The sequence below is a fragment of the Neorhizobium sp. NCHU2750 genome (assembly GCF_003597675.1).
Lineage (GTDB): Bacteria > Pseudomonadota > Alphaproteobacteria > Rhizobiales > Rhizobiaceae > Neorhizobium.
Map to the genome: position 1 here is coordinate 731,385 of NZ_CP030827.1, position 53,646 is coordinate 785,030.

61 protein-coding genes and 1 pseudogene (1 of these 62 cut by a window edge) are annotated in these 53,646 nt (G+C 61.8%); 37 read left to right on the plus strand and 25 right to left on the minus strand.

Going from position 1 to position 53,646, the window contains the following annotated elements:
- Positions 1–17 precede the first annotated feature (17 nt).
- Complete coding sequence (locus NCHU2750_RS03595) at positions 18–416, plus strand: hypothetical protein (RefSeq protein WP_119939211.1); 399 nt, start codon at positions 18–20, stop codon at positions 414–416.
- A gap of 451 nt (positions 417–867) precedes the next feature.
- The gene (corA, locus tag NCHU2750_RS03600) at positions 868–1,950 is read left to right on the plus strand and encodes a magnesium/cobalt transporter CorA (RefSeq protein ID WP_119939212.1); all 1,083 of its coding nucleotides are present in this window, start codon (positions 868–870) and stop codon (positions 1,948–1,950) included.
- 89 nt (positions 1,951–2,039) lie between these two features.
- Here corA and NCHU2750_RS03605 read toward each other — a convergent pair whose 3' ends face one another.
- Positions 2,040–3,965: a HAMP domain-containing methyl-accepting chemotaxis protein gene (locus tag NCHU2750_RS03605; protein WP_119942893.1), complete on the minus strand. Its 1,926-nt coding sequence runs from the start codon at positions 3,963–3,965 to the stop codon at positions 2,040–2,042.
- A 411-nt stretch (positions 3,966–4,376) separates the two neighbouring features.
- Between NCHU2750_RS03605 and NCHU2750_RS03610 the strand changes: the two genes are divergently transcribed.
- The gene (locus tag NCHU2750_RS03610) at positions 4,377–5,360 is read left to right on the plus strand and encodes a YiiG family protein (RefSeq protein WP_119939213.1); all 984 of its coding nucleotides are present in this window, start codon (positions 4,377–4,379) and stop codon (positions 5,358–5,360) included.
- Between the two features lie 346 nt (positions 5,361–5,706).
- Here the strand turns inward: NCHU2750_RS03610 and NCHU2750_RS03615 are convergent, their stop codons facing one another.
- The 5 genes from NCHU2750_RS03615 to NCHU2750_RS03635 form a co-directional block, all read right to left on the minus strand.
- Positions 5,707–7,038, minus strand: a complete 1,332-nt coding sequence (locus NCHU2750_RS03615) for an alpha/beta hydrolase (protein WP_119939214.1) — start codon at positions 7,036–7,038, stop codon at positions 5,707–5,709.
- 69 nt (positions 7,039–7,107) lie between these two features.
- Positions 7,108–7,911 carry a class D beta-lactamase gene (gene blaOXA, locus NCHU2750_RS03620; RefSeq protein WP_119939215.1) on the minus strand — a complete coding sequence of 268 codons (804 nt, stop codon included), beginning with the start codon at positions 7,909–7,911 and terminating at the stop codon, positions 7,108–7,110.
- Positions 7,912–8,006: 95 nt separating this feature from the next.
- Positions 8,007–8,834: an aldo/keto reductase gene (locus tag NCHU2750_RS03625; protein WP_119939216.1), complete on the minus strand. Its 828-nt coding sequence runs from the start codon at positions 8,832–8,834 to the stop codon at positions 8,007–8,009.
- Between the two features lie 122 nt (positions 8,835–8,956).
- A complete protein-coding gene (locus tag NCHU2750_RS03630) occupies positions 8,957–9,994 on the minus strand; it encodes an aldo/keto reductase (RefSeq protein ID WP_119939217.1) in 1,038 nt (345 codons plus the stop codon).
- Between the two features lie 21 nt (positions 9,995–10,015).
- A complete protein-coding gene (locus NCHU2750_RS03635) occupies positions 10,016–11,212 on the minus strand; it encodes an MFS transporter (RefSeq protein ID WP_119939218.1) in 1,197 nt (398 codons plus the stop codon).
- A gap of 361 nt (positions 11,213–11,573) precedes the next feature.
- Between NCHU2750_RS03635 and NCHU2750_RS03640 the strand changes: the two genes are divergently transcribed.
- Positions 11,574–12,467 (plus strand): LysR family transcriptional regulator, encoded by an 894-nt coding sequence (locus tag NCHU2750_RS03640; RefSeq protein WP_119939219.1) that lies wholly within the window; start codon positions 11,574–11,576, stop codon positions 12,465–12,467.
- Here the strand turns inward: NCHU2750_RS03640 and NCHU2750_RS03645 are convergent.
- A complete protein-coding gene (locus NCHU2750_RS03645; RefSeq protein ID WP_119939220.1) occupies positions 12,462–12,671 on the minus strand; it encodes a hypothetical protein in 210 nt (69 codons plus the stop codon). The two genes, NCHU2750_RS03640 and NCHU2750_RS03645, sit on opposite strands and share 6 nt — an antisense overlap.
- Before the next feature lie 171 nt (positions 12,672–12,842).
- A complete protein-coding gene (locus NCHU2750_RS03650; RefSeq protein ID WP_119939221.1) occupies positions 12,843–13,598 on the minus strand; it encodes a gamma-glutamylcyclotransferase in 756 nt (251 codons plus the stop codon).
- A 178-nt stretch (positions 13,599–13,776) separates the two neighbouring features.
- Between NCHU2750_RS03650 and NCHU2750_RS03655 the strand changes: the two genes are divergently transcribed.
- From NCHU2750_RS03655 to NCHU2750_RS03665, 3 genes are all read left to right on the plus strand, one after another.
- Positions 13,777–13,968 carry a hypothetical protein gene (locus tag NCHU2750_RS03655; RefSeq protein WP_162939475.1) on the plus strand — a complete coding sequence of 64 codons (192 nt, stop codon included), beginning with the start codon at positions 13,777–13,779 and terminating at the stop codon, positions 13,966–13,968.
- A gap of 125 nt (positions 13,969–14,093) precedes the next feature.
- Complete coding sequence (locus NCHU2750_RS03660) at positions 14,094–14,981, plus strand: branched-chain amino acid aminotransferase (protein WP_119939223.1); 888 nt, start codon at positions 14,094–14,096, stop codon at positions 14,979–14,981.
- A gap of 288 nt (positions 14,982–15,269) precedes the next feature.
- Complete coding sequence (locus tag NCHU2750_RS03665; RefSeq protein ID WP_119939224.1) at positions 15,270–16,253, plus strand: phytanoyl-CoA dioxygenase family protein; 984 nt, start codon at positions 15,270–15,272, stop codon at positions 16,251–16,253.
- Positions 16,254–16,280: 27 nt separating this feature from the next.
- Here NCHU2750_RS03665 and NCHU2750_RS03670 read toward each other — a convergent pair whose 3' ends face one another.
- From NCHU2750_RS03670 to NCHU2750_RS03690, 5 genes are all read right to left on the minus strand, one after another.
- Positions 16,281–16,898, minus strand: a complete 618-nt coding sequence (locus NCHU2750_RS03670) for an alpha/beta hydrolase (protein ID WP_119939225.1) — start codon at positions 16,896–16,898, stop codon at positions 16,281–16,283.
- A 323-nt stretch (positions 16,899–17,221) separates the two neighbouring features.
- A complete protein-coding gene (locus NCHU2750_RS03675; RefSeq protein ID WP_119939226.1) occupies positions 17,222–18,082 on the minus strand; it encodes a hypothetical protein in 861 nt (286 codons plus the stop codon).
- 177 nt (positions 18,083–18,259) lie between these two features.
- Positions 18,260–19,996 carry a putative bifunctional diguanylate cyclase/phosphodiesterase gene (locus NCHU2750_RS03680; protein WP_119939227.1) on the minus strand — a complete coding sequence of 579 codons (1,737 nt, stop codon included), beginning with the start codon at positions 19,994–19,996 and terminating at the stop codon, positions 18,260–18,262.
- 134 nt (positions 19,997–20,130) lie between these two features.
- On the minus strand, positions 20,131–20,925 hold the full coding sequence (locus tag NCHU2750_RS03685; RefSeq protein WP_162939476.1) for a hypothetical protein: 795 nt from the start codon (positions 20,923–20,925) through the stop codon (positions 20,131–20,133).
- 126 nt (positions 20,926–21,051) lie between these two features.
- Positions 21,052–21,369 (minus strand): hypothetical protein, encoded by a 318-nt coding sequence (locus tag NCHU2750_RS03690; RefSeq protein WP_502703840.1) that lies wholly within the window; start codon positions 21,367–21,369, stop codon positions 21,052–21,054.
- Positions 21,370–21,641: 272 nt separating this feature from the next.
- On the opposite strand from NCHU2750_RS03690, the gene NCHU2750_RS03695 reads away from it, so the two are divergent.
- From NCHU2750_RS03695 to mazF, 7 genes are all read left to right on the plus strand, one after another.
- Positions 21,642–22,244 carry a superoxide dismutase gene (locus NCHU2750_RS03695; protein ID WP_119939230.1) on the plus strand — a complete coding sequence of 201 codons (603 nt, stop codon included), beginning with the start codon at positions 21,642–21,644 and terminating at the stop codon, positions 22,242–22,244.
- A gap of 132 nt (positions 22,245–22,376) precedes the next feature.
- Positions 22,377–23,219, plus strand: a complete 843-nt coding sequence (locus tag NCHU2750_RS03700) for a metallophosphoesterase (protein ID WP_119939231.1) — start codon at positions 22,377–22,379, stop codon at positions 23,217–23,219.
- A 371-nt stretch (positions 23,220–23,590) separates the two neighbouring features.
- Entirely contained in the window at positions 23,591–24,181 is a 591-nt protein-coding gene (locus NCHU2750_RS03705; RefSeq protein WP_162939477.1) for a cytochrome b, read from the plus strand.
- A gap of 254 nt (positions 24,182–24,435) precedes the next feature.
- On the plus strand, positions 24,436–24,873 hold the full coding sequence (locus NCHU2750_RS03710; protein WP_119939233.1) for a c-type cytochrome: 438 nt from the start codon (positions 24,436–24,438) through the stop codon (positions 24,871–24,873).
- Between the two features lie 93 nt (positions 24,874–24,966).
- Positions 24,967–25,878, plus strand: a complete 912-nt coding sequence (locus tag NCHU2750_RS03715) for a cytochrome c (protein ID WP_119939234.1) — start codon at positions 24,967–24,969, stop codon at positions 25,876–25,878.
- 61 nt (positions 25,879–25,939) lie between these two features.
- Positions 25,940–26,206: a type II toxin-antitoxin system antitoxin MazE gene (mazE, locus tag NCHU2750_RS03720; RefSeq protein WP_119939235.1), complete on the plus strand. Its 267-nt coding sequence runs from the start codon at positions 25,940–25,942 to the stop codon at positions 26,204–26,206.
- On the plus strand, positions 26,206–26,571 hold the full coding sequence (mazF, locus tag NCHU2750_RS03725; RefSeq protein ID WP_162939478.1) for a type II toxin-antitoxin system toxin MazF: 366 nt from the start codon (positions 26,206–26,208) through the stop codon (positions 26,569–26,571). Before mazE ends, mazF begins: the two co-directional genes overlap by 1 nt.
- A gap of 107 nt (positions 26,572–26,678) precedes the next feature.
- Here mazF and NCHU2750_RS03730 read toward each other — a convergent pair whose 3' ends face one another.
- Positions 26,679–27,179: a GNAT family N-acetyltransferase gene (locus tag NCHU2750_RS03730; protein WP_119939237.1), complete on the minus strand. Its 501-nt coding sequence runs from the start codon at positions 27,177–27,179 to the stop codon at positions 26,679–26,681.
- 271 nt (positions 27,180–27,450) lie between these two features.
- On the opposite strand from NCHU2750_RS03730, the gene NCHU2750_RS03735 reads away from it, so the two are divergent.
- Together NCHU2750_RS03735 and NCHU2750_RS03740 are read left to right on the plus strand one after the other, a co-directional pair.
- Positions 27,451–27,717 carry a ribbon-helix-helix domain-containing protein gene (locus NCHU2750_RS03735; RefSeq protein WP_119939238.1) on the plus strand — a complete coding sequence of 89 codons (267 nt, stop codon included), beginning with the start codon at positions 27,451–27,453 and terminating at the stop codon, positions 27,715–27,717.
- Positions 27,680–28,105 carry a type II toxin-antitoxin system RelE/ParE family toxin gene (locus NCHU2750_RS03740; protein ID WP_245480325.1) on the plus strand — a complete coding sequence of 142 codons (426 nt, stop codon included), beginning with the start codon at positions 27,680–27,682 and terminating at the stop codon, positions 28,103–28,105. Before NCHU2750_RS03735 ends, NCHU2750_RS03740 begins: the two co-directional genes overlap by 38 nt.
- Here NCHU2750_RS03740 and NCHU2750_RS03745 read toward each other — a convergent pair.
- Positions 28,085–28,501, minus strand: coding sequence for a MerR family transcriptional regulator (locus tag NCHU2750_RS03745; protein ID WP_119939239.1), 417 nt, complete (start codon positions 28,499–28,501; stop codon positions 28,085–28,087). The genes NCHU2750_RS03740 and NCHU2750_RS03745 overlap by 21 nt on opposite strands.
- Positions 28,502–28,656: 155 nt before the next feature.
- Between NCHU2750_RS03745 and dmeR the strand changes: the two genes are divergently transcribed.
- Together dmeR and dmeF are read left to right on the plus strand one after the other, a co-directional pair.
- Positions 28,657–28,929 carry a Ni(II)/Co(II)-sensing transcriptional repressor DmeR gene (gene dmeR / locus NCHU2750_RS03750; RefSeq protein ID WP_119939240.1) on the plus strand — a complete coding sequence of 91 codons (273 nt, stop codon included), beginning with the start codon at positions 28,657–28,659 and terminating at the stop codon, positions 28,927–28,929.
- Positions 28,930–28,992: 63 nt separating this feature from the next.
- Positions 28,993–29,970 carry a CDF family Co(II)/Ni(II) efflux transporter DmeF gene (gene dmeF, locus NCHU2750_RS03755; protein WP_119939241.1) on the plus strand — a complete coding sequence of 326 codons (978 nt, stop codon included), beginning with the start codon at positions 28,993–28,995 and terminating at the stop codon, positions 29,968–29,970.
- 157 nt (positions 29,971–30,127) lie between these two features.
- Here dmeF and NCHU2750_RS03760 read toward each other — a convergent pair whose 3' ends face one another.
- The 5 genes from NCHU2750_RS03760 to NCHU2750_RS03775 all read right to left on the minus strand — a co-directional run bounded on the left by NCHU2750_RS03760 (position 30,128) and on the right by NCHU2750_RS03775 (position 34,593).
- Entirely contained in the window at positions 30,128–30,379 is a 252-nt protein-coding gene (locus tag NCHU2750_RS03760) for a hypothetical protein (RefSeq protein ID WP_119939242.1), read from the minus strand.
- Positions 30,380–30,598: 219 nt separating this feature from the next.
- A complete protein-coding gene (locus NCHU2750_RS03765; RefSeq protein ID WP_245480326.1) occupies positions 30,599–31,906 on the minus strand; it encodes a DUF2254 domain-containing protein in 1,308 nt (435 codons plus the stop codon).
- 114 nt (positions 31,907–32,020) lie between these two features.
- Entirely contained in the window at positions 32,021–34,129 is a 2,109-nt protein-coding gene (locus NCHU2750_RS03770) for a S9 family peptidase (protein WP_119939244.1), read from the minus strand.
- A 93-nt stretch (positions 34,130–34,222) separates the two neighbouring features.
- Entirely contained in the window at positions 34,223–34,351 is a 129-nt protein-coding gene (locus NCHU2750_RS31120; protein WP_256377699.1) for a hypothetical protein, read from the minus strand.
- A complete protein-coding gene (locus NCHU2750_RS03775; protein ID WP_119939245.1) occupies positions 34,348–34,593 on the minus strand; it encodes a hypothetical protein in 246 nt (81 codons plus the stop codon). Before NCHU2750_RS03775 ends, NCHU2750_RS31120 begins: the two co-directional genes overlap by 4 nt.
- A gap of 120 nt (positions 34,594–34,713) precedes the next feature.
- Here NCHU2750_RS03775 and NCHU2750_RS03780 point away from each other — a divergent pair, with 120 nt between their 5' ends.
- On the plus strand, positions 34,714–35,100 hold the full coding sequence (locus NCHU2750_RS03780) for a DUF930 domain-containing protein (RefSeq protein WP_119939246.1): 387 nt from the start codon (positions 34,714–34,716) through the stop codon (positions 35,098–35,100).
- A 45-nt stretch (positions 35,101–35,145) separates the two neighbouring features.
- On the opposite strand, the gene NCHU2750_RS03785 is transcribed toward NCHU2750_RS03780, so the two are convergent.
- Together NCHU2750_RS03785 and NCHU2750_RS03790 are read right to left on the minus strand one after the other, a co-directional pair.
- The gene (locus tag NCHU2750_RS03785; protein WP_119939247.1) at positions 35,146–36,312 is read right to left on the minus strand and encodes an AI-2E family transporter; all 1,167 of its coding nucleotides are present in this window, start codon (positions 36,310–36,312) and stop codon (positions 35,146–35,148) included.
- 130 nt (positions 36,313–36,442) lie between these two features.
- Positions 36,443–37,309: a VOC family protein gene (locus NCHU2750_RS03790; protein WP_119939248.1), complete on the minus strand. Its 867-nt coding sequence runs from the start codon at positions 37,307–37,309 to the stop codon at positions 36,443–36,445.
- Positions 37,310–37,488: 179 nt separating this feature from the next.
- Here NCHU2750_RS03790 and NCHU2750_RS03795 point away from each other — a divergent pair, with 179 nt between their 5' ends.
- The 7 genes from NCHU2750_RS03795 (at position 37,489) to NCHU2750_RS03825 (ending at position 41,803) form a co-directional block, all read left to right on the plus strand.
- Entirely contained in the window at positions 37,489–37,905 is a 417-nt protein-coding gene (locus tag NCHU2750_RS03795; protein ID WP_119939249.1) for a universal stress protein, read from the plus strand.
- A gap of 158 nt (positions 37,906–38,063) precedes the next feature.
- On the plus strand, positions 38,064–38,735 hold the full coding sequence (gene trhA, locus NCHU2750_RS03800) for a PAQR family membrane homeostasis protein TrhA (protein ID WP_119939250.1): 672 nt from the start codon (positions 38,064–38,066) through the stop codon (positions 38,733–38,735).
- A 100-nt stretch (positions 38,736–38,835) separates the two neighbouring features.
- A complete protein-coding gene (locus NCHU2750_RS03805) occupies positions 38,836–39,345 on the plus strand; it encodes a GNAT family N-acetyltransferase (protein WP_119939251.1) in 510 nt (169 codons plus the stop codon).
- 68 nt (positions 39,346–39,413) lie between these two features.
- Positions 39,414–39,677 (plus strand): type II toxin-antitoxin system ParD family antitoxin, encoded by a 264-nt coding sequence (locus NCHU2750_RS03810; protein ID WP_119939252.1) that lies wholly within the window; start codon positions 39,414–39,416, stop codon positions 39,675–39,677.
- Between the two features lie 50 nt (positions 39,678–39,727).
- Entirely contained in the window at positions 39,728–39,997 is a 270-nt protein-coding gene (locus NCHU2750_RS03815; protein ID WP_119939253.1) for a type II toxin-antitoxin system RelE/ParE family toxin, read from the plus strand.
- An 86-nt stretch (positions 39,998–40,083) separates the two neighbouring features.
- On the plus strand, positions 40,084–40,275 hold the full coding sequence (locus NCHU2750_RS03820) for a hypothetical protein (protein WP_119939254.1): 192 nt from the start codon (positions 40,084–40,086) through the stop codon (positions 40,273–40,275).
- Positions 40,276–40,933: 658 nt separating this feature from the next.
- Positions 40,934–41,803: an aldose 1-epimerase family protein gene (locus NCHU2750_RS03825; protein ID WP_119939255.1), complete on the plus strand. Its 870-nt coding sequence runs from the start codon at positions 40,934–40,936 to the stop codon at positions 41,801–41,803.
- Between the two features lie 94 nt (positions 41,804–41,897).
- On the opposite strand, the gene msrB is transcribed toward NCHU2750_RS03825, so the two are convergent.
- A complete protein-coding gene (gene msrB, locus NCHU2750_RS03830) occupies positions 41,898–42,308 on the minus strand; it encodes a peptide-methionine (R)-S-oxide reductase MsrB (RefSeq protein ID WP_119939256.1) in 411 nt (136 codons plus the stop codon).
- Positions 42,309–42,488: 180 nt separating this feature from the next.
- Between msrB and NCHU2750_RS03835 the strand changes: the two genes are divergently transcribed.
- The 10 genes and pseudogenes from NCHU2750_RS03835 to NCHU2750_RS03885 all read left to right on the plus strand — a co-directional run bounded on the left by NCHU2750_RS03835 (position 42,489) and on the right by NCHU2750_RS03885 (position 51,593).
- Entirely contained in the window at positions 42,489–44,831 is a 2,343-nt protein-coding gene (locus tag NCHU2750_RS03835) for a putative monovalent cation/H+ antiporter subunit A (RefSeq protein WP_119939257.1), read from the plus strand.
- 6 nt (positions 44,832–44,837) lie between these two features.
- A pseudogene (locus tag NCHU2750_RS03840) lies at positions 44,838–45,239 on the plus strand (Na(+)/H(+) antiporter subunit B); the annotation flags it as partial.
- Positions 45,240–45,322: 83 nt separating this feature from the next.
- A complete protein-coding gene (locus tag NCHU2750_RS03845) occupies positions 45,323–45,700 on the plus strand; it encodes a Na+/H+ antiporter subunit C (protein WP_119939259.1) in 378 nt (125 codons plus the stop codon).
- Positions 45,701–45,923: 223 nt separating this feature from the next.
- Complete coding sequence (locus tag NCHU2750_RS03855; RefSeq protein WP_119939261.1) at positions 45,924–47,501, plus strand: Na+/H+ antiporter subunit D; 1,578 nt, start codon at positions 45,924–45,926, stop codon at positions 47,499–47,501.
- The gene (locus tag NCHU2750_RS03860) at positions 47,498–47,971 is read left to right on the plus strand and encodes a Na+/H+ antiporter subunit E (protein ID WP_119939262.1); all 474 of its coding nucleotides are present in this window, start codon (positions 47,498–47,500) and stop codon (positions 47,969–47,971) included. Before NCHU2750_RS03855 ends, NCHU2750_RS03860 begins: the two co-directional genes overlap by 4 nt.
- Complete coding sequence (locus NCHU2750_RS03865; RefSeq protein WP_119939263.1) at positions 47,968–48,501, plus strand: cation:proton antiporter; 534 nt, start codon at positions 47,968–47,970, stop codon at positions 48,499–48,501. The genes NCHU2750_RS03860 and NCHU2750_RS03865 overlap by 4 nt, the downstream gene beginning before the upstream one ends.
- Positions 48,501–48,839 (plus strand): monovalent cation/H(+) antiporter subunit G, encoded by a 339-nt coding sequence (gene mnhG / locus NCHU2750_RS03870; RefSeq protein ID WP_119939264.1) that lies wholly within the window; start codon positions 48,501–48,503, stop codon positions 48,837–48,839. The genes NCHU2750_RS03865 and mnhG overlap by 1 nt, the downstream gene beginning before the upstream one ends.
- 437 nt (positions 48,840–49,276) lie before the next feature.
- Complete coding sequence (locus NCHU2750_RS03875) at positions 49,277–49,708, plus strand: Ros/MucR family transcriptional regulator (protein ID WP_119939265.1); 432 nt, start codon at positions 49,277–49,279, stop codon at positions 49,706–49,708.
- A 348-nt stretch (positions 49,709–50,056) separates the two neighbouring features.
- Positions 50,057–50,722 (plus strand): helix-turn-helix domain-containing protein, encoded by a 666-nt coding sequence (locus NCHU2750_RS31265; RefSeq protein ID WP_502703817.1) that lies wholly within the window; start codon positions 50,057–50,059, stop codon positions 50,720–50,722.
- Positions 50,715–51,593, plus strand: a complete 879-nt coding sequence (locus tag NCHU2750_RS03885; protein ID WP_119942895.1) for a DUF6456 domain-containing protein — start codon at positions 50,715–50,717, stop codon at positions 51,591–51,593. Before NCHU2750_RS31265 ends, NCHU2750_RS03885 begins: the two co-directional genes overlap by 8 nt.
- Before the next feature lie 7 nt (positions 51,594–51,600).
- On the opposite strand, the gene NCHU2750_RS03890 is transcribed toward NCHU2750_RS03885, so the two are convergent.
- Both NCHU2750_RS03890 and NCHU2750_RS03895 read right to left on the minus strand, forming a co-directional pair.
- Positions 51,601–52,023 (minus strand): SufE family protein, encoded by a 423-nt coding sequence (locus tag NCHU2750_RS03890; RefSeq protein ID WP_119939266.1) that lies wholly within the window; start codon positions 52,021–52,023, stop codon positions 51,601–51,603.
- A 250-nt stretch (positions 52,024–52,273) separates the two neighbouring features.
- Positions 52,274–52,741 carry a DUF5330 domain-containing protein gene (locus NCHU2750_RS03895; protein WP_119939267.1) on the minus strand — a complete coding sequence of 156 codons (468 nt, stop codon included), beginning with the start codon at positions 52,739–52,741 and terminating at the stop codon, positions 52,274–52,276.
- Positions 52,742–53,230: 489 nt separating this feature from the next.
- Here NCHU2750_RS03895 and NCHU2750_RS03900 point away from each other — a divergent pair, with 489 nt between their 5' ends.
- Positions 53,231–53,646: the start of a sensor histidine kinase gene (locus NCHU2750_RS03900; protein ID WP_245480327.1), read on the plus strand. Its footprint extends 1,189 nt past the window's final position; only the first 416 of its 1,605 coding nucleotides appear in the window; its start codon is at positions 53,231–53,233; the stop codon falls past the right edge of the window.

The following is a 53,646-nucleotide window of genomic DNA, read 5'->3' on the forward strand; positions in this document are numbered from 1 at the left end:
TTGAGGAGATACTCCTGATGAACGAACTGGTTTCCCGCGTCGCAGACAGCGTCGGCATTTCCCCCGATGTTGCCGAAAAGGCGATCGGCATGATGCTCGGTTTCCTGCAGCGCGAGGCTGATGATGGCGCCATCGCCCGGATGATCGAAGCTATCCCCGGTGCGCCGGATCTTGTCGCCCAGTTCAACGGCGAGGGTTCCGGCGGTGGTGGCGGCCTGCTCGGCGGCCTTCTGGCAAGCTTCGGCGGCGGCGGCGGCGTGATGGCGCTCGGCCAGCAGCTGATGAGCCAGGGGCTCGGCATGGGCGAGATCACGGCACTCGCCAAGGAGACCATGGCCGTTGCCCGCGAGCATGCCGGCGACGAAGTCGTCGATCAGGTCATCGCCTCCGTTCCCGGCCTGTCGCAGTTCGTCTGATCGACGCCTGCCACAACAACAAAAAAGCCGCCGGCTCCTGCAACCGGCGGCTTTTTTCGAGTGGTGATCGGGGGACGACCACATCGATCGGGGCTGGGGTTAGCCCCTTGGGGCGAGGATGAGACCTCGTTTGTCGCCCTTGGGTATAGGGGAGGCGACGACTCGATTATATATTAGGGTAGTCTAATTTGCAATTACCTGATCAGGTGTCGTTTCGAACCGTGCAAACAGCTCTGATGCACCTGTCGAAACCCATTGACTTTCCTTTCCAACAGGCCCATGTGACCGGCGAAGCGACAGCCCGTCCGGGCGCCGCTCTTTCAAAGGACAAACCGAGATGAACCCCGACAGTCGAAGTTCGACGTCAACAGATAGACCTGCCGCTTCGGGGCTCTGATCCGTCTTCTCGGTGATGTGCTCCGGGGACCGATCGGTCCGAAAAGGAGCCGTCATGCTGCGCATCCACGCCTATGACATCGACCGCCTGATATCTGCCGCCTCCGACACCTCGTCCGAAGGCAAGAATGCCGCTGCGCAGCCAGCCGATGCCCCGCCAGCAGATGCCCTGCAAGCCGATACCTCGTCTTCCGAGACGCTGCCCGTGGAACGCCAGTCCTCGGTCGTCTGGTACGATCTGGTTAATCCGACCGCGGAGGAAGAGCGCCAGGTCAGCCAGTGCCTCGGCATCGCCGTCCCGACCATGGACGAGATGGAGGATATCGAGCTTTCCGCCCGCCTCTATCAGGAGGACGGCGCCGAGTTCATGACCATGACGGTGCTGACGCGGCCCGATTCCGGCCAGCCGATCAAGGTGCCGGTCACCTTCATCATCAAGGGCCAGATCCTCGTCACTGTCCGCCATGCCGAACCGCGTCCCTTCGATGCCTATATGGCACGTGCCCGCAAGGCGAACGGCCTCGGCCTGCATGCCGCCACCGGCGAGATGATCATGACCGGCCTGATCGAGGCGATCATCGACCGCATGGCCGATACGCTGGAACGCCTCGGTGCCGATATCGACCAGATCTCGCGCGACGTCTTCCAGGCCAAGGCCTCCAAGGCCGACAAGAAGCAGCGCGACCTGCAGGAACTGATCCGCGCCATCGGCCAGAAGGGCGAGTTCATCACCATCACCCGTGAAAGCCTCGTCAGCGTCTCCCGCGTCGTCGCCTATTATGCGGCGCTCGATGGCGTCGACCGCAAGCTTTCGAAGGAAATCCGCCAGCGGCTGAAACTGCTGCAGCGCGATGCCACCTCGCTCGGCGATCACTCGGCCTTCATGTCGAACAAGATCAACTTCCTGCTCGATGCGACGCTCGGCCTGATCAATCTCGAGCAGAACCAGATCATCAAGATCTTCTCGGTCGCTTCCGTGATGTTCCTGCCGCCGACGCTGGTCGCCTCCATCTACGGCATGAACTTCGCCTATCAGCCCGAGCTGCAATGGCATTACGGATATCACGTCGCCATCCTGCTGATGATTTGCTCGATGGCCTTGCCCTATCTCTATTTCAGGCGCCGCGGTTGGCTCTGAAACGGAGCGCTGCCGGTAAAAGATAAAGAACGGGCGGAGCATTGCTGCTCCGCCCGTTTTCGTTTTGATGATTGGGAGCCGCGTGCGGCTCAGAACTCTTCCCAGCTCTGCGCCACGGCGGCATTGCCGGAGAATGCGCCTGCCACCTTGCGGGCCAGCGAGCGGGCCGGCGAGGCCTTGGGCGCGTCGCTGGAAGCGGCCGGGCGAACGGCAGCCGGTGCATGGCCGTCGCCAAGCTTGAACTGCGCCAGAAGCGTGTTGAGCGAAGCCGCCTCGCGGGCAAGGCTGTGGCTGGCGGCGGTGGTTTCCTCCACCATCGCCGCATTCTTCTGCGTGTCCTGGTCCATCTGGTTGACGGCGGTGTTGATCTGCTGGAGACCGGACGACTGTTCCTGCGAGGATTCGGCGATCGCCGCGACATTGCGGTTGATCTCCTGCACTTCCCTGACGATCATCTCCAGCGCGCGCCCGGTCTCTCCGACCAGTTCCACGCCGTTTCTCACCTGGTCGTTCGAGGTGGTGATCAGCGCCTTGATTTCCTTGGCCGCGGTCGCGGAACGCTGCGCCAGTTCGCGCACTTCCTGGGCAACGACGGCAAAGCCCTTGCCGGCTTCACCCGCACGGGCAGCCTCGACGCCGGCATTGAGTGCCAGAAGATTGGTCTGGAAGGCAATCTCGTCGATTACGCCGATAATGTTGCCGATCTCGCCGGATGACTTCTCGATTGCTTCCATCGCCTGAACGGCCGTCTGGACGATCTTGCCCGATGTCTCGGCGCCGTGACGGGTACGGGTGACGAGCTCGCCGGCTTCGGAGGCGCGCTTGGCGGCGTCCTTGACGGTCGTGGTGATCTCTTCGAGCGCCGCAGCGGTTTCTTCCAGCGCTGCCGCCTGCTGCTCGGTACGCTTGGCAAGCGCATCGGCGGCCGACTTGATCTCGTTGGCGCCGGCATCGATGCCGCGGGCGTTCTGCGCCACGCCCAGCATCGTGCCCTGCAACTGCTCGGCCGAGGTGTTGAAGTCGCGGCGCACGCTGTCCAGCGATCCGTTAAACGGCTGGTCGATCCGGTAGGTCACATTGCCTTCAGAAATATTCTTCAGTCCGGCGGCAAGGCCGTCTATGGCAAACTGGATTTCGGCGGCTTCCTGGGCCTTCTGTACCTCGCGCTCTGCCCGTTCCTTTTCGGAGAGGCTGCGATTGGCGAGTGTTTCCTTCTCCAGCGCGGCGCGTTCGATCGCATTGGTGCGGAACACTGCGACGGCCTGTGCCATCTGCCCCACTTCGTCCTTGCGGCCGAGGCCCGGAACATCCTGCGCCGTCTCGCCGCCGGCGAGCGATGCCATGCGCTGGCGAAGACCGTCGATTGGGCCGGAAATGCCGCGTGCGGCGACGAACAGCGATGCGGCGATCGCGGCGGCAAACAGCACGCCGATCGTTGCCAGCAGCGCGATGAGCGTCGAATTGATGTCGTCCGAGATCTCGGCACTCTCGTCGAGAACCGCCTTGGTGTTCTTGACGTTCCAGTCCTTGAAGTCGTCGCGGATCTTGGCGAGGTCCGGATCGACCTCCGCGAGCACGGCCTGGGCATCCTGCATCTTGCCCTCTTCAGTCAGCTGCACGGCCTTGTCGGTCTTCGCCGTGATAGCCTGTGCCCGTGCCTCGAAAGCCGACAGGGTATCGGCCTGATCGGGAATAAGCTGCTTGGCGGACGCGAGCAGCGTGCCGATGACCTTCTTGCCGCTCTCGTAATTCTTCATCGCCACCGCACGGCCGGCGGAATCCTTGGCGTAGACGGTCAGCTGGTAGGCGCTGTAGGCGACCGAATTCATCGAGGTCGAGACGCGCGAGACCTGCGTCGCGGCGACATTGTCCTGACGGATGAAGTCTGAATATTGCCGGTCTGCCTGCTTGAAGCTGTAGGCGGCGGCACCGATGCCGGCAATGCCGATCAGGCAGACGGGCACGATCAGGCCGAGGATCTTGGTTCTGATCTTTGCGTTTGTAAGAAAGCTCATCGCATACACCATGAGTAGGGACCGCGGGGCAACGCAGGTCGCTCGGGAGATTGGTCTTGAAGGGGGAGGAGGCAACCTGCGGCGTATCGCGCGGCGGACGTCTGTCTCGGACGTACTGTTGCAGGCCCATCATGGGCTTATCCACACGCTATGGTGTCGTTGCTTAACTGCGACTTAATTTCAGCCGCGGAAGACGCTGATTTTGTTGAATTGCTGAATATTTGCAAGAAAACAAAGTTTAGTGGCATGCGTCCTGCAAATCCGGGTTGCGGCTGAGCTTTTCCGGTGCAGAAACGGGCGGTTGATGGACGCGGGTTCACAGACCCGATGCGACTTTTCGCAATTGACCTTCTCGATCGCAGTCCCAAATTCGATCATGTTTCTTGCATAAGTATTTCGGGGGTAAACAGAATGCGTCCTTTCACGTCGAGGGCACTGGCCGTTGCTGCGGTTTCGCTATTGGCGCTGGTGCCGACGATCGCGCCGGTGCTGACCGGCACGCCGGCCTATGCCCAGTCTGAGACCACGACCTCTGAAACCACGGCGGCTTCAGGCGCGGCCGATGCAACCGATCAGGCGATCGGCAAGATGAACGCCTATGTCGAATTCCTCAATCGCTCGCTGCGGGCCTCCGAATCCCTCGAACGCTATGCCAGCTGGGTCGACATGAAGAAGGGGCCGACCGGCAAGGAAAGAGTGATCTACGGGCTCTATTCGCTCTATGATGTGCGCGACGAGATTTCAGCCGTCGAGAAGGCCGAGAGCGCCGATCCGAAATTGCCGGAACTCGATGCCGCCATGGCCGCCTATGTCGATGTCTACCAGAAGCTCGCGCCGGTGATCGAAAAGGCCAACAAGTATTACGAGCGGCTGGACTACAAGTCCGACAAGATGGCCGGCGGAAAGGAATTCCACAAGCAGATCGCCGCGCTTGCGCCGACCTATACCGAGCGCCGCAAGGCCGTCGACCAGGCGCTGCGCAAGGAGAAGGTGAAGCTCGACGTCGCCTCGCTTGATGCGCTGGAAAAATCCGAGGGCAGAAAATCCCGCTGGCATGTCCGCAATGTCATGATCCATGCCGAGACGGTGATGGATCTCCTGCCGGATAACGAGAAGCCGGTGGCCGACATGCCGGCCTTCGACGCGGCGCTGAAGGACTATGGCGACGCCGTGCGGGGCTTCGACGACTATTCGCTCGAACACCCCGATTCCTTCCACGTCTTCGAATCCCGCCCGGCCTCGCTTCTGTCCAAGCTGCGCGATCTCGACGAGAAGCTTCAGAAGGTGAAGGGCGACGCCCGCAAGGCCGGCGGCGACGACATCGAATGGATCGTCTCCGACTACAACACCATGGTCACCACCGCCCAGACCGCGACGACCTTCGCCAAGGATTGACGAAGGATCGGGATCAGACGTCTTTAAGACCCCTCCCGGCCAACCTGGGGTTGAGCCGCGCGTCTCAACCCGTCCTTCGGACCCCCACAAGGGAGAGGGAAATCGCATCTGACCAAGAACCCTCTCTGGCCTGCCGGCCATCTCCCCCACACGGGGGGAGAAGACCTGTGGCAATCGCCTGCCTTGATTGAGCCACAGCGGGGCGGCTGGGTTAAGCCCTCCCCCTTGTGGGGAGGGTGGGGAGGGGTCTTTGGCTCATATGCGATTACCCTGCCTTGTGGGAGAGATGCCCGGCAGGGCAGAGGGGGACTTTCCGGCTGTTTCGATCCAACGTATCACTACTCCTTCACTCCGCCTTGGGCGTAAAATCCGGCAACAGCTTGCAAGGCTCGTCATAGGTCTTGCGCTTCTCCTCACACAGCGCCGCCACCGACTGTTTCGTCGGCTTGTCGCCCTTCTCGATCCACGCCGTCATGGCCGAAAACAGTGCCGCATATTCGGGCGTCGACAGCTTGGAATGTACCGCCTCGTCGGAAAAGTTCTGCACCAGCAGATCGCCATTGCCGGCCTTGTCCACCGTGTCGCGATAGATCGCCTCCAGCCCGACGAATGCGGTCGGATCGTTCTTCGCATGCAGCGTGATCGTCGGAAGCGCGATCTGGCCGGTGAGGTCCGAATCATAGGCCATCAGCCGCACGGCTTGCGGGTCGGCCGAAAACCGCTCGATCCCCTTGTTCAGCGCCGCATCGTCGTCCGATCCGGAATAGACGGTCTTCGAATTGTCGAACGGGTTTTTCCCGTCGAGCCTGCGCCAGACGATGTCCTGGAACAGATTGCTCGCCCAGGCGAGATGCGCCACAAGGGTCTTTTCCGGCACATGGGTGACGGCAAGGATATTGGCGAGGTTCTTTGCCTGCTCCGCCGTGCGCTCATCCTTCGGCTTCGACAGGCCGGTACATTCATCGACCCGCGCTTCCAGATCTTCGCGCTTCATGTGGCCGCCTTTCGGCAGGCCCTGCCAGAGCGGATACTGCACCTCGTCGGCGCGCGGATGGTTGTGGCAGTAATACTGATAGACGGCCCGAAGATCGGCGCGGAACCCGTAACTTTTCGTCCCCCCGCCCAGCAGGCCGCTGGTCAGCACCACGCCGTCGTAATTCCGGTGTCCGCGCCAGTCGAGCGCATAGAGTTCAGCGGTCTTGGCCGCCACATTGCCGCCCCAGGACTGGCCGTGCAGCAGCACATGGTCCGGTGTCCCGAGAAGGTTTGTCGCGATGCGTCGTACATTGTCCGTATCGGCCGCCGCCATCCTCACCCCGTAACCCTGCCGGCGATAGTTGGAGCCCGCCCAGGCATAGCCTTCCTGAACGGTGACGGCGAACCGTTCGAGATCCTCCACCGGGTCATCCGGCTTCGGCTTTGAAATCCGCGGGCCCCCATGCGCATGCACGACGAGCGTGCCGTTCCAGTTCTTCGGCCTGGCGATCCAGTAATAGGCGCCATGCATGTCCTGGCCCGAAAAGCATTGCGTTCCGGCGGGCAGGGCCTTCGGGCATGCGGCCTCGTGCGGCGCGTCGGCACGCGGTTTTGGCGCAGCCGTCGCCCCATGCGCCATTCCCAGCATGGCAGTCATTGCTGCGAGCCCGGCCGTGGCGGCGAATGTCGATCGAAACCTCATGAAACTCCTCCTTGTCCAAGCCGGGGCAGATATGGCGCCGGCCGCGCGAGGCAAGCAGTTTCAGGCTTGTCAGCCGCCGATCATGCCCGGCAATTCCTTGAACATCGCATCCCGCGTCCGGTTGCCGGCCGTGCCCGGCATTTTCTTTTCCTCCTGCACCAGCCGGGTGAACACGACCTTGCGGCCGTCCTTTTCGGCCCAGCCGGCATACCAGCCCCAGGGATGTTCCTCGTCGAACGTGTAGTCGGGCTTGCGCGGATAGGCCATGCCGGTCTTGCCATGCACGGTCCAGCCGCCCTCGATGCCGGTCGTCTCGACGATGCGCATTGCCTTGTCCATCGCCTCCCGGGAGACGTCGAGCCTGCGGTTCACGAGGTTGGCGAGAAACGCCACCTGTTCCTTCGGCGAGATCTTCAAGGACGACGCGATCCAGGCGCGATCAAGCCCGTTATCTTTGCCCGCATCGCCGGAAAAATCGGCATTGCCGTAATGCATCTTCACCAGATAGTCGTGCACCGTCTTTTCACCCAGCGCATGGGTGACCTGCTGCGAGTACCAGACGACCGAATATTTGAGCCAGCGCGTCGGATCGGTCGGCTGTTTCCAGGCCTCGCCGCCCCAGTCGACATAACCCTCCTTGAACGGGATCGTCGGCGCATGCTCGTCCTTCAGGAAACCGCTGTCATAACCGATCACCGCCAGCGCCATCTTGAAAGTCGAGGCCGGCGTCACGCGGCTCTCGCAATCGCCATCCTCGACCAGCACCTTGCCGCTCGCCGCATCGGCCACCAGCGTGCAGATCGTCTTCGCTTCGGCGGTTGAAAATCCAGTGATTGTCAGGACGGCGCCGAGCGCCGCTGTGCGAAATATCATGGTGAAAATCCCTCCCGATCTCAAATACAAAAATGCCCCGGCAAGCGAATCGCCGGGGCTTCTTGTCTGCGAATGAAAAGCGGCAGGCCTGTGGCTTACTTGTCCCATTCCGGCGCCAGATGGCCGGGGTTGACGATGCGGCCGTTCGGGCGGGCGAGCTTGTGCAACGCTGCCATTTCCTCTTCCGACAGGGCGAAGTCGAAAATGTCGAAATTCTCCGGCAGGCGGCTTTCCGTCGCCGTCTTCGACAGCGCGATCACGTCCTTCTGCTGCACGGCCCAGCGCAGCACCACCTGGGCGGCGGTCTTGCCATGCTTGGCGCCGATATCCTTCAAGACGGCGTCCTTCGGCACGGCACCGTCGGCCATCAGGTAATAGGCGGTCACCGACATGCCGGTTTTGGCCGCTTCGGCCAGAACCTTGGTCTGGTCGATATAGGGATGGTACTCGATCTGGTTGTTGACGATCGGCGCATCGGAAAGCTTCACCGCTTCCGCCATCAGCGCGGTGGAGAAATTGGAGACGCCGATATTCTTCACCTTGCCGGCCTTTTTCAGCTCGTTCAGCGCGCCGATCCGGTCGGCGAGCGGCATCTCGCTCTGCGGCCAATGAAGGAGAAGAAGGTCGACATGATCGGTCTTCAGCTTCGTCAGGCTCTCGTCCACCGAAGCGATGAAGGCCTTGTGGCCGACGCGGTCGACCCAGACCTTGGTGGTGAGGAAGATGTCGGCGCGGGCAATGCCCGATTTGGCGATAACGTCGCCGACGGCCTGTTCGTTCTTGTAGATCTGCGCCGTATCGACATGGCGGAAGCCGAGCTTCAGGGCTTCCGGCAGAATGCGATGCACATCGGCATCCGGCATGCGGAAGGTACCGAAGCCGAGGGCGGGAATATTTGCGCCATTTGCGCTGACGTCGAACATGAAATGCTCCTTTTGAGGGGATGTTGCCCGGCAGATGCCGGGCAGGAATGAGGCCTCATTTAAATGGGCCATTTGGCGGCTGGTTCAACCGCAAGATCTTGCGGGGGCAAACCCGCCAAGGTTCAGCCGGTGACCGGCGGATTGAGGCGGGCAAAGCCCTCCTGCCGGTGATAGGGGAAATGCGGATAGGGCGCGGTGACGGCACTGGCTGCATCGAGCCGCGCGATCTGATCTTGCGACAGCGACCAGCCGACCGAGCCGAGATTCTGCCTCAGCTGTTCCTCGTTACGCGCACCGATGATGACGGAGGAGACCGTCGGCCGCGAGATCAGCCAGTTGAGCGCCACCTGCGGCACGGTCTTGCCCACCTCGGCTGCTATCTCTTCCAGCGCATCGATGACCCGGTAGAGATGCTCGTCCGCGACCGGCGGGCCGAAACTTGCCGTCTCGTGCAACCGGCTTGTCTTAGGGATCGGCTTCGACCGGCTGATCTTGCCGGTGAGGCGCCCCCAGCCGAGCGGGCTCCAGACCAGCGCACCCAGCCCCTGATCCTGGGACAGCGGCATCAGGTCCCATTCGTAGTCGCGGCCGATCACCGAGTAATAGACCTGGTTGGCCACATAGCGCGTCCAGCCGTTTTTCTCCGCGGCGGCGAGCGATTTCATGATCTGCCAGCCTGAGAAATTGGATACGCCGATATAGCGCAGCTTGCCGTCCTGCACGAGCCGGTCGAGCGTCGACACGACTTCTTCCACCGGAGTGGAGGCATCGAAGGCATGCAGCTGGAAAATATCGATATGGTCGGTGCCGAGCCGCTTCAGGCTCTTTTCGACCGCACCGATCAGGCGGCTTCGCGACGAACCCCAGTCATTCGGTCCGTCTCCGGTCGGCAGGCTTGCCTTGGTCGAGATCAGCACCTCCTCGCGCCGGCCCTTGATCGCCTCGCCGAGCACCTCTTCCGAAGCGCCGTTCGAATAGACGTCGGCCGTGTCGAACAGGGTGACGCCCGCCTCAAGGCAGATGTCGACGAGGCGGCGGGCCTCCGCCACGTCCGTCGTTCCCCAATGGGAAAACAGCGGGCCGGAACCGCCGAACGTGCCGGCACCGAAGGAGAGGACCGGCACTTTCAGGCCGGATTTTCCAAGTGATCGATAGTCCATGGTCGTTATTCCTCGATGTTTCTATTCGGCAGGAGAAAGCTGTGCGGCCTTGTGGGCGTCGCCGGTATTGGCCCGGTCCATACGGATCGCGATGACAGCGACGACAAGTGCTGCGATCGGAACGAGGCCTGCGACGAAGGTGACCGAACCGAGGCCCGGACCGTGGTCGATGACGGCCCCGCCGAGCCAGGCGCCGATGGCATTGCCGAGATTGAAGGCGGCGATGTTGAACGACGATGCCAGACCTTGGCCGGCGCCTTCCGCCTTAGCGAGAACCCACATCTGAAGGGGCGCGACGGTGGCGAAAGCGGCGGCACCGAACAGGCCGATGGCGATCACGGCCAGAATCGGCTGGTGGATGGCGGCCGTCATGGCAAGAAGCACGATCGAAAGCGCGATCAGGCTGCCGACGACGGTCGGGACCAGATGCCGGTCGGCGAGCCAGCCGCCGAACAGGTTGCCCACCACGAGGCCGCCGCCGAAGACGAGCAGGATCGGCGAGACCGCCGCTTCCGAAAAGCCGGTGATCTCAGTCAGGATCGGCGCGATATAGGTGAATCCGGCAAACACGCCGACCCAGGACAGCACGGTGGTCAGAAGCCCGAGCAGCACCGCGCGGCGTCCGAGTACCGCGGCAACGCCTTGCGACGTTTCTTCCTGGGCGGCAGATGCCTCGTCCTTCGGCACGAGCAGCGCGATGACGGTGAAGGCGACGATACCGATCAGCGTCACGGCAAGGAAAGTGGAACGCCAGCCATAGGCCTGTCCGAGCCAGGTGCCGAACGGCACGCCGAGAATATTGGCGACGGTAAGCCCGGTGAACATGATGGCGATGGCGGAGGCCTTTTTATTCGGGGCGACCAGGCTGGTGGCGACCACCGAACCGACGCCGAAGAAGGAGGCATGCGCAAAGGCGGTCAGCACCCGCGCTGCCATCAGCGTCCAGTAGTCGGGCGCGATCGCGCAGGCGAGATTGCCGACGGTGAAAACCACCATCAGCGCCATCAGCAGGGTCTTCTTGGACCACTTGCCCGAGATGGCGCCGAGGATCGGCGCGCCGATGACGACGCCGAGCGCATAACCAGAAATCAGCAGGCCGGCGGCCGAGATCGATACGCCGAGATCCTTGCTGACATCGATCAGCAGGCCCATGATGACGAATTCCGTGACGCCGATGCCGAAGGCGCCGGCCGTCAACGCATAGAGAGCGAGAGGCATTGGAAGGGTGTCCTTGTCCTTAAATCCCGGTCCTTGGGAGGGGAGGGTGTGTTCGATGCCTCGCAATATCGTGAAGATGCACTTGCCTGTGTAGCGGCATAAGTGGATAATCATTTGTGAAGTAAGTTCACATATGAGATCGCCGCAGCTATACCCTCTGCTTTCTCAACCAAGTCCCCTCTGGCCTGCCGGCCATCTCCCCCACAAGGGGGGAGAGGATCCGCGGCGCCCACCTGGCTCAATCGGGCCTCGGCGGTCAGGCTGGGTTAAGCCCCCCCTTGTGGGGAGGGTGGGGAGGGGCCTTCTCGCAAACACGGCTCTCATGCGATTTGGTAGGCTAACGCACCTTGATAGGATCACCATGGATAACCGTGCCGGAGAAATGGAAGTCTTCGTCCTTGCCGCCGGGCTCAAAAGCTTTTCGGCCGCCGGGCGCAGGCTCGAACTGTCGCCATCGGCCGTCAGCAAGCTGGTGACGCGGCTGGAGGACAGGCTGGGCACGCGGCTGGTCGTCCGCTCCACCCGCATGCTGCAGCTGACGCCGGAAGGCGAGACCTATCTCGCCCGCGCCAGCCGCATCCTGGCGGAAATTGCCGATACCGAGGAAATGGTGTCTGGCGGCGGGCGCATGCTGCCGCGCGGCCCGCTGTCGGTAAACGCCTCGGTCGGCTTCGGCGAACAGCATATCCTGCCGCTGACGAAGGAATTCCTGACGCTGTTTCCCGACGTCCAGCTCGACATCACGCTCACCGACGATACGGTCGATCTCATCCGCGAGCGGGTCGATATCGCCATCCGTCACGGGCCCTTACGTGATTCATCGCTGATGGCCAGGAAGATCGGCCAGAGCCGCCAGGTGGTGATTGCCTCGCCCGATTATGTCGAAGAGCGCGGCATGCCGCAAAGCCCGGCCGATCTCGATCGCCACAATTGCATCAATTTCAATTTCCGCCGCTCTGTCGAAGGCTGGCGCTTCCGCGACCCTGTTACGGGCAGGGACTTTACCCGCCCGGTCAGCGGCAATCTCAAGGGATCGAGCGGCTCGATCATCCGCCAGCTTTGCATCGATGGCCTCGGCATCGGCCGCGTCGGCCGATTTCATGTCGAGCCGGATATCCAGGCTGGACGGCTTGTCCCCGTTCTGGAAGAGTTCAACCCTGAGGATATCGAGGAAATTCACGCCGTCTATGCCGGCCACGAACACTTGGCCGTCCGCATCCGCACCTTCATCGATTTCCTGGCGGAGAGGTTATGAGGCCGGTCGGCCGTTTGTGCCCTTTCCGTGCCGCCGGTCGCACAAGGCGACGGCGAGCATGAGCAAAGGCCAGGCGACCGAGAGAGCGAGGCCCGAAAACCGTGCGGCGCTCCAGGGCAGGTTGCGCAGCACGCCTTCGACAAGCGTCAGGATGAAAAAGATCTTGGCGATGAGCAGGTAGAGGATGATGGCCGCGGTGGTCATTGGTCTTGCAATATTCTTTCCAGATGCTCTGATGGCTGGCTCTCTCGTGGAGTGCCCTACAGGGGTATCAAGAAGACTACCCGAAGATTTGGCGAGAAGGCCAGCCATTCAGCAGTCATGGGGCTGACAGCTGCCCCGCATGCGTTCAATCATGATGACGACGGTGCGTCTTCACCCGTTTGAGGGAGGTGCGGAAATTGCCGCACTGGCAGCCCGTGGGGCGCCGCCGACGCCGTGCAGGGCCTCGATCTCGTTGGCCACCAGCTCCTGCAGCCGCCACAGATTGCGGTCGCGGATACCGAATTCGGCCAGATGCACGACGGTATTGTAGAGATATTCGGCGCAGGAGCCGCGATGCCCGCAGGCGCGTGCCAGGATCGGCGCCACCTGTTCGAGCGGCAAAAGCGGCCGGATGATCCGCGGGCTGCTGCCGCCGGCCCAGAAGGTCAGCGCCGAAACCGTATCACCATCTTCGGTGCGCACCGGCAGGAAGCGGAACGTCGAAAGACTGTCCTGATTGCTGACCTCGCGCCGCAGCGCGCTTTCGATCTGCTCGCGCTTGTCGTGGTCGGCCACCCGGTAGATCACCCCGTCGCAGCGCCCGCCGCGCGACAGCATCATCATCAGGCCCGGTTGATCCGGCGAGCCGCGGCCGCGCTCGATATGCAGCGAAAACGAACGATGCCAGCCATAGGCGGTGGCCCGCTGGCAGGCGACGGACTGAAAGCCGGGCTTCCAGATCAGCGAACCATAGGCGAAGATCCAAAGCGGCTCGTCGCCCACTTCTTCCGTCAGCCGGTCGGCGAGCAGCCTGTAATCCTCGTCCGTCAGCGGTTTCCATGCAGGAGGCGGTCCCGGATCGGCCTCTTCACGAAAGCAGAGATCGACCATCTTCTGGGTCAGCGACATGGACGGGGATTTCGGCATGGCTCCGGCTGTTTCCGACGATTTACACGTGTCTGGGATGCGATAAACACTGCCCCCGCCGCATCATCCTGTCAACGCTGTGCCACCTTGCCGCAGTGACGCCCGATTGTTTTGGTGAATATCACGGATGGTTTCGACCCGACATCATTCCGTGAACGAAAAGCGAGAGGAGCCCCCGTTGCGCTGGCTGTTTATCCTTGTCCTTGCCCTTCTGGTCGCCTGCGTGCTCAGCATCATCTGGATGAATGATGCAAGGCGCTTCCCGGCCGGTGGCCAGTTGCAGGGAGGCGGCCTCAGCGATGGCGCCGGGCAGGAGAACCCGCTGACCGGCCAGCGGCCGACGCCCGAGAGGCCTGCCGGCACCCCCTGATCGCACCCGGAGCGAGCAGATCCATCAATTCTTGTGATGATTTATTTGAACTTATCGCTTGACCTTGCGGCCTCGCAGTCCTTCATTCGCGCCACTTTTCATGCCCGATTTGAAGGAGATCAATCATGGCCGTCGATACATCCCCCCGTTCCACCACCTGGACCTATGTGGATGGAGAATGGGTGGAGGGCAATCCGAAGCTGATCGGCCCCACCTCGCATGCGATGTGGCTTGCCTCCTCCGTGTTCGATGGCGCCCGCTGGTTCGATGGCATCGCGCCGGATCTCGACCTGCATTGCCAGCGCGTCAACCGCTCCGCCGTCAACATGGGCATGAAGCCGACGATGAAGGCCGAGGAAATCGAGGCGCTTGCCTGGGAGGGCATCAAGAAGTTCGACGGCAAGACGGCGATCTACATCAAGCCGATGTACTGGGCCGAGCATGGCGCCCCCTACAGCGTGGTCGCACCCGACGCGGACTCCACCCGTTTCGCGCTCTGCCTGTTCGAGGCACCGATGGGAACTGCCAAGCCATCCTCGCTCACGGTCTCGCCCTTCCGCCGTCCCAGCCCGGAAGTCGCCATGACCATGGCCAAGGCCGGCAGCCTCTATCCCAATAGCGGCCGCATGATCATCGAGGCCCATTCGCGCGGCTTCGACAATGCGCTCGCCCGCGACATGAACGGCAATGTCGCCGAAACCGCGTCCTCCAACATCTTCATGGTCAAGGACGGCGTGGTCATGACGCCGATCGCCAACGGCACCTTCCTTGCCGGCATCACCCGCGCGCGCATCATCGGCCTGCTCCGCGAGGCCGGTTTCGAGGTTCGCGAAGTCACCCTCACGGTCGAGGATTTCGACAATGCCGACGAGATCTTCACCTCCGGCAACTATTCCAAGATTGCGCCGGTGACGAAGTTCGAGGAACGCTCGCTGCAGGAAGGCCCGGTCGCCCGCAAGGCTCTGGAACTCTACATGGACTGGGCGCGTTCGGGCGGCCGCGGCGACGCCTGATTCTCGATGGCGAAGCGGCGCCGGGCAATCCGGCGCCGCTTGCCATCCGCTGATCGATGAGTGCGAATATTCGCACTGCCTTTGCCCTCAAAAGTGGAAATGAGAGCAAGTATTATAAATATAAAGGCGGATTTTGCATCGTCGGGGTGCATTTCTATTTAAATTCTGAAAGTCTAAATTGTCGGCATCTCATTTTTGCCGCAATGCAGCAAAATCATGCGAGGCACGGTCAACTTATCTCTGCAGTCTCACTCCCACCTCGGAACGAAACACCGGAAAGGAGCGGAAATGCCAGTGAATGTGTCACCAACCGCCTCGCCATCAGGCAATGATCTAGAGGCAGTCGCGCGCAGCGGCAGCAGGTTCCGCCGCATGGCGGTCCGAATTCCCACCTATCTTGCGGATGTGAAGGAGAACCCGGCCTGGCTGCCGATGTTCATGCTCGCCCGCACCATGCCGGGGCGGCGCGCCCATTGGGCAATGTCGGCCAAGTACAAGCCGACGGCGGCATCCGCGCCATCCATTTTCGGAGATCTCGACGCGGCAAAAATCGCCGAGGATCTGCGCCGCGACGGCATATTCGCCAATCTGCAGCTGCCCGCCGAGATCCACACGGAAATCCGCGATTTCGCCGACGCAACCCCCTGTTTCGGCAATTTCAACCGTGGCCTGGAATTCCTGGCCCCGCAGCATGACGAGGCGGAGGCAACCTTCGGACGCTCGCTTCTGAGCGGCCATTTCTTCGAGCGCTCGCTCGACAGTCCGGGCGTTCTCGCCGTCCAGAAAGACCCGTTGCTGATCGATGTCGCCCGCCACTATCTCGGCGCAACGGCACAGTTGATCACCACCCGCATCTGGTGGAGCTTTCCGACGAAGGCCTCGTCCGAGGCCGACCGCAGCCTCGCCTCGCTCGACAAGTTCCATTTCGACCTCGACGACTGGCGGATGCTGAAATTCTTCTTCAACCTCGTCGATGTCGACGAGGGCACCGGCCCGCATGTCTTCGTCAAGGGCAGCCACAGCCGCCGCAAGACCAAGCACCAGTATACCCTGCTCGTCGGTCACCCGGCAGACGAGGTGCTCGATTACTATGGTGCCGACAAGGCGGTGACGCTGACCGGCCCCGCAGGCTCCGGCTTCGTCGAGGACCCGTTCGGCTTCCACATGGGCACGGTACCGACGACAAGGCCGCGGCTGATGATGGAAGTCGGCTTCGGCGTCTCCAAACCCTCCCGCCGCCGCTTCCACGGCGAGCCGGTGATCAGGAGGTAGCGGCCTCGGAAGGCCAAACTCGCAAGCTCAATCGCGGGCAATGCCTTCGAGGAAATCGGCAGCGCGTTCGGCGCCGGCCATCGAGATCGTGTGGCCGAGGCCGGGCTCGATGACGGTTTCCACCGTAAGGCCGGCAGCCTTCAGCTCGGTTTCCGCCTTTTCCGTTTCCCAGGACGGGATGACCGGGTCGGAGGTGCCGTGCACCAGAAGCACCTTCGTCGCCGTGGCCGGCTTCAGCGGATGTTCGCTGGCAAGCCGCCCTGAAAAACCGATGATGGCGGCAACCGGCCAGCGGCCGCTGGCAATCGCATCGAGCGACATGATCGTGCCTTGAGAAAAGCCGACGAGAACCACACGGTCGAGCTGGCCTTCAAAACCGTTCGTCTCGATGATCTCGGAAATCACCGCGTCGAAGGCGGGCCTCGCCGCCGTGATGCGGGCAGCGCGGTTGTCTTCCGTCACGCCGGCCACGCTGAACCATTGATAGCCCGCGCCGAAGCTCGACCGGTCCGGTGCGTTCGGCGAGACGAATACGGCATTCGGCAGCCTGGCCTTCCAGCTCTCGCCAAGCGGCGCAAGGTCGGCACCATTCGAGCCGACACCATGGAGCAGGATGACGAGAAGGGATTTTGCAGCGACGGTCATGGCATTCCTTTAAGCGGCTATGTAGACGGCTATGGCTCGAAAGCGAGGTGGGGGCATGAGAATAGGGAGCAGGCAACCTCCGGCAAGAAGGCAGCCTACCTCTATGACAGGAAAAGCGCAGCGCATAGGCCATGGCCGGTGACCGCTCCGTTCACCGAAGCCGATACTGTCACCCGATAATGGCAGCCGGAACGATCGGCGGCTTGAACAATCCGGCTGGCTTTTCGACGAGGCCTGCCGGCTCATGCTGCCGCCGGTCGTGCCGCCGGCGCATCGCAGACTCGGAAGGTCGTATTGGTGGTCGGGCGAAACCTCTTGGAACCTCAGTCGTCGGCCTCGCAGCCTTCCGTCACCTGCTGGCGAAATGCCGGGCATTCGGCCATCAGCCTTCTGATCGCCTTCGTCGATCCGGAAAGCGGGATCACCCTGTTGCCGGGGATCTGCACCATGTCCGCCTCCGACTTGATCGCGACCATGCCATGCGCCGTCTTCAACGTCATCGCATAGCCGCCGTCCGGGGTCTGTTCTATTCCGTGACCCTCGGCATTGAAGAGCACATAGGAACCCGATGTCATCAGCTCCGGTATCCGCGTGGTGCAGATATCGCTGAATATCTCGTAATAGCCATAACCGGCCACCTTGCCCTTGCTCTTCACCGTCCAGGTTTGCACGGAGTCGATCTGGAACGGGCCGGTAAAGGCCGTGGCGAAGACCGATGTGTCGGTGAGGCCCGCAGGCTTGAGGAACTGCGACATCCGCACCGAGCTGACATAGCGCCCCTGCGGCGGCGGGCATGTCACGCCGAAGGCGCCTGCACCGATATTGACGAAGGCGCCCCGCCCCATCACCGGATGGGTGCCATAGGCCCATTGTCCTTCCGGCAGATCCGTCGAGTAATCCGCCTTGCCCGACATAGGGCCGGACATAGGGCCAGTGAGGGGGCCAGTAGGCGCTGCAACGGACGGCTTCTTGGACTGTTTTGGCTCCGGCTCGATATCGCAGCTGCGGGCAATGCACTGGTCATAGGCCGGCTGCCGCCCGCCGGTCGCCTCGTTGCATCGCCAGACGCAGCGCTGCGCCTCCATATAATCCTGGGCGGATGCTGGCGGTACGAGCGATGATGCGATGAAAAATGCAAATAGAGATGCGGATGCGAATTTCGGAAGATGGCGATGCCCCGGCATTTATTCGATCTCCGTCGGGAAGTCTGAATAATGTTCGCCCGCGCGAAAAGTATAGCCGGAAGTATGTACTTGTTTTCGATTTTAACAAGAGTGGCGATATCCATTCCCTCATCGCCTATGCTGCTAGTTGCGCAGCGCTGTCACGCTACATCGCCAGTCACAGGATGAAGCGGCAGATCAGCTCCGCTGCGACCTTTGCCGCCGCTCATGTTCGCCATCGGTTTCCGGTGCGACCCGGGCCCCCGTCAGGCCCGAATACTGGGCGATCGGCCCGGCCTTTCCGATCAGATGGCCCTGCAGGTTCTGGCATTGTGCCTCCTCCAGAAACGCCCGCTGCTCTTCGGTCTCCACGCCCTCGGCGACGATCGGGATGTTGAGCCCGCGGCCGAGCCCGATCACCGCCCGCACGATCTCGTCTGCGCTGGCATCCCTGACCAGCTTGGAGGTGAACGACTTGTCGATCTTGATCGTGTCGAAGGGAAAGGCCTGCAGGTAGGAGAGCGAGGAATAACCGGTGCCGAAATCGTCCATGGCGATGCGGATTCCGAGTGTCTTCAGGCCGCGCAGGATCTGCAGCGCGCGGGCAAAATCCTGCACCAGCACCCCCTCCGTCACTTCGAGTTCCAGCCGGTCGGGCGAAAGGCCCGTCTGCAGCAGCATCGCATGCACGTCGGAAACGAGGCTGTCCTGGCGGAACTGGATCGGCGAAATGTTGATGGCGATGTTGAGCCGGTTTGGCCAGCCTGCCGCTTCCCGGCAGGCCTCGTGCAGCACCCAGCGGCCGATCTCGACAATCAGCCCGCTCTCTTCCGCCAGCGGCACGAATTCATCGGGCGTGATCAGCCCGCGAACCGGGTGATGCCAGCGCAGCAGCGCCTCGAAGCCGAAAATCTCACCGGTCACGGATGCCTGCGGCTGATAATGCAGCGCAAGCTCGCCGCGACGGATCGCATGGCGCAGATCCTGCTGCAGCACTCGCCGGTCATGCATGCGCCGGTCCATCCCGGCATTGAAGGCACAGAAGCGCCCACGCCCCTCCGCCTTCGCCCGGTAGAGCGCCGCATCGGAATTGGCCAGAAGCGAGGCCGCATCCTCGCCATCCTGGGGAAACATGGCGATGCCGATGCTCAGGCTCACCCTCAGCGCGCGGCCCTCCACCTCGATCTCCTCGTCCATCGCGCGTGTCAGCCGTTCGGCAAGCCGTGTCACCATTTCCGGCTGGTCGTCGCCGGCGCTGATGACGGTGAATTCGTCGCCGCCCAGACGCGCCGCGAGATCGCCGCCGTCGAGAACTTCCTTCAGCCGCCGCGCCAGTTCCGCCAGCACGGTATCGCCGGCCGCATGGCCGAACAGGTCGTTGATGTCCTTGAACCGGTCGACATCGAAACTCATCAGGCCGAACTGCCGGCGCAGCACCCGGCTTTCCGCGATCAGGTTGGAAAGCTCGCCTGCAAACCGCATCCGGTTGGGCAGGTCGGTGAGCGGATCGTGATGGGCGAGGTAGGAAACCCGCTGCTCCGCCTTCACCCGCGCGGTAATGTCCTGCTGGGTACTCAGCAGATATTTGCCGTCCAACAACACGTCCTGTACGTCGATGATCCTGTCGCCGATCTCGACCTGTGCTTCCGCGCGCCCGTCCTTGAGCAGCTTGCGCTTCAGCCGTTCGAAATAGGCGATCGGATCTTCCTTCCAGTCGGCCATCCGCCCGTCGGCCACGACATCGGCAAAGGTCTCATCGTCATTTTGCCAGCGCCGGCCAAGATCATGCAGTTCGTGAAAACAGCGATTGGCATAGACCGGCCGCCCATCCAGCTCGAAAATTCCCACCGCCACTGGCAGATTGTCCATCGCAGTCATCAATGCCTGCAATTGGGTACCGCTGTCGGATCGCCTGCTTTTCTTCGCCGTGACCATGCCGTGCTCCCGTGATCGTGGGGATTGTTAGGCTCGGCGGCTTAAATATTAGCTAATGCATATATATCAAGATTTGGCATGCCGGTTCGAGCCGGCCACGGCGAGTGCTCGACGAAAACGTCGCGCGGCAATGTTCACTGGACGGAGAGGGCCGGGCCCGCCACGGCAGTTTCGGCAATCACGCCGGCAAGCATCGCATCGCTTGCCTCACTCTTCATCCGGAGGGTGATCGCTTCCAGGCGCTCGAAGGCGCTCACACCCCGCGGGCCGATCGTTGCGGCCGCGCGGCGGATCGATGGCAGTACCATCGCCAGATCGTCGATCGTTAGATGGCGCTCCGGCCCGGTGCGATTGCCCGATGTACCGGCCGGAGGACGCCCGGATGCGGGATGGCGATAGGCGGACAGCCCTCCGCGCCGCTGGCGGTCCGCGAGCCGGAAGGCCTCCTCGGCGAGGGTGGTAAACAGCCGATCGGCGATTGGCGTGCGTCGTCCCTCGATATCGACCGCCCTCCAGATTTCCCGTTGCATATCCAGCCGATATCCGGTCAGGGCGCTGAACAGGTTGAGATCGCTGAGAGAATAGCCACCCGTTGACGCGCCTGCGGACAGGTCTATCCGGCCGGGAGAGCGAGCAACGGCCGGCTCTGCGGCAATGGCAGGGGTGGGATCCACGCTGGCAGACGGCGGCGTGAACGCCACTTCACGTCCCTCGGCAAGCCCGGCTTCGCCCGGTGTTTCCGGTGGGGTCCGCGTCATGGTCAGCGCCTGGGCGATTGCGGCTGGATCGAGCGTTGTCAGGCCGGAAAGGGGGAGGGCCGGCGCGGCCGCATCCGGTTCGTCCCTGCCGGCATCTCCGGCAGAAGCTTGTTCACTTTCGGCGCGCTGCAGCAGGAAATGCGGTATCGTTGAAAAATCGTTGCGGGTCACAATGTTCTCGTCGGTCAAAAGCGGGATCATAAACGCAAACTGAGACTATGACCCGACCCTAGTGGATCAAGCCTGCGTCAAACTGATTATGTATCGGTTTTATGCTTCATCCCTTGGCGCGCGCCGTCACGGCTTCACGGCAAGCGTGTCGGAGGCGATCTCCCCGCCGATCTCGGCGGCCTTCTTCTGTTTGTCATAGACGCAGATCGTGCTGATCTTCGCCTTTGCCCCCACGGCCTTTCCGGTCACCACGGCAAGCCCGTAATGCGCGCTGCCGTAAGGATCGACGACTGTTCGGCCGTTCTCGATCAGTCCTCTGGCCGCCTTGATACAGGCTTTCGACACATCCTTCTGGAACGCTCCCCAGGCGTCATCCGATGAGGCCCTTGCGGCACCTGCTGCAATCATCATGGCAGCGAGTGCCACGGCAAAAGTCTTGAACATCGTCATCGAATCAATCCTCCTCCGTGACCTTGCCTCTAGCGGAATTCTCTGTCGATCCTGTGGCAGCTGCTCTTTCACTCTGCAGTTTGAGGATTGTCCGAGGCATGTGTCGGAACGAAGTTTCGCAATGACGCGTTCTGACGCAAATGCGCGCCGGCGCATCTTTGATTTTTGCCAGAATTTTGACCTCTGGGGCGTTGCCTCTTGTCCGGACGCCTCCTATGTTCCCGCTCAACGATTACCCAAGGTTTTTGCCGAAAAGGAGTAGACCAATGGCCTTCGAACTTCCCGAACTTCCCTACGATTACGAAGCACTTTCGCCGTTCATGTCGAAAGAGACGCTCGAATTCCACCACGACAAGCATCACAAGGCCTATGTCGACAACGGCAACAAGCTTGCAGCAGAAGCCGGAATGGCTGACCTGTCGGTCGAGGAAGTCGTCAAGAAATCCTTCGGCACCAACCAGGGCCTCTTCAACAATGCTGCCCAGCACTACAACCACATCCATTTCTGGAAGTGGATGAAGAAGTCGGGCGGCGGCACCAAGCTGCCGGGCAAGCTGGAAAGCGCCATTGCTTCCGACCTCGGTGGCTACGACAAGTTCAAGGCTGATTTCGTTGCTGCGGGCACCACCCAGTTCGGTTCCGGCTGGGCCTGGCTGTCGGTCAAGGACGGCAAGCTTGCCATCTCCAAGACCCCGAACGGCGAAAACCCGCTCGTTCACGGCGCATCCCCGATCCTCGGTGTCGACGTATGGGAACACTCCTACTACATCGACTACCGCAACGCGCGTCCGAAGTATCTCGAAGCCTTCGTCGACAGCCTGATCAACTGGGACTACGTGCTGGAAATGTACGAAGCCGCCACGAAGTAATCTTCGGCGCCACGTCCCGATTTCAGGAAAACACCCGGTGCCGAACGCGCCGGGTGTTTTTGTTTGCGGTCCCGCTTCAGCGCCGGCAAGATCTGTCACATCACTGTCATCTCTTGGCTCTAACTGCGCTCCATGTCCTCAGAAAAACCGCTCCTCCGCCTCGGCGTCATTGCCGACCCCCAATATGCCGATGCCGAACCGAGACTGGAATACGATCGGTTCTATCGCAACAGCCCCAAAAAGCTTGCCGAAGCGGTCGAGACCCTGAACGGCGAGGATCTCTCTTTCGTCGTCACGCTGGGCGACCTGATCGATCGCGACTGGGGAAATTACGACCGCATCCTTTCCGTCTATGACGGGTTGCGCCACGACAACATCCTTCTGCCCGGCAATCATGATTTCTCCGTCGCGCCGGGGCGGCTGAAGGATGTGCATGCCCGGCTCGGCATGCCGGCGCCCTGGCATGATTTTCTGCGCGGCGGCATTCGCTTCGTCATCATCGATGGCAACGAGGTGAGTGTCTTCTCGACGCCGGAAGGTGATCCGCGCCATGCCGAGGCGAAAAAGCGGCTCGCAGCACTCGAAGCTTCTGGCGCCATCAATGCCATGCCCTGGAATGGCGGTCTTGGCGAAGCCCAGTTCGCCTGGCTGGAAGAGACGCTTTCCGCTGCCGGGAAGCGCGGCGAAAAGGTCGTCGTCATGGGCCACTATCCGCTCTATCCGGCAAACGAGCACAATCTCTGGGATAGCGAGCGCGTCACCGATCTCTTCGCGCGCTCCGGCAATGTCATCGCCTATCTGAACGGCCATAACCATGCCGGCAATCTCGGTCGAACCGGCTCCACCTGGTATGTCAATTTCAAGGGCATGGTCGATACCGAGAGCGAAAACACCTTCGCGGTGGTGGAGTTCTATGCCGACCGCATCGAGATCATCGGCTTTGGTCGCGAGGAAAACCGCAGCCTGCCACTTTAGCCGTCGACCGATGGCTCGCCGGCAGTGAGGCAAAGCGACGCTGCGTTGTAAACCCGGTATTGTTACGTTTCTTTCGCGCTTCGGGAAAAGCCTTTTTCCATCAGAGGTTTGTCCGCAATCTTCCGGTTGCGGGGCAGCGGGCGAAATCGCTGTCATGCAAAATGCCGCTTGCCCGCGACTTTCTGCGCGCTTTCCCATCGTCGAGCGGCGCTGTTGTCTCGCATCCGCGAGTAGCGGCTTGGGCCATTTATGTAATTTGTCAATTTTGCTTGCGGCTGGATGCGCCTATCGCGCATCTGTCCCGGCATTTGGCGGAAATTTCTCAAGGCCGGCCCTCGCGGATTGGATCAATCGAGAGCGAGCGAAACGGCATGGCCAGCACCACACATACGGATCACCTGACACGACCCGAAGCGCGCAATTTCAGCTCCACCGCCAAGGTTCTTCACTGGCTGATGGCGGTGATCATCCTCGTAGCGTGGGTCGTCGGCTACTATAGCGGCTCGATGCTGCATTATGGTGTCAGCGATGGCGAGACGGCGCAGAAGATCTGGGCGATCAATCTGCACAAGTCGATTGCCACGACGACCCTGTTCCTCATCGTCGGACGGATCATCTGGCGCGCCTATCATCGCCCGCCCGAAGCCGCCGATACGCCGGCCATCATGAAGACGGCCACCCATATCGGTCATTCGATCCTGTATGCCCTGATGGTGGCCGTGCCGCTGTCCGGCTGGTGGAACAGTTCCTCCGGCGGACACGACATTCCCGTTGCCGGCCTCTTCACCATTCCGCAACTGGGCGGCAAGAACCCGGAACTGACGCCCTATCTCGTCACCGCCCACTGGTTCTTCGCCTGGGCACTGCTCATCGTCGTCGCCGGCCATGCCGCCTTTGCCGTGAAGCATCATCTCATCGACAAGGACGATACGATGACCTCCATGCTGCCGAAGAAGCACTGACCGGATTTTCATGATGCGGCACCGGATGGGTGGGGGCAGCAAGCGCTCCATCCATCCGGATATCAGGGCGGCCGGACATGTCGCGCCGGTTCCGGCAAGGCATGCCGGCCGCCTTGGCATTTTCGGGCGCACCGCCGCGCTGCACGGCATTCTCGCGCCTGACAAAAACGTGATTTCCTGCCAATTCGAGAGACTGGTCAATATCTTCCCGCATGGCTTGCGCAGATGCCGGCCATCCAGCGAGGAGAGTTTGCATGAAAACCAAAATCATTGTTTCCGCAGTGGCCCTCTGTCTTGGCTGGGCGGCCGTTGCCGTCGCGCAGGATAACCCCATCGCCAAGCGCGAGCAGATGATGAAAGAGATCGGTGGTTCCATGGCGTCGCTTGCGGGGATCGCCAAGGGCGACAAGCCCTTCGATGCGGACGTCGTCAGGACGGCGTTGACGACGATCCACACCAATATCAAGGCCTTTCCCGATCAGTTCCCCGACGGGTCGGAGCTCAACTCCGCCGCCTCTCCTGCGATCTGGGACAACAATGCCGATTTCCGCGCCAGGGCGGCAAAGCTCGAGGGTGAGGCCGGCAAGATCCTGGCCTCGATGCCGGCCGATCAGGCAGGCGTACAGAAGGCGGTCCAGACACTCGGCTCCAATTGCGGCGCCTGCCACCAGACCTATCGCCTGAAGCGCTGACCACGATCTGCGGGCGACCGTGCCCTCGGCACGGTTGCGCCCGGAGGTTGGTCAAGGCGGTGGTCAAGGGGCAGCGATTTGAGGAGAGAGGTCATGGTGTCTCGCCGATCAAGGACAGCGGCCTTCGGCCTGGCGGCGATCGCCGTGGCCGCCATAGGCGCGTGGCAACTGACAAGCCCGGATCCGCGCCCGCAGGACTATTGGGCGGATGCCGGCAAGCCCGATATTGCAAATGGCGAACGGGTCTTCTGGGCCGGCGGCTGCGCCAGTTGCCATGCCGCACCGGGAGCGACGGGCGATGCGCTGAAGGTGTTGGCCGGCGGACGCGCGCTCACCAGCCCCTTCGGTACGTTCCACATCCCCAACATATCGGCCGACCCGCAGGCCGGCATCGGCAGCTGGACGCTGGCGGATTTCGGCAATGCCATGATCCGCGGCGTGGCGCCGGGCGGCACACATCTTTATCCCTCCTTCCCCTACGGCTCCTATGCAAGATTGTCGAAGAGGGACGTCAACGACCTCTTCTTCTATCTGAAGACCCTGCCGGCCAGTTCCTATCTCGCCCTGCCGCATGAGCTGCGCTTCCCCTTCAACATCCGCATGGCCGTGGGCTTCTGGAAATTCCTCTATTTCGACGATCGGCCCCGGGTCGAACTTACCTCCGCCGACGACAGGGTGAAGCGCGGCCAATATCTGGTCGAAGGCCCCGGCCATTGCGGCGAATGCCACACGCCGCGCAACGCGCTCGGAGGGTTCGAAAAGGACAAATGGCTCGCCGGCGGCCCGAGCCCGGAAGGCAAGGGCTCGATCCCCGACATCACGCCGGGTGGCGAGATCGGCTCCTGGAGCGAAGGCGATCTCGCCAACTATCTCGAAACCGGCTTCACCCCCGATTTCGACAGCGCCGGCGGCGCAATGGTCGAGGTACAGCAGAACATGGCGCATCTGCCCAAGGCAGACCTCGAAGCCATAGCCGCTTACCTGAAGGCGGTGCCGGCGAGGTGAGGGGCATTCTTGCGCAAGCAGGGGATTGTGCTATATTTGTAGCACATTGGAGATGCCGACGATGACTGTTACGACCAAGATACGGCGGCAGGGCGGGGCTGCCGTGGTTACCATTCCTCCAGCCGTGCTGAAGATGATGCAGCTCGATATCGGGGATCAACTGTCACTGGAGATTTCCGAGGGCGAGCTGGTGGTGAAGCCACTTCGAGCTGTGAAGAAGCGTTACAAGCTCAGCGAATTGCTGGAAGGCCAGGATCTCATGTCCGGCCTGAATGCGGATCTGGCCTGGGCGACGGAAGGGGATCCTGTCGGTCACGAGATCTCCTGATGATCCGCAGCAACATTCCCAACCGTGGCGATGTCTTCTGGATCGACCCTAATCCCGTGGCTGGCCGGGAGATGAAGGACCGGCATCGTTTTGTCGTAATCACGCCGCGTGAAATCAACGCACTGGGCGTCAGCATGACGGTGCCGATCACCACAGGCGGTGCTTTTACCCGTCAGGCAGGACTGGCCGTTCCGGTCTCCGGTCGTGACACGAATGGCGTGGCGGTCTGCAATCAGGTCCGCAGCTTCGACATTCCGGCAAGAGTTCAAAACAGGACCGCCCGCTACATCGAGACGCTGGATCGCGATACGATCGATGAGATCGTCGCCCGCGTGCTGAGCGCCATCGATCCCGCCGCCGAATAGGCTATCTTAACCCCGCCGCTGTCCGGCCCAGAACGGCGCCAGTCACGCTTGCGCTGTCGCATCCCATGGCCGGACTTTTCAGGATTTCTGCCGCGGATAAGCCATCGTCACGCGATCGCCTGGGTGTAGCGCATGCCGGTGACCGGACGCGGCTTGAAATCCATGTGTTCGTAGAAGCGGTGGGCAGCCGAATTGCCGGTCGTGGCGCTGACCGAGAGATAGCCGCAGCCGGCGCTCTTGGCGATATCGCGGGCGCGGGCGACGAGATGCTGGCCAATGCCATGGCCGCGCTGGCCGTCACGCACGAAGAGATGATGCAGGTCCATGCCGCGTGCGCCTTCCTGGGCGCGGTAGAGCGGCACGAGAATGGCGTAGCCGATCAGCCCGTCGCCGGTATCGGCAACCAGCGCGGTAATCCACGGCATATCGGAAAACAGGTCGCGCTCGAGAATATCCGGCGTCATCGCCGACGCATCGTGATGATGGGCGGCGAGTGCTGCGATCATCTCGTTAAGTTCGGGCAGGTCGTGGCGCTTGGCGTGGCGAATATTCACCACGGCAGGGCGGGGGAGCGAGATTTCGCTGTCTTCGGTGAGTGTCTGAGTCATTTCCGGCATCCTTTGGTCTTGTGGTGCCGTCAGGTGCCGTCTGAAACAACAAAGCCGCCTGACGGCGGCTTGTTGACATGATGATCTGTCGAGCCGCCCTTTACAGGTAGGCCCAAAAATACTTGGCGGCGGTGGTGAGGCGCGTATTGATCATGGCGGCTCTCATGCGCCTGTCTTGAAGGCTTGTCAAGCGCATGATGGCCAACGGATCGCTTCCGTCGTATGCTGTTTGCAAAGACAGTCAGACAAATCGGGATGCGAGTATCCAGTCATGGCACGGATTGCCTTCAGCGAGAACGAGGAACGCTTCATCCGAAGGCAGGTGGAAGCCGGCAATTATGCGGATGAGGGCGACGTCGTATCCGCCGGACTGCGCATTCTGCAGGAACTGGAGGATGCACGGGAAAAATGGCTCCTGGAGGAAATTCCGGCCCGTTTTGAAGAACTGCGAGCCGACCCGCAGTCAGGCGTGTCGCTGGGGACGGCCTTCGCCGACCTGGATGCAAGGCACCACAGCGGGCTTGCTCAAAAGAAGTAGTTCTCCATGCGCCATAAGCATCATTCTTCATGATCAGGCGCGTCAGGAACTCGAACATCTCTATGACTATACGGCCGGCCATGCCGGTTCGACCGTCGCCTGGGACTATGTTTTAGGCCTTCGCCAGTTCCTGCAGGATCTTGCCGATTTTCCGCAGCGCGGAACTGTCCGGGAAGGTTCCGTTCCGGGACTGCGTATTATCGGCTATAGGCGCAGCACCAGCGTGGCCTTTTGGTCATGCCGCCCAACGTCCTCATTCTGGAAATATTTCACGGCGGCCGGTTGGTCGATGACAAACTGCTGGCGAAGAGGACGTACGCAGCCCCGGATCTCACATCCAGGCTCTCACGTGCGGAGCAATTTCATTTCAATGCTCCCCGTCGCATAGCCCGTGGTCGGACAGCGAGCGGATCACGTAGCAATCCTCGATCGCATGGCCGCCGTCGCAATGGGAGACGATGCGTTCCAGCTCCTGTTCGAGCTTCTTCAGCTTCTCGATCTTGTCGCGCACATTCGCAAGATGGTCGGCGGCAATCCGGTCGGCATCGCCGCAGGGCTGCTTGGGGTGGTCGCCGAGCAGGATTAGTTCGCGGATCGCCGCGATGTCGAGTCCGAGATCGCGCGCATGGCGGATGAAGGCGAGCCGTTCGAGATCCTGCCGCTCATAGCGCCGCTGGTTGCCCTCGGAGCGCTCGGCAGCCGCAATCAGCCCCATCTGCTCGTAGTAGCGGATGGTCGGCACCTTCACCCCGGTCCGTTTCGAAAGATCGCCGATCGATAGCATGATGCCTCCAAACCTATAGTCTCTGGAGCTTTATATGGGCTGTTTTGGCCCGACGGCAAGAGAAGTGGCATCTCCACAAGACCGTTCCCAGGCCCGACTTGCGCGATAGGACACGAAGATATAGTATACCCCCCTATACTATATTGGAGAATGCGATGTCCCATACCGTTCGCGACAAGGCGAAGCTTCTGGCCCGTGTGCGCCGCATGAAGGGGCAGATGGAAGCTGTGGAGCGGGCGCTGGAGGCGGAGGCCCCCTGCGGCGACGTCCTGCAGCAGCTTGCCTCGATCCGCGGAGCGCTCGCCGGTCTCACCGGCGAGGTCGTCGAGGGGCATCTGCACGAGCATGTCGTTCATGCCGAAGGTGATGCCGAGCGCGCAGCCGCTGCCGACGAACTGGCGGCCGTGCTGCGGACCTATATCCGGTGAGAGGGCAGGGCCGGGGGCCAATCCATGGTCTGCGGCACTTTTTGAGCTTTGAAGGAGCCAGTCATGGCAAGCAGTATCGACGGTTTGACCCATAGCCACGTCTTTCTCGGCGAGGATCACGAGCGCAACGAGAAGAAGGTCTGGCTGGTGATTGCGCTGACCACGGCGATGATGGTGGCGGAAATCGTTGCCGGCACGATCTTCGGGTCGATGGCGCTGACGGCGGATGGCTGGCACATGTCGACCCATGCCGGCGCCATGCTGATTGCAGCATTGGCCTACATGTATGCGCGGCGCAACGCCGCCAATCCGCGCTACACCTTCGGCACCGGCAAGCTCGGTGATCTCGGCGGCTTTGCCAGCGCCATCGTGCTGGCGCTGGTGGCGCTGTTCATCGCCGCAGAAAGCCTTGCCCGGCTCGCCAATCCGGTGGCGATCGATTTCGACCAGGCCATCTTCGTCGCCGCGATCGGCCTTGCGGTCAATCTCTTGAGCGCCTGGCTGCTCAGGGATGACCATGATCATCATCATGGCCATGGCGGGCATCACGGTCATCACGGAAGCCACGCCCATCACGGTGACCATGCGCATGGCGGGCATCACGATCACGCTAGCGGAAGCGACAACAATCTGCGCGCCGCCTACATGCATGTCCTCGCCGATGCGCTGACCTCGGTGCTTGCCATCGCCGCGCTCATTCTCGGTCGCCTCTACGGGTGGAATGCGCTCGATCCGATCATGGGCATCGTCGGAGGCGTCGTCATCGCCCGCTGGTCGTGGACGCTGCTGCGCGATACTGCCCGCGTTCTGCTCGATGCCCAGCCGGATGGCGGAGATCTGTCGGCAAGGATCAGGAAGCTGATGGAGACGCCGGACGACACGGTGATGGACCTGCATGTCTGGCAGGTGGGGCCGGGCCATAATGCGGCAATCGTCTCGGTCGCCACCACGGCCGCCCACGCGCCGGCCTTCTACAAGGAAAAGCTGCGGGCCATTGACGGCCTCTCGCATGTCACGGTCGAGGTCACGCCGCTCGGTTGAGCCACTGGGTGCCCCGAGCCGACAGCGCAGGCGTCGAGAGGGTAGGTCGGAAACGATGTCGCGCCCGAAAGGGGCGCGAACATATCAAGTCAGAAGATGGTTCAGGCCTACCGGCAGGGACGCAAGTTGCAGCAGTCCACGGCTGCGCCCAAAAGCGTCAGGCGAACTCTTCGTAGAGCGATTGAACCCAGACCTGCGGCGCGGCCTCTGCCGGTGTGGCATCGCCGGCTGTCATGCCCCAGAGCGCACTGGCAAGCGAACCCGATAGCAGCGTGCTGCTGCCGGTGAGTGCCCCTTGCGAGCGGGAAACCGATGGCGTCACGATCTGGGGCGCTTCCTCCTGCTCACGCTCCACGGTCGCGGTCCGGTTCGGATATTGATAGCCATTAAGGCCGCTATCGATCTTCATCGCGTTGATCCAAGTCCGTTTGGTTAACAAATGGTTAACGCGGGAACCTTGCGCGAAGCTTGTGTCGCTACCTGTTCGCGACTCAGTAGGGCTTGACAGGCGCTGAAGTGCTTATTCGTTTTGACAAAAAAGGCGTGAGAAAGCGGAGACTTGGCGGAATGCGCACGACAGCATCGTGCGGCCCCCTGCATTTTATCAGTCTTCCTCTGCAATGGCCGCTCAGCCGCCGAATCGTGTCGCAAGCGAGGCCATTTCGGCCTGCAGCCGCTCCCGATCCGGTGCGAAGGTCAGCACTTCCATGCTCCTCTGTGCCGCCTGAGCCGACAACCGTCCGGCCGCAGCCGCAAGCGCCGGATTGCCGGCACCGGCCACGGCCGCAAGCGATTTCTGCAGCCGGATCGCCACCTCGATCATCCCCGCACCATCGCGCGATGTCGGCATGAAGGCCGCATCGATGAGATCGTCCTCGCTCAGCGCTGCCACATGCACGCGCGGATAATCCGGCTCTTCTTTTCCGCCATCCGCCTTGCCCATATCGGTTTGGCTCACATCAGGCCTTCCAGGTTGCGGCTTGCCGAGCACCCGCACCAGCGTGGCCAGAACGTCGATGGCTGTTCCCGGATCGTTGATCCCCGGCGAAAGTGCCCGCGAGGAAATCTCCGACAATGCGATCAGCCCGAACCGCGGATCCTGCTCATAGGAGCGCCGGTCGCCGAGCGTATAGGCGGCGCGGATGCGCGCTGCGAGATCTTCCATCTCTAGGCCTTGCTTGGCGGGAAGCATGATATGGGCGATCGGCGTTGCCGGATCGCAATAGCTGCCGGCAAGCCGGGTGACGAAAATATCCGATCCTGCATTCTCTGCGACGGCGGAAAGCGTCGCCATATCGAGATGCTGCAGATAGCCGATCTGATCGTGATGGATGGCGATCGCGTTGTCCGGCACGCTTTCAAGCGTCACGCCGCCCATCAGCGGTGCACGCCTGTATTCGTCCATCGCCTCCTGTGCGGCGCGCTCCACCCGGCTGATCGTCTCGCCCATATTGCCGAGCCCGGCCAAGTGATCCATCCAGCGCAGAAGCGTGATGACGATCAGCGCCACGACGACAAGCGTGGCGATAAACAGCACGAACCGGCCGCCATCGCCATAGAGATTGGTATTGAGCGCGATCAGGCTGACCAGCGAAAACAGGAAGGCACCGAGAAAGGTCGATAGCGCCCGCTGTGCCGTCGGGTCTTCCAGAAGAAGCCGGGTGGCACGCGGCGTGGCGCTTCCCGCCGCCGTCGCGGTGGCGCCCACCAGCGTGCTCAGCGAAAACGTGGTGACGGCGAGCATGCTCGAGGCGATGATCTGCAAAATCGCATCGACCGCATTCGAGCCGACGCTGCGCGGCAGGCCGGCGGGCAGGTAAGGGCCGATGACGACGGCCGCAAGCGCGGTCGAAATGCCGATCACGCCATAGAGCGACGCCCTGACCCAAAGCCGGCGCGACAGCCGGCTGGCCTTCCAGAGATAGGTAGAAATCACGAAGTCACGATCCTGATATGCAAGAGACGGCAGGTAGTTAGGACCATATGCCGGCATGGCAAGGGATCGCGGCAGGTGAGGCGGGCGCGATGACGCAACCCGCCTGTTTCACCCTTACATCTTCCCCGCAACCTTGATCGCGAACGCATATTCGAACGCGATCTCTTCCAGCCGCTGGAAGCGGCCCGACTTGCCGCCATGGCCGGCGGCCATGTTGGTCTTGAGCAGGATCGGTGCCGTGCCGGTCGTCATATCACGCAGCTTCGCCACCCACTTGGTCGGTTCCCAATAGGTCACCCGCGGGTCGGTGAGGCCGGAAATGGCGAGGACCGGCGGATAGGGACGCCCCGTCACATTGTCGTAAGGGCTATAGGCGGCAATCCAGCGATATTCCTCTTCCGAATCTATTGGGTTGCCCCATTCGGGCCATTCCGGCGGGGTGAGCGGCAGCGTGTCGTCGAGCATGGTGTTGAGCACGTCGACGAAGGGAACGGCCGCGATGATCCCGGCGAATTTCTCCGGCGCCATATTGGCAATCGCCCCCATCAGCATACCACCGGCGGAACCGCCCTCGGCGATAATCCGGTCGTAGGATGTAAAGCCCGTCGAAACGAGGTGATCGGCCGCCGCGATGAAGTCCTTGAAGGTGTTCTGCTTGTTCTCCATCTTGCCGTTTTCGTACCAGGCAAAGCCCTTGTCCTTGCCGCCGCGGATATGGGCGATGGCATAGACGATGCCGCGATCGGCAAGTGACAGCGCATTGGTGGAAAACGAGGCGGGAATGGTGATGCCATAAGCGCCATAGCCGTAGAGCAGGCAGGGCGAGGAACCGTCGAGCGGCGTGTCGCGGCGGTAGAGCAGCGACACCGGCACCAGTTCGCCGTCATGCGCCGGCGCCATCACCCGGCGGGTGACGTAATCGTCCGGATTGTGGCCGGACGGCACTTCCTGGGTCTTCAACAGAACCCGCTCGCGCGTCACCATATCATAGTCGAAAAGCTGCGACGGCGTCGTCATCGACGAATAGGAGAAGCGGATCATGTCCGTATCGTATTCGGCTGCACCCGACAGGCCGAGCGAATAGGCCTCCTCGTCGAAGGCGATCGCATGTTCCTCGCCGGATCTGCGATCGCGGATGACGATCTGCGGCAGACCGTCCTTGCGCTGCAGCCAGATCAGATGGCGGGCATAGGCCATGTGGCTGATGATCAGCCGGCCCGGCTCATGCGGCACGATCTCCTTCCAGTTCTCCTTGCCCGGAGCGGAAACAGGCGCCTCGACGATCTTGAAGTCCTTGGCGTCGCCATCGTTGGTGAGGATGTAGAAGACGTCGCCGCCCTCGGTCATCGAATATTCGATGCCTTCCTCGCGCTCCGCCACCAGCCTCGGCTCAGCCATCAGATCCGAGGTCGGGATCAGGCGATATTCCGAGGTCTCGTGATCGTGTATGTCGATATAGATGAAATCGTCGAGCAGCGAGCCGCCGACGCCCATGAAGAAGCCGGGATCCTGCTCTTCGAACACCAGCCGGTCTTCCGACTGCTTCTGGCCGACGATGTGATGAAACACCTTGGACGGGCGGTGGTTCTCGTCCTGCAGCGTATAGAAGAAGCTCTTGCCGTCCGGCGCCCACACGCCGCCGCCGGCGGTGTTCTCGATCACGTCATCGAGGTCTTCGCCGGTCGCAAGATCACGAATGCGGAGGGTAAAATATTCAGAGCCCTTGTCGTCATAGCCCCATATGCCGCGGGCATGGTCGGTCGAGTGGTCGATGCCTGCGAGGCGGAAATAGTCCTTGCCCGCCGCTTCCTTGTCGCCGTCAAGCAGCGTCAGTTTTTCGCCGCCATCGCGCGGCGTGCGAAAATAATGCGGCTGCTCGCCGCCGGTGACGAACAACGAGCCATACGCGTAAGGCCCGTCCTTCACCGGAACCGAGCTGTCGTCTTCCTTGATGCGGCCACGCATCTCGGCAAACAACGCTTTCTGAAGCTCGGCCGTGTCGCCGAGCGCCGCCTCCATATAGGCATTCTCGGCTTCCAGATGGCTGCGGATTGCCGGATCGAGGATCGACGGATCCTTGAACATCGCCTGCCAGTTATCCGCCCTCAGCCAGGCGTAGTCGTCGGTGCGGGTGATGCCGTGGCGCGTATCGGAGACCGGCTTCTTGGGCGCGACGGGGGCTGCAGGAAGATTGGCGAAAAGGGATTTGGGGGAGGGGGCCAAGGAAGCACTCCGGTATGAAAGGAAGGAGTGCCAGAAATAGGTTGCCGCGCGGCAGGTGGCAAGCGGCGAAGGATGGTCGGAAAGATGGGAGAACTATTTCTTGTCGCGTGGCTTTTGGTTCGGCAACACGCCATCGCGCCAACTCTGCCAGTAAACCACGCCAACAGCGATGCTGGCCCCTATGACAGGCATGACAAGTGCGATGATCTGCTCTGTCGTCATTTGCTCAGTCCTCTGAGGATCCAGCCTCCTGCCAAATGTAATGCAGTGCCCAATAGAAAACAACCAGTGGGCGCTGCAACGAGCCAGAACGGGCCGATCTGCAGGTTCATGTCACCGTAAACGACGCGGATGATGGGTGTAAATACGCCAATCAGCATGACCCCGATGCCGATATTGTTCAGAAACGTCGCGCGAAGCTTGATCCGTTCCCTCTTCGCATCCGAAAGCACCAGTTCTTCCATCTCCCGCTCCGCTCACGACCTCGTATGTTCACATCATGGTATTTCCCGCGTTGGTTGGTGGTCAATCGAGTGCACGTCTCCTAGTTTCCGCGCCGTCTGACATCTACGAATAGGGTTCACATGCAGAAATTGCTGCCGGTGCTGGCTATTGCCTTGTTTTCCGCTTCCGCCACTCATGCGCTCGATGCGCGCGCCACCAAGCAGCTGCAGGCGCTTGCTCCGGAAGAACGGCGCGAACAGCGTTGCGACGTGGAGGCGATGGATCAGATCCGCAAGACCGGCAACTACCGCCCCGACAAGGTGATCGCCTACACATTCGGCGATACGACGGAAAAGGGTGACTCGATCAAGGCGCCAGGCGCCGTCTTCCGCAGCAGGGGCGAATGGTACCGGCTCAAATACAAGTGCCTGACCGGCGACAAGGGGCTGAGCATCGTCAATTTCGACTTCAAGATCGGCACCAAGGTCGAACGCAATCTGTGGAAGAAGTACTACCTCTACGACTGATCCGCCGCTTCTGCGGCCGAAAGGGGCTGAGGCGTGCGTCGCGCCTCAGCCGGGAAGGTTCGGCGAGGCCTTGCGCTCGGGAAAGAGTTCCGAAAGCACCGTCATCAGGATCAGCGACAAAGGCAGCGCCAGCATGGCGCCGACCGCGCCCCACATCCAGGTCCAGAACAGGATGGCGAGGAAGACGACGAATGGGTTGATCTCCCATTGGCGCCCCATCACCGCCGGAAAGATCAGGTTTTCCATGACGAGATGCACCGAGAAGAACAGGAATGCCGGCAGCAATGCCAGCAGGATGGCATCGTGGGTCAGCGTCCCGGCAATCGCCACCGAGATCGTCATCAGCGTGATGCCGAGAAACGGCACGAAGCTCGAGAGAAACGCGAACATGCCCCACAGCACCGGCATGCTCAGTCCGCAGGCCCAGGCGATCAGCGTCATCACGATGCCGAGGCAGAAATAGACGACGCTCGCGGTGGCGAAATAATAGCCCAGAACCTGGTCGATCGCGTTCAGCACGCGGATCGCCATCAGTCGTTGCCGCCGACGCGGAAAGGCCAGGATGATCGTCCGCCTCAGCCTCAGCCGCCCGTAGAGGAATAAAAGCAGCGCCGCGAAGAAGATCAGTCCCTGCACGATCGCCGGCGTCAGGCTGGAGGTGACGACGCCGAGAATATTGGTCGAGTTCTCCAGAAGCTTGTCCATCGACATCGGACCGTTCTGGAAGGTTGCGGGCGAAATGTTCAGCCAGTGCTGCCTCTCCAGAAACGGCATCAGCCGGTCATAGGAGCGTTCGACGAAATTCGGCCCCTCCTGGATCAGTGTCGCCACTGGCTCGGCCAGCGCATTGGCGATCAGAAAGACGACGAGAAACACGAGCGACGAAAGAATGATGGCAATGCCGAAGCGCGGCACGCCGAGCCGCCCCAGCCGGTCCGCCACGAGGCCGAGGATCAGCCCGACGACGACGGCGAGCGTCACCGGGATCAGGATCAGCGCCATGTAATGGACGAGCGCGAAAAAGACGATGGTGAACAACCCGATCACCGCCCAGGCCATAGCCACTTCAAGCGCCTCGCGACCCAGCACGAGCGGTGCTTCCGGCTCGTCCAGGCCGTCATCGGCAGCGGAAAGCAGTTCCCGCCGCCTTAGGGCGAAATCGGCTGTATGCTTCCTGGCTCTTGATCCGCTGCGTGCGCTGATTGTCGTCATGTTTTCCCCTGCTGCCCTGCAACCTGCCGGAGAACGCAAAAACGGCGCTCCGGTTCCGGAACGCCGAGTGTCTGTTAGCTTTTTGGTAAGGGTTGTCGCCCGGCCGGATCGAAGGTGCCGGGTCTTGCTATCAGGCCGACAGCGTCAGGCCGATGCCCCACGGGTCCTTCAGCTTGTGGCCTTCGGCTGTCTTCGTGGTGGCGATCTCCTGCTTTTCCAGCGCCGCGAGCGCATCGGTCAGCGCCTGCGGGTCGTTGAAGACAACCGAATAGTCGGAAAGCCCTGTCATGTTGTCCTGCCGGGCCGAGGCGCCGCGGCTGTTCCAGATATTGGCGGCGATGTGGTGGTGATAGCCGCCGGTGGCAAAGAAGCTGGCGCCCGGATAGCGCGCCATGATCTTCAGCCCCAGCACGTCGCGATAAAATGCGTCGGCCTGCGGAATATTGCCGACCTGCAGGTGGATATGGCCGACCGAAGTTCCCGGCGCCATGCCGTTCCATCCTGTCTTGGGGGCGCTATCATAGAGCGCCTGCAGGTTCAGCCGGTCGGTCGCCATCTGCACCGTGCCGTCGGGGAAATAGGTCCATTCTTCCGGCGTGCGGTCGCGGTAGATTTCGATGCCGTTGCCTTCCGGGTCCGAGAGATAGAGCGCTTCGGAAACCAGATGGTCCGAGGCGCCATCGAGCTGCACGCCGGCATGGGCGGCATGCGCCAGCCAGTGGGCAAGCTCGTTTCGGTTCGGCATCAGGAAGGCGGTGTGGAACAGGCCGGCCGCCTGGCGCGGGGCGCGGTTGATGCCCTTTCCGGTGGTGAGCTGCAAAAGCGGCAGTCCATTGACGCCCATCAGCACGCCGCTCTCGCTCTTGTCCATCACCGACAGGCCGATAATGTCGCGGTAGAAGGCGGAAACGGTGTCGAGGTCGGTCACGACGAGATGGGCGTGTCCCACATGGGCCGGACGGGTCAGCGCGAATGCAGCTTCGGAAGAATTGGTCATCTGTGTTCTCCAGGGCGGCGGCAAAGCCGCGTTGACCGGACTATCGTCGATTGCGATCGTTCAAGAAAGTCGAAAAATGAGAGAAGCTTCGTTCAGAAAAAGTTGACAGTGAACTTTGATGCGAATCAAGGCGGCGGGTGTAAGCTGCGGAAAATATAACGGGATAGGAGACACTCTATATGTACAAGACGATCCTCGTTGCGGTCGATACCGCGCAGATGGAAAAGGCCGAGCGGATCTTTCTGCAGGCCGGGCAGCTTGCCGCCGCGGGAGGCCGCGTGCTGATGGTCAACGTGGTCGAGGAACTGCCCGCCTATGTCGTTTCCGACCTGTCCGTCGACATGCTGGTCGATGCACGCAACAAGGCTGAAGGGCAGCTTCTCGAGCTGCAGAAGAAGACTGGCGTGAAGGCTGATATCGAGATCCGCCAGGGCTCGCCGGCAAAGGAAATTCTGGCGGCAGCCGAAACGGCCGAAGCCGATCTCATCATCATCGCCTCGCATGTGCCCGATCTCACCAACTACATCATCGGTGCCACCGCCGACCGCATCGTGCGCCATGCCAAATGCTCGGTTCTGATCGACCGGCGCGGGTGAGGGGTCCTGCCGAACGGCCACCCTCTATCTGAACGGCCACCTTTTATCTAAACCGCCACCTTTTATCTAAACCGAATGTGAGGCGGGTTTGCCCCGGCAAGCCTTGCCTTCCCGGCCGCTGACGAGCATTCTGCCATCGGACGGAGACGATCTGGGTCATGAGCGAGCTCTTCAATTTCGGGCGCCACTACGATTTTCACGAAATCCTCGCGGACGGCATCGTCCACGGGATCGGTATCGTGTTTGCCCTGATCGGCGCCACGGCGCTGATCTTTTATGCTACGGTCTGGTCGAGCCATGGCGAGCTTGCCGCCGCCTGGATCTATGGTCTCGGCCTCGTTCTCTGCCTGTCGATCTCGTTCACCTACAATATCTGGCCGCATTCGCGCACCAAATGGATACTGCGGCGCTTCGACCATTCGGCGATCTTCATCCTGATCGCCGCCACCTACACGCCCTTCCTGCAGCGCGGCGCCGCCGATGATCCATGGATTGCCGCCATGCTGGTGGCGATCTGGGCCACCGCCATCGTCGGCGTGTCGCTGAAATGCCTGTTTCCCGGCCGTTACGACAGGCTCGCCATCCTCCTCTATCTGGCCATGGGCTGGAGCGGCGTGGTGGTGATGGAGGAGGTTTCGCAATATCTGCCGCCGGTCACCACCTGGCTGATCGTCATCGGCGGCCTGATCTATTCGCTCGGCGTCATCTTCCACATCTGGGAGAAATTGCGCTTCCAGAATGCCATCTGGCACGCCTTCGTCGTGGCCGCCGCCGCCGTCCATTATGGTGCGGTGATGACCTGCTTCAGCTTCACCGGCAACGGTATCTGACCTTGCGCCAATCGCTCGGCCAATCGCTCGGCCGATCCCTCTCGACAGCGATGCATCGTCTGCTATAGTGGACGCATAGAGACTATAATGGACACCCCCGATGACCTCGACCCCTCTCATTCGCGATGCAGCCCAGGCAGATCTCCATGGGATCATGGAGATCTACAACGATGCCGTGGTCAACACGACGGCGATCTGGAACGATACGCTGGTCGATATCGACAACCGCCGCCAATGGTTCGAGGCCCGCAAGGCCAAGGGCTATCCGGTTCTGGTGGCGCAGCTTGAGGGCAGGGTGGCCGGCTATGCCTCCTATGGCGATTGGCGTGCCTTTGACGGCTATCGCTTCACCGTCGAGCATTCCGTCTATGTCCATCGCGATTTCCGCGGCCATGGCCTCGGCCGCAAGCTGATGCAGGAACTGATCGCAAAGGCCGCTTCGAACGGCGTGCATGTGATGATCGCCGCCATAGAATCCGGCAACGAGGCCTCGATCGCGCTCCACACCGCGCTCGACTTCCGCATGGTCGGAAAATTCTCCGAAGTCGGTACCAAGTTCGGCCGCTGGCTCGACCTCACCTGCATGGAACTGAAGATTTCCAGCGTCTGAGCCGCGCCCGCGCATGTGTTGATAACAAACCCCGCCATTGCTATCCTTCCGCCATCCGGAGAGACGTCATGGCCGACAGCACAAATCTTGGAAAACATCTCGATGACTTCGTCGACGGGTTGGTGAAGACCGGCCGCTACGAAAGCCGCGAAGCCGTGGTGAAAGAGGCGGTTCAACTCCTCGAACGGCGCGAGCTTCAAAAGCGCGACCTCGATGCAGCCCTGGCACGTGGCCTTGCCGAGGCCAAGGCTGGTCTCGGAAGGCCCCTGGAAGACGTCGTTGCCGAATACGAGGCGCGCTATGCCGCAAAAATAAAGCAGAGATCCGCGTGACGAGCAGGTGAAGCGTTAAGGTGGTGATCACACCGCAGGCGCGACGAGAGATGGATCGAATCTGGTCCTATATCGATCAGGACAATCCCGATCGTGCCATCACCTTCATCCGCGAAATCGGCAAGCGTTGTCAGCAGTTGAAGGACATGCCGCTGCGTTACCAGCTTCTGGCGGGTCACGAAGAAACTGGCATTCGCCGCATTCCGCACGGCAAATATGTGATCTGCTACATCGCCACCGAAACCGCAGTCTTCATCCTCCACATTCTCAGCGCGGCGCAGGATCACGGGCCGATCCTCTTTCCCGACGATCCCGCCTGACGGGCCGATGATCGAGGCCGGGGCATCGGAACCTTGTGGGAGGCGCACCCGTTAGGTCCGATGTAACCGGCTCTCAGGAGGATCCAATGACTAACGTAACCTACCTGCCGATGATTGCTCTTGCAGCGGTACTGATCGCCGCTCTCGCGACGGCCGCGTTCCTGATCCTGCGCAGGTGGCGGACAAGCCGCGCGCCGTCCAGCCAACGGCCGCCTGAGCAGCCGACCCGCGAATGGCTGGCCCGGGAGGGCGATCAGTCTCGCCACCCGAGCAAGTAGCTTCCGGCGCCGACGCTGAGGGAACTTCCTCGCACCCACTATGTTCGAGATGGGTAGGGTAACCTGGAGGAAACACCAATGATAAAACTAGTTGCAGTCGCGGCTCTTTCTTTTGGCCTTGCTGCGTCTGCCTTTGCTCAAAGCTCCGGCGGCTCGTCCGGATCCGGTGGTGACGCCAGTTCCGGCTCAGGCAATGCGGGAAGTTCGTCAGGCAGCACATCTGGAAATTCTGGTAGTTCCGGCACATCCAATAATCCCGGTTCCACGGAAACGACCGGCCAAAATGGTGGAAACACGGGCAATGCCAATCACCCGTGCAGCCAGACCTCCACTGGCGCAGAGAACTCTGCAGCAGGATCAACCGGCACGGGAACCACAACGGGCACAAGCACAGGTAACTGCTAGCTTTCAGCGCTTTGGTCGCTGCATGCCGCCTTGACCATGCCACTTGCCTGCCGTCGGATTGTCGTCAGCACGGCATTTGATGTCAGGACGGGGGCGATGTGCCGACCTCGAAGTTTACAAGGCGATCACGATTGCGATGGACGTCGACGACTGAGCGCAAAGGCGCCCGATCGTCCCCGATCGTCATTGAACCTCAACGCATGTCGGGCAAATATGTCGCATCGATTCCCCACCTGTCCGGAGGAAATGCCGCATGCCCGATATCGTTCGCATCACCAGTGACGAGCTTGTCGTCGAAGTCTCTTCGCTCGGCTCCGAGATGCAGTCCCTGCAGACGAGCGACGGGCGGGACTTTCTCTGGAATGGCGACGCGGCCTTCTGGACCGGCCGCTCGCCGGTCCTTTTCCCCATCGTCGGCAAGGCGCCGGACAACCGCATCGCAGTTGATGGCACGTTCTACGACATGGGGCAGCACGGCTTTGCCCGCCGCAGCGAGTTCACCCTTGCCGAGGCAAGCTCGTCCGCCTGCCGTTTCGAACTGTCCTCGTCGGATGCGACGCGCAAGGTATTTCCCTTCGAATTTTCCCTCTCGCTCACCCACTCGCTCGATGGCCGCCGCCTGACGGTGACGGCAGAGGTGGAAAACCGGGATCAGCGCCCGATGCCCTTCGGCCTCGGCTTTCACCCGGCCTTCCTCTGGCCGCTGCCGGGTGCCGGCGACCTGGCCCACACCGTGGTGCTCGACAACGGCGGCGAACCGCTGCTCACCCGCCTGGAAGACGGTCTCGTCACCGAGGAAAAAATGCCATCCCCCTTCAAGAAGGGCAGCCTCACGCTGGCGCATGAACTCTTCGAGGCGGATGCGATGATCTTTGCCGAAGGCGCGGGGACAGGCCTCACCTATGCCGCCGAGCGCGGCCCGAGCCTGAAATTCTCCTTCGACAGCCTGCCGAATGTGGCCCTGTGGCAGAAGGTTGGCGCCCCCTTCATCTGCATCGAACCCTGGCACGGCACGGCAGCAAAATCCGGCGGCTCGGCCGAACTGTCGGAACGGCCTTACGCCACCGTGCTTGCCGCGGGAGAAAAGGCGAAGTTTTCGTTTTCGGTGGAGATCGTCGGGTAACCGACCTTGGACATCGAGCGGCCACTATGTGCCGCTCGAACAGCCTTCGGAATTCATCCGTTTGCTGAATGAATTCGTCATGACCTGCGACTAGTTACTCTGCCGCCCTGAAATTCATCGCATGGCCGTTGATGCAGTAGCGCAGGCCGGTCGGCGGTGGGCCGTCGGGGAAGACGTGGCCGAGATGGCCGCCGCAATGGGCGCAGCGCACTTCGGTGCGCACCATGCCATGCGACGTGTCGCGGATCTCGGTGACGACATCCGGCTTCACCGGTTCGAAATAGCTCGGCCAGCCGCAGCCGGAATCGAACTTGGTATCGGAGACGAACAGGTCTTCGCCGCAACCGGCGCAGCTATAGATGCCCTTCTCCTTGGCGTTCCAGAACGGGCCGGTAAAGGCGCGTTCTGTGCCCGCCTGGCGCAGGATGTAATATTGTTCGGGCGAAAGTTCCTCGCGCCACTCGGCATCGCTCTTGGAGACTTTGGGCATGGTCGGGGACGACATGGTGCATCCTTTCCTGTTCTTTGCTTTTGCCAATAGATAGTTGGTCGAAGCCTGTGAAAAAAGGCCCTTACCACAGGATGCCCGTCCGGTTATGCTTGAGCCCTGCTGTTCTTTCCCCTAGAAAAAACCGGGAGTTGCCACCGGCCGGTTCGCCGGGTCGAAGTCACGAGGGGAGAACATATGGCCGCCAGCGCGCCGGCATGGACGTTTATTGCGCTCTTTCTTCCCTTTTTCGCAGCCCTTGTGGCACCGTTTCTCGCCGCCCGTTTCGGCGACAGGGCGGTATGGATCGTGGCCGTCGCCCCGGCTCTGTCCTTCCTGCATTTCTGCAGCTTCCTTGGCGAGATCTCCAGGGGTGAAGTCGTCACCGGCGGCTATGTCTGGGTGCCGAGCTTCAACCTGTCCTTCTCCTGGTTCATCGATGGCCTGTCGCTCACCTTCGCGCTGCTGATCACCGGCATCGGCACGCTGATCGTCATCTATACGGGCGGCTACATGAAGGGGCATCCGCAGCTCGGCCGCTTTCTCTCCTTCATACTGATGTTCATGGGCGCGATGCTGGGCCTCGTCGTGTCCGACAGTTTCCTCATGCTGTTCGTCTATTGGGAACTGACATCGATCACCTCCTTCCTGCTGATCGGCTTTCACCACAGGCGCGAGGAGGCGCGGCGTGCGGCCCTGCAGGCGCTGATGATTACCGGGGCAGGGGGGCTTTCACTTCTGGCCGGCCTCGTGTTCCTCTGGAACATCACCGGCGTCACCCAGATGTCGCTGCTGGTCCATACCGATGATCTCCTGCGCATCAGCCCCTTCTACCTGCCGACATTGATCCTCGTTCTCGGTGGCGCCTTCACCAAGTCGGCGCAGTTTCCCTTCCATGCCTGGCTGCCGAATGCCATGGAAGCGCCGACGCCGGTCTCCGCCTATCTGCATTCCGCCACCATGGTGAAGGCCGGCGTCTACCTGCTGATGCGGCTCAACCCCGTGCTGGGCGGCACGCCTGCCTGGGAAATCCTGCTGCCCTTCTTCGGCGGCATCACGCTGATCGCCGGCACGCTGATCGGCCTGCGCCAGACCGACCTCAAACGCATGCTGGCCTATACGACCATGGCCTCGCTTGGCCTTCTCGTCATGCTCACCGGCTTCGGCACGCCCTATTCGATCGAGGCGGCGGTGCTTTATCTCGTTGCCCATTCGCTGTTCAAGGCGGTGCTCTTCATGGTCGCCGGCATCGTCGACCACGAGACCGGCACGCGCGAACTGCCGCTGCTCGGCGGCCTGCGTAAGGCCTTGCCGGTCACCTTTGCCGCAGCCGTTCTCGCCGCCTGCTCCATGGGCGGCCTGCCTCTGTTTACCGGCTTCCTCGCCAAGGAAGAGATCTATGCCGCGCTTGCCGCAGGCAATCCGCGTGCCGTCTTCTTCACGCTTGTCGCGATCACCGGCAACGCGCTGATGCTGGCGCTCGGCTTCGGCGTCGGTCTGAAACCCTTTGTCGGGGAGCGGAAGGAAACGCCCGCCACACCGCATGAAGCAACGATCGCGCTGCTTCTCGGGCCGGTGGTGCTTGCCTTGACCGGTCTCGGCTTCGGGCTCTTTTCGACCGTGCTGCATGCCTATCTCTCGTCGCCCATGGCAAGTGCCGTGTCCGGCGAACCGACTGAAGTAACGATCAGCACCGTGCCGCATTTCGGCCTGCCGCTGCTTCTCTCGGTCGTGACGATCGCGCTCGGCATCGTCGTCTATCTGAAGCTCGACCGTGCCCGGCAGATCATGGCCGACATGCTGGAAAGTCTCGGCCCCGGCCCTGACCGCTGGTTCGACTGGCTGCTCGCGGCCCTCATCCGTTTTGCCGCGGCAGTCACCAAAATAGTCCAGCCCGGCCGGCTGGAAATCTATATCACCGCCACCTTCGTCATGGTGGCGCTGGCGCTTGTCGTGCCCCCCGTCGTCTTCGGCGAATTGCCGGACATGCCGGCCTGGCCGGGTGACGTGCTGATCCAGGAAGGCGCCTTCTTCATTCTCGCTGCACTCGGCGTCGTCGCCGTTTTGCGTGCCGCCGAGCGATTGACGGCGGTGGTGGCGCTCGGCATCCAGGGCTTTGCGATCGCGGTGATCTTCCTGTTGTTCGGCGCCCCCGATCTGTCCTTCACCCAATTCATGGTCGAGACACTGTCCGTCGTCATCCTGACTTTGGTGATGACGCGGCTCAGGCTGAAAGTCTCCGATCACCGCCCGGCAAGCCAGATCGTCCTGGACGGGGTAATCGCCATTGCCTGCGGCCTCGGCTTTGCGCTGCTGCTTTTGAAATCGGTTTCCCGTCCCTTCGATCCGGTGCTGACCGAATTCTTCAACACCTATTCCAAGGCGATCGCCCACGGCGCCAATGTCGTCAATGTCATCATCGTCGATTTCCGCGGCACCGACACGCTGGGCGAAATCTCGGTCGTCATGATCACCGGCCTCGCGGTCCTGGCGCTGATCAAGGTCAGGATCGCGAAGAAGACGCCGGATGGAGGGCAATAAAACGCCATGAACACCCTGATCTTGCGCACCGTCGCTCCGGTCCTCACCGCGCTGATGCTCCTGTTTTCCGTCTTCGTGCTGCTGCGCGGCCATAACGAACCGGGCGGCGGCTTCATCGGCGGGCTGATTGCGGCCTCGGCCCTTGCCATCTTCGGCATCGCCCACGGTCCGGGCGCCGTGCAGCGGGCAATCCAGTTCCATCCGATGGCGATTGCCGGCGCCGGCCTGTTCCTGTCGACGATGTCGGGCCTCGTCTCGCTTTTCGCCGGTGTGCCCTTCATGAGCGGCTTATGGATCTATCCGGATATTTTCGGCGCCGTGGTGCCGATGTCGACCGTCATGTCCTTCGATATCGGTGTCTATCTGGTCGTCGTCGGATCGATCACCTCGATCGCGCTGGCGCTGGAAGTGGAACCCCACGAGGCCGCCGATGACGGCAGGCCGGTGAAGGATGCTCCCGTCAGCAAACCGGCTAGGGGGAAGAAGCGCTGATGGAAGCCCTTTTCGTTGCTCTGATCGGCCTGTTCTTCGCTGCTGCCATCTACCTCATGCTGTCGAAATTCACCATCCGCATCCTGATCGGCATCGTGCTGCTCGGCAATGCGGTCAACCTTCTGCTCTTCACCACCGGCCGCGTCACGCGCGAGGTTCCGCCGATCATCCCCGACGGGGCGACGAGCCTTTCCGCCGTCGCCGCCAATCCGCTGCCGCAGGCGCTGATCCTGACGGCGATCGTCATTTCGTTTTCCTTCTTCGCCTTCCTGCTGGTGCTCACCTACCGCGCTTTCGAGGAACTCGGCACCGATTCGACCGACGAGATGCGGCTTGCCGAACCCCGCGACGAAAAACTGCCGCCGATGGGGTATTGATGATGATGTTCTCCCAGATTCAGACCCCTCCCAACCCTCCCCACAAGGGGGAGGGCTTAACCCAGCCGATCTGCTGGCGTCCAATTGAGGCCGGCGATCACCGCGAATTTTCTCCCCCCTTGTGGGGGAGATGGCCGGCAGGCCAGAGGGGGTGTTGGCCCGGTTTGACGGTTGGCTTCTTCGATCAGTTTTATGAGGAAACAAAAGAGGGGCAATTCATCTAATGGCCGCTCCGTCCTCCGTTCCCGTCGATCTCGCTGCCGCCATGGTGATCGCCCGGCCGGCGCTTGCCGACTGGCTGGTCATCCTGCCACCGGTCACCATGATTGCCGGCGGCGCGCTTCTGATGATGATCCGCAAGTCGGTGAGGCTGCATGCCATGCTGGCGATCGCGGCGCTCGTGCTGCTCGTCGTTCTCGATGCCCTGCTTCTATGGCAGGTCTGCGAGCGCGGCCCGATCACCATGACCATGGGTCGCTGGCTGCCGCCCTTCGGCATATCCTTCACCGCCGATCTGTTCGGCTCCGTCATGGCGCTGACCTCGGCCGTCGTGGCGCTTGCTGCGGCCGTCTTCTCGCTGCAGGATATCGGCGCAAGCGGCCTGCGCCACGGCTTTTTCGCCTTCCTGCTGCTGCTGATGGCCGGCGTTTCGGGCGCCTTCCTCACCGGCGACATCTTCAACCTCTATGTCTGGTTCGAGGTCCTGCTGATCTCGTCCTTCGGCCTGCTGATCCTCGGCTCAGAGCCCCGCCAGATCGAGGGCGCGCTGAAATATGCCATCCTCAATCTCGTCGCCACGACGCTGTTCCTGATCTCGGTCGGCTATCTCTATGCGATCTTCGGCACGCTCAACATGGCCGATATCGCCGAGAAGGAGCCGGCCATCCGCGACGGCGCGCCGCTCATCACGCTGACCGCGCTGTTCGTGCTGGCCTTTGCCATGAAATCGGCGGCCTTTCCGGTCAATTTCTGGCTGCCGGCCTCCTATCACACGCCGCGCATCACCGTCTCGGCGCTGTTCGGCGGCCTGCTCACCAAGGTCGGCATCTATGCGATGATCCGCGTGACGATCATGCTCCTGCCGGTCGAGCGGGAAGCGCTGAGCCTCGTCATCGCCGCTTCTGCGGTCCTGACCATGATCGTCGGCGCGCTCGGCGCGCTCGCCCAGAACGATCTTCGCCGGCTGATCGGCTATGTCGTCATCGTCGGCATAGGCAACATGCTGGCGGGCGTCGCGATCGGCACGCCCGCCGCCGTCTCCGGCGCGATCCTCTATGCGCTGCATTCCATGGTGGCGATGACCGCGCTTTATCTCATGGCGGGCGAGGCGGCCCGGCTTGCCGGCTCCTGGCAATTGTCGACGCTCGGCGGCATCTGGATCCGCTCTCCCTGGTTTGCCGCAGCATCCTTCGCGTTGATCCTGGCGGCGGCCGGCCTGCCGCCGCTCTCCGGCCTCTGGCCCAAGGTGGCGCTGCTGAAAGCCTCGCTCGATATCGGCGCCTGGTGGCTGGCAGCGGCGATCCTCGTCTCTGCCTTTCTCGTCACGATCGCGCTCGCCCGCGTCTTCCTGCTCGCCTATTGGCGGCCTCTCTCCGACGCCGCCATTGCAGCCGTCGAGGCGGAGGTAGAGCCGGTGCGCGACTGGCTGACGGCCATCCCGATCGCGCTTCTCGTGGCACTTCTGCTCGGCTTCGGCATCTATCCCGAGCCGCTGATGAAGCTCAGCCAGTCAGCTGCCGAAAGCATCGCCGATCCCACCGCTTATATCGGCTCGGTCTTCATCCGGGGAGGGGTGCAATGATCATCTATGTTCTGTCACTGATGTTCGCCATCATTTGGGTGGCGATCACCGGCAGCACCTCCATCCACAACCTCATCTTCGGTTTCGCGCTCTCCACCGCCTCGCTGTGGATCGTCCGCCACGAGATCAATGCAAGGGGCTATCTGCGCCGTCTCGGCCTCATCTTCTCGCTCACCGTCCTGTTCTTCAAGGAACTCGCCATGTCTGCCTGGAAGGTGGCGGTCATGGTGGCAAGCCCGAAGATGGATCTGAAGCCCGGCATCTTCGCCTTTCCGCTGACCGTCGACCGCGATTTCGAGATCACCCTGCTGGCCAACCTGATCACCCTGACGCCCGGCACGCTGTCGGTCGATGTCTCGCAAGACCGCAGGATCCTCTACGTCCACGCCATCGATTGCTCCGATATCGAGGCCACCAAACGCGACATCGCCAACGGTTTCGAGAAAAAGATCCTGGAGGCGTTCCGATGAGTGCCGCCGACACCATCCTGCAGGCCTCGATCTGGATCGGGCTCTTTCTTCTTGCCGCAGCCTTCCTGCTCACGGTCTGGCGCGTCGTGCAGGGCCCCACCTTGCCGGATCGCGTCGTGGCGCTCGACATGCTGGTCGGCATCGTCATCGGCTTCATCGCGCTGATCGCCATCCGCACCGGCTTTACCCTCTACGTCGATATCGCCATCGCGCTCGGCCTGGTCGGCTTCCTGGCGACCGTCGCCTTCGCCCGCTTCATCCTCTCGAGTGCCGGTGATGAGGCCGCCGCCGCGCCGGTCGGAACGGCCGCAGCGGAGACTGCGCCGCAACCACGATCGAAGCCGCAGGCGAAGTCGCGTTCGGGGCCAAAGGCGAAAGGCATGAGCGCGCCGGAAAAGAAAAGCGCCGATGCCGGACGGAAGGCAGCCAAATCAAAGGAGGGCAAAGCCGGCCGGCCTTCCACAGGCAAAGCGAGCAAGCCTTCTACAAGCAAGGCCGGCAAGTCCGCCAAGCCGGAAAGGGACGCGTGATGGAACTCGTTCTCGCTCTTGTCACAGCCTTCATCGTGCTTTCCGGCAGCGCCTTTGCGCTTGTTGCGGCAATTGGCCTCAATCGCTTCCCGGATGTCTATTCGCGTATGCATGCGGCATCGAAGGCCGGTACCGTCGGCTCGGGTCTGCTGCTTCTGGCGCTTGGACTGCATTCGGGTGATCCGGCCGTCTTTGCCCGCGCTCTCGCCGGCTTCTTCTTCTTCGTGCTGACCGCGCCGGTATCTGCGCACCTGCTCGCGGTGGCAGCGCTGAAGGCCGGATATCCGATGACGAATCGCTCCGTTATCAACCAAATTATGGACGTCAACGATGAATAGACGTTTTCCTACGGTATTTATGGCCCGCGAAGATTGTAAAATTGTCTCTCTGCCAGCAATAAATGTCTAGAACAGTCGTTAGACGATCAGAAATCGTTCTTCATTACTAGATTTCGCAATTGGACTTTCGAGAATGTAGTGATACTTGAATAGAAGTAGAGCAGTGATGTTGTAGTAGACTAAGTTTTTCCCGCATATTCATCTCATTTAGCTCAGCCTTTTGAACAGGTCTGCTGGATGAACTTGATGAATATGAAGGCATGCGGAGGCCTGATGCAACATCTGGTGATGGTTCCGTTCTCGCGCGGGTGGCTTAGGGGTAGGCCTCTGTCTTCGGACACTGCGAGAGGTGATGGTTGGTGTCGCCACGGCTCGATACGGACGCTGCCGCGGAGGTCGTGGCAGGCGCCGTACTGCACATGGACAGGAGACAGGAAATGACAGACATGGCACTGGGCAAGGGACCCGAGCTGCTGGTGGAACTCACCGCAGACATCGTGGCCGCCTATGTGAGTAACCACGTAGTTCCCGTCGGAGATCTTTCGAACCTTATTTCCGACGTTCACAGCGCATTGAGCAGCACATCCTCGCCGACGCCGGTCGCCGCTGCGGTTGAAAAGCCGAAGCCGCCGGTTCCGATCAAGAAGTCGATCGAGGACGATTACCTGATCTGCCTCGAAGATGGCCAGAAGTTCAAGTCGCTGAAGCGCCACCTGATGACCCATTACAACATGACGCCTGACGAATACCGCGAGAAGTGGGGCCTGCCGGCCGACTATCCGATGGTGGCACCGGCTTATGCCGAAGCCCGTTCGCGTCTCGCCAAGGAAATGGGCCTCGGCCAGCGTCGCAAGCGCGGCCGCAACTGATCTGGTCTTCGGCGGGACGTAACGGTCTCGCCGGACATTGCCGGCCGCGCCGCTCAACCGGTGTCAGGGCCGCAAGATGTCGCAAGGCGGCATGCATAGACTTTGCGCCTATCGCCGCGGCCCCTTCCGGCCTGCTGCAGATGCGCCAATCAGCCGGGCCCGTGCCCGGCTTTTTCATACGCGCAATTCCTGTCGTGGGGATAGGGATAGGAAAAAAATCCCATTACTCGTAGGGGCGAGCAGAAAAATACTAGCCATATCAATGGAAATTGAAAATGTGACTTCGCGTAACATTCCCGTCTGTCCTCGAAGGTGTATGAATTAATTCCTATTCACGAGGGAGTTGTCATGCCTTTTGAGAATCCAGTCCCTACCAGGGCGACGCCCGCGGCACCGGCCGCCCTTCTCGCCGATCCGGCACGCCCGTCCTATCCGGCAAGCCTGCCCGCCCGCACGGTCTGCCGCATCGTCAGCCAGATCACCGCCGAAATGCTCGGCCTTCTGAACGATCGCGTCTTGGTGCGTCGGGACAGGCGGCGGCCCGCCTGCCATGTGCGTCAGATCTCCATGTATGTCTGCCATGTGGCGCTGCAGATGTCATTCAGTGATATCGGCGCCGCCTTCGGGCGCGACCGCACCACGGTCGGCCATGCCTGCCATGTGGTCGAGGACCGCCGCGACGATGCGGCCTTCGACGAGTTCGTCTCGCTGATCGAGCGCCTGTCGACCGCCGTCTTCCGCCCGACCGGTCTGATCCTGCCGGAATTTGCCATGCCCGAATTTTCGCGGAGCCCCTTCACCAGGGCCGAATTCGCCCAGCAGATCGCCCGGCTCGATATTGCCCCGACCCGGTCGGCCGCAATGCAGGCGCCCCGTAAGGGCGATGCCGCTAGCCATGCCAGGGGCAGGCGGGGGGCAGGCCGGGATGGCGTTCCAGAGATAAACCCGGAGAGCGGTCCGGAAATCAGCCCGCAAAGCGATGCGGATCACGATGGAGCGCTCGGTCATGAATGATCACTCATTGCCGGACAGACCGTCGAAACCGCTCTTGCGCCTTGCGCGGACACTGCTCGGAAAACCCGGCATCCGGCCGGAATGGCTTTCTGATGGCCGCGTCAGGCTCGGTGACGTCGTCGTGGCCGAGGAGGTTCTGCGTCAGGCCCTGTCGCTCGGCCTTGTGCGGGAGATGGCGGGCCTCCTGTCTGCCGCGCCCGAGGCGAAGGCCTTCTTCAAGCGGGCCATGCTGCTTGAGGCGGGAACGGCAGCAGGCGCAGATCTGCGGCCGCAGGCCACCGGTGAGGAGAGGGAACCGGCCGACGCCTATGCCGGCCAGCACCGCGATATCGTGGCCGCCACGGTCGAGCTCGAAGGCCGGCGCCACAAGGTCAGCCGCAATCTCGATGAATCGCCGCTTTCCACCCTGTCACGCCTGAAGGACAAGGCCGGCGAGCCGTACTTTCCGCCGGACGCTCTGGAAGCGGGCGAGCGCCTGCTCGCCGATTTCACCCGCGGCCAGTTGCAGCCGCGCATCACCGCCTCCTGGGAACCGCGCCTCTCATCCCGCTCGAAGGGCGAGGCGGGCGGCATGTCGGAGATTGCCGCAAGCGCCATCGAGGCCCGCCGTCGCTTCGGCCGCGCCATGGAGGCGATGGGGCCGGAACTGTCGGGCGTCGCCGCCGATATCTGCTGTTTCGGCAAAGGGCTGGAACTGGTGGAGCGCGAGCGCCAGTGGCCGGTCCGTTCCGCCAAGCTGATGCTGCGCACCGCGCTGATGGCGCTCGCCCGCCACTATGCGCCGCCGCCGGCCAGAACACGCCGCGACCATCACTGGGGCGCCGAGGATTTCAGGCCGGCTGTTGCCGATTATGGCCGCTCGGCCGGTTGACCGGCGCTCAGGCGGCCGCCTTCAGCCTTGCTTCCTCGCGGATGCGCTTGACCATCGAGCGCAAACCGTTGGCGCGCTGCGAGGAAAGATGTTCGACGAGGCCTATTTTATCGAAAATGTCGAGCGCGTCCGTTGCGACGATGTCCGACGCATGCTTGCCGGAATAGGTGGCCAGCACGATGGCAACGAGGCCACGCACGATATGCGCATCCGAATCGCCGTCGAAAGTCATCACCGGATCGGCGCTGTCGTCCGCCACATGGCTCACCAGCCACACCTGGCTCGCACAGCCCTGAACCTTGTTTTCCGAGGTCTTTTGCTCTTCGGGAAGATCGGGAAGCGCCTTTCCGAGTTCGATCACATAGCGGTAGCGGTCTTCCCAGTCGTCGAGAAAGGCGAAGTCGTCGATGATCTGCTGAAGCTGTGCCATTATCTGCCCGGTCTTGGTTCTATCGCTTTTCCATATAGGTATTTTGCCCGCCGATGACAGGGAAAATCTCGATCGCTGCGTGAGGCCGCAAAAGAAAAATCGCCGCAAGGGGTTTAATCCTTGCGGCGTCAGCAATCGCCGATGTGAGTATGGGCAGTCAGGCGCCGGGTACCGTGGCATGGGAGCCCGGCGCAAGGTCGTCGAAATCCGTCCTGGCTTAACCGAATGTGGGCGTTTCAGGATGCGGGCTTCAGGGATGCGGTCGTTTCAGCGGCAGCGGCACGGTGCCGGTATAGATCGGGTCGGATGCCGGGATCGACTGTGTCACAGGGCCGGCGGCGACCGGAAAGGGCGTCGGATTGGGATCGTGCTTCATCGCAGGCACCTGGGCCACATCCCGGCTCTGGATGGTGGCAGCGCTGGCAGTCTTGTCCTTCTTGTCGCCGAACTGGCTGTCGAGCAGTTCGAAAGCCACATGCGCGCCTTCCGCAGCACGGGCGCCGAGAACCGACAGCGTTTCCGCGCCCTTCTGGCAGACATCCGGCTTTTCGGCACACAGTCCGGCAATATAGCTATAGGCACCCGTCGCAGCCGAGATCGCGTCGCCGACCTGAACGGTCTGGGCGCCTTCGCTCTGATTGACCGGTCGGTTGCTGAAGTACGAAAGCACCACCAGCACCGCCGCAAAGAAGATACTTCCCTTGATCAGAAACCACATCGTCTCGTTACCCTGACCTTGCCCGCCTGCTTTTCCACAGCAGGCCTCCAATGGAGTGTCCCACCATGCGACCGGTCTGTGCCGCTCTTGAACACAACCCTAGCCAGAGGAAGCGAACACGCCTTTGACGGCGCTGCTCGGATTTGACTAAAATTTGAATCAATGCCGTTCTGCAGGCGCAATTGGCGGCCTTCGAACGGCATTTTCCGCAAACTTTATCGACTGCCGTTAAGCATAAATGGGGCAATCGGCCGGAAGGCAAGGCGTTTTGCATGCCAGGCCCTGCCACAAGTCTTAACGTACTGGAAAAAATCAAACCAATTCCATCGCTTACGCCCCGTTAACCACAAGCGGAGATGGGTGCCCGATTATGGGCCAAACGCCGATCTGCAGCCTTCTGGCAGGGTAGCGAATCACGCATTCTTATCCTTTCTTTAAGTCGCGGACGCCTAATGTGGCCGCGTAAAAGTGACCGTGTCAGGGTATTGCGTGCGCGTATTGGGTAACATTGCCGGGAAGGCCGTTCGGGTCGTCGATGAGACTGCCGAACGCTGGCTTGCCAGCATCTGCGGTGAAACCGCTGGTGGTGACGCCATGCGCGCCGCCGAGATCCTGCGCCTGCGCCGCCTGTCGATCGCAGCTGCCGTCGCACTGCCTCTCGCGCCGCTGGCACTCACCACCGTCTTAAGCCCGGTTCTGGCGCTGCCCGTCGGCGTCGGCCTCGTGCTCTCCGGCTTCCTCGGCCTTGCCGCAGTGGCACTTGCCCGCTCGCGTCAGGTCCAGCCTCTTGCCGCTGCTGCCGATGATCTCGCCTTCGATGCCTGCCCGGGTCTCGCCCTGTCGCTCGACGCGCAGGGCATGGTGGTCCGTCTCGGCGGCCGCGACCGTGATCTCTTTCCGGCATC

Excerpts from the sequence above, each read along its gene's own strand:
- NCHU2750_RS03605 (WP_119942893.1), bottom strand. The coding sequence starts at position 3,965 with ATGAGCTTTCTTACAAACGCAAAGATCAGAACCAAGATCCTCGGCCTG.
- NCHU2750_RS03795 (WP_119939249.1), top strand. The coding sequence starts at position 37,489 with ATGTACAAGACGATCCTCGTTGCGGTCGATACCGCGCAGATGGAAAAG.
- NCHU2750_RS03680 (WP_119939227.1), bottom strand. The coding sequence starts at position 19,996 with ATGGTCACGGCGAAGAAAAGCAGGCGATCCGACAGCGGTACCCAATTG.
- NCHU2750_RS03730 (WP_119939237.1), bottom strand. The coding sequence starts at position 27,179 with ATGACTCAGACACTCACCGAAGACAGCGAAATCTCGCTCCCCCGCCCT.
- NCHU2750_RS03855 (WP_119939261.1), top strand. The coding sequence starts at position 45,924 with ATGGCCGCTCCGTCCTCCGTTCCCGTCGATCTCGCTGCCGCCATGGTG.
- NCHU2750_RS03660 (WP_119939223.1), top strand. The coding sequence starts at position 14,094 with ATGGCCGTCGATACATCCCCCCGTTCCACCACCTGGACCTATGTGGAT.
- NCHU2750_RS03610 (WP_119939213.1), top strand. The coding sequence starts at position 4,377 with ATGCGTCCTTTCACGTCGAGGGCACTGGCCGTTGCTGCGGTTTCGCTA.
- NCHU2750_RS03810 (WP_119939252.1), top strand. The coding sequence starts at position 39,414 with ATGGCCGACAGCACAAATCTTGGAAAACATCTCGATGACTTCGTCGAC.
- corA (WP_119939212.1), top strand. The coding sequence starts at position 868 with ATGCTGCGCATCCACGCCTATGACATCGACCGCCTGATATCTGCCGCC.
- mnhG (WP_119939264.1), top strand. The coding sequence starts at position 48,501 with ATGGAACTCGTTCTCGCTCTTGTCACAGCCTTCATCGTGCTTTCCGGC.
- trhA (WP_119939250.1), top strand. The coding sequence starts at position 38,064 with ATGAGCGAGCTCTTCAATTTCGGGCGCCACTACGATTTTCACGAAATC.
- NCHU2750_RS03740 (WP_245480325.1), top strand. The coding sequence starts at position 27,680 with ATGCAAGGCACCACAGCGGGCTTGCTCAAAAGAAGTAGTTCTCCATGC.
- NCHU2750_RS03640 (WP_119939219.1), top strand. The coding sequence starts at position 11,574 with ATGGATAACCGTGCCGGAGAAATGGAAGTCTTCGTCCTTGCCGCCGGG.
- NCHU2750_RS03690 (WP_502703840.1), bottom strand. The coding sequence starts at position 21,369 with ATGTTCAAGACTTTTGCCGTGGCACTCGCTGCCATGATGATTGCAGCA.
- blaOXA (WP_119939215.1), bottom strand. The coding sequence starts at position 7,911 with ATGATATTTCGCACAGCGGCGCTCGGCGCCGTCCTGACAATCACTGGA.
- NCHU2750_RS03665 (WP_119939224.1), top strand. The coding sequence starts at position 15,270 with ATGCCAGTGAATGTGTCACCAACCGCCTCGCCATCAGGCAATGATCTA.
- NCHU2750_RS03875 (WP_119939265.1), top strand. The coding sequence starts at position 49,277 with ATGACAGACATGGCACTGGGCAAGGGACCCGAGCTGCTGGTGGAACTC.
- NCHU2750_RS03815 (WP_119939253.1), top strand. The coding sequence starts at position 39,728 with ATGGATCGAATCTGGTCCTATATCGATCAGGACAATCCCGATCGTGCC.
- NCHU2750_RS03885 (WP_119942895.1), top strand. The coding sequence starts at position 50,715 with ATGAATGATCACTCATTGCCGGACAGACCGTCGAAACCGCTCTTGCGC.
- msrB (WP_119939256.1), bottom strand. The coding sequence starts at position 42,308 with ATGTCGTCCCCGACCATGCCCAAAGTCTCCAAGAGCGATGCCGAGTGG.
- NCHU2750_RS03625 (WP_119939216.1), bottom strand. The coding sequence starts at position 8,834 with ATGTTCGACGTCAGCGCAAATGGCGCAAATATTCCCGCCCTCGGCTTC.
- NCHU2750_RS03670 (WP_119939225.1), bottom strand. The coding sequence starts at position 16,898 with ATGACCGTCGCTGCAAAATCCCTTCTCGTCATCCTGCTCCATGGTGTC.
- NCHU2750_RS03700 (WP_119939231.1), top strand. The coding sequence starts at position 22,377 with ATGTCCTCAGAAAAACCGCTCCTCCGCCTCGGCGTCATTGCCGACCCC.
- NCHU2750_RS03695 (WP_119939230.1), top strand. The coding sequence starts at position 21,642 with ATGGCCTTCGAACTTCCCGAACTTCCCTACGATTACGAAGCACTTTCG.
- NCHU2750_RS03595 (WP_119939211.1), top strand. The coding sequence starts at position 18 with ATGAACGAACTGGTTTCCCGCGTCGCAGACAGCGTCGGCATTTCCCCC.
- NCHU2750_RS03805 (WP_119939251.1), top strand. The coding sequence starts at position 38,836 with ATGACCTCGACCCCTCTCATTCGCGATGCAGCCCAGGCAGATCTCCAT.
- mazF (WP_162939478.1), top strand. The coding sequence starts at position 26,206 with ATGATCCGCAGCAACATTCCCAACCGTGGCGATGTCTTCTGGATCGAC.
- NCHU2750_RS03745 (WP_119939239.1), bottom strand. The coding sequence starts at position 28,501 with ATGCTATCGATCGGCGATCTTTCGAAACGGACCGGGGTGAAGGTGCCG.
- NCHU2750_RS03675 (WP_119939226.1), bottom strand. The coding sequence starts at position 18,082 with ATGCCGGGGCATCGCCATCTTCCGAAATTCGCATCCGCATCTCTATTT.
- dmeR (WP_119939240.1), top strand. The coding sequence starts at position 28,657 with ATGTCCCATACCGTTCGCGACAAGGCGAAGCTTCTGGCCCGTGTGCGC.
- NCHU2750_RS03645 (WP_119939220.1), bottom strand. The coding sequence starts at position 12,671 with ATGACCACCGCGGCCATCATCCTCTACCTGCTCATCGCCAAGATCTTT.
- NCHU2750_RS03835 (WP_119939257.1), top strand. The coding sequence starts at position 42,489 with ATGGCCGCCAGCGCGCCGGCATGGACGTTTATTGCGCTCTTTCTTCCC.
- NCHU2750_RS03710 (WP_119939233.1), top strand. The coding sequence starts at position 24,436 with ATGAAAACCAAAATCATTGTTTCCGCAGTGGCCCTCTGTCTTGGCTGG.
- dmeF (WP_119939241.1), top strand. The coding sequence starts at position 28,993 with ATGGCAAGCAGTATCGACGGTTTGACCCATAGCCACGTCTTTCTCGGC.
- NCHU2750_RS03895 (WP_119939267.1), bottom strand. The coding sequence starts at position 52,741 with ATGTGGTTTCTGATCAAGGGAAGTATCTTCTTTGCGGCGGTGCTGGTG.
- NCHU2750_RS03860 (WP_119939262.1), top strand. The coding sequence starts at position 47,498 with ATGATCATCTATGTTCTGTCACTGATGTTCGCCATCATTTGGGTGGCG.
- NCHU2750_RS03735 (WP_119939238.1), top strand. The coding sequence starts at position 27,451 with ATGGCACGGATTGCCTTCAGCGAGAACGAGGAACGCTTCATCCGAAGG.
- NCHU2750_RS03865 (WP_119939263.1), top strand. The coding sequence starts at position 47,968 with ATGAGTGCCGCCGACACCATCCTGCAGGCCTCGATCTGGATCGGGCTC.
- NCHU2750_RS03825 (WP_119939255.1), top strand. The coding sequence starts at position 40,934 with ATGCCCGATATCGTTCGCATCACCAGTGACGAGCTTGTCGTCGAAGTC.
- NCHU2750_RS31265 (WP_502703817.1), top strand. The coding sequence starts at position 50,057 with ATGCCTTTTGAGAATCCAGTCCCTACCAGGGCGACGCCCGCGGCACCG.
- NCHU2750_RS03890 (WP_119939266.1), bottom strand. The coding sequence starts at position 52,023 with ATGGCACAGCTTCAGCAGATCATCGACGACTTCGCCTTTCTCGACGAC.
- NCHU2750_RS03785 (WP_119939247.1), bottom strand. The coding sequence starts at position 36,312 with ATGACGACAATCAGCGCACGCAGCGGATCAAGAGCCAGGAAGCATACA.
- NCHU2750_RS03845 (WP_119939259.1), top strand. The coding sequence starts at position 45,323 with ATGGAAGCCCTTTTCGTTGCTCTGATCGGCCTGTTCTTCGCTGCTGCC.
- NCHU2750_RS03715 (WP_119939234.1), top strand. The coding sequence starts at position 24,967 with ATGGTGTCTCGCCGATCAAGGACAGCGGCCTTCGGCCTGGCGGCGATC.
- NCHU2750_RS03790 (WP_119939248.1), bottom strand. The coding sequence starts at position 37,309 with ATGACCAATTCTTCCGAAGCTGCATTCGCGCTGACCCGTCCGGCCCAT.
- NCHU2750_RS03760 (WP_119939242.1), bottom strand. The coding sequence starts at position 30,379 with ATGAAGATCGATAGCGGCCTTAATGGCTATCAATATCCGAACCGGACC.
- NCHU2750_RS03615 (WP_119939214.1), bottom strand. The coding sequence starts at position 7,038 with ATGAGGTTTCGATCGACATTCGCCGCCACGGCCGGGCTCGCAGCAATG.
- NCHU2750_RS03820 (WP_119939254.1), top strand. The coding sequence starts at position 40,084 with ATGACTAACGTAACCTACCTGCCGATGATTGCTCTTGCAGCGGTACTG.
- NCHU2750_RS03705 (WP_162939477.1), top strand. The coding sequence starts at position 23,591 with ATGGCCAGCACCACACATACGGATCACCTGACACGACCCGAAGCGCGC.
- mazE (WP_119939235.1), top strand. The coding sequence starts at position 25,940 with ATGACTGTTACGACCAAGATACGGCGGCAGGGCGGGGCTGCCGTGGTT.
- NCHU2750_RS03635 (WP_119939218.1), bottom strand. The coding sequence starts at position 11,212 with ATGCCTCTCGCTCTCTATGCGTTGACGGCCGGCGCCTTCGGCATCGGC.
- NCHU2750_RS03780 (WP_119939246.1), top strand. The coding sequence starts at position 34,714 with ATGCAGAAATTGCTGCCGGTGCTGGCTATTGCCTTGTTTTCCGCTTCC.
- NCHU2750_RS03775 (WP_119939245.1), bottom strand. The coding sequence starts at position 34,593 with ATGGAAGAACTGGTGCTTTCGGATGCGAAGAGGGAACGGATCAAGCTT.
- NCHU2750_RS03630 (WP_119939217.1), bottom strand. The coding sequence starts at position 9,994 with ATGGACTATCGATCACTTGGAAAATCCGGCCTGAAAGTGCCGGTCCTC.
- NCHU2750_RS03650 (WP_119939221.1), bottom strand. The coding sequence starts at position 13,598 with ATGCCGAAATCCCCGTCCATGTCGCTGACCCAGAAGATGGTCGATCTC.
- NCHU2750_RS31120 (WP_256377699.1), bottom strand. The coding sequence starts at position 34,351 with ATGACGACAGAGCAGATCATCGCACTTGTCATGCCTGTCATAGGGGCC.